This is a genomic window from Curtobacterium sp. ME-Dv--P-122a (assembly GCF_030209645.1).
GTDB classification, from domain to species: Bacteria; Actinomycetota; Actinomycetes; order Actinomycetales; family Microbacteriaceae; genus Curtobacterium; species Curtobacterium flaccumfaciens.
On sequence record NZ_JARVRO010000005.1, the window covers coordinates 1 to 57,671 of the forward strand.

At 71.3% G+C, this 57,671-nt stretch carries 54 protein-coding genes (1 of these 54 running past the window's edge); 49 read left to right on the top strand and 5 right to left on the bottom strand.

The window, feature by feature from the left end:
* The first annotated feature begins 264 nt into the window (after positions 1-264).
* From QRN49_RS03705 to rbfA, 5 genes are all read left to right on the top strand, one after another.
* Positions 265-2,016 carry a proline--tRNA ligase gene (locus tag QRN49_RS03705; protein ID WP_284753980.1) on the top strand — a complete coding sequence of 584 codons (1,752 nt, stop codon included), beginning with the start codon at positions 265-267 and terminating at the stop codon, positions 2,014-2,016.
* A 143-nt stretch (positions 2,017-2,159) separates the two neighbouring features.
* Positions 2,160-3,155 carry a transcription termination factor NusA gene (nusA, locus tag QRN49_RS03710; RefSeq protein WP_071414715.1) on the top strand — a complete coding sequence of 332 codons (996 nt, stop codon included), beginning with the start codon at positions 2,160-2,162 and terminating at the stop codon, positions 3,153-3,155.
* Positions 3,156-3,223: 68 nt separating this feature from the next.
* Positions 3,224-3,535, top strand: a complete 312-nt coding sequence (locus QRN49_RS03715; protein ID WP_031259737.1) for a YlxR family protein — start codon at positions 3,224-3,226, stop codon at positions 3,533-3,535.
* A gap of 74 nt (positions 3,536-3,609) precedes the next feature.
* Positions 3,610-6,459 (top strand): translation initiation factor IF-2, encoded by a 2,850-nt coding sequence (gene infB, locus QRN49_RS03720; RefSeq protein ID WP_284753981.1) that lies wholly within the window; start codon positions 3,610-3,612, stop codon positions 6,457-6,459.
* A gap of 113 nt (positions 6,460-6,572) precedes the next feature.
* Positions 6,573-7,046: a 30S ribosome-binding factor RbfA gene (rbfA, locus tag QRN49_RS03725; RefSeq protein ID WP_111031590.1), complete on the top strand. Its 474-nt coding sequence runs from the start codon at positions 6,573-6,575 to the stop codon at positions 7,044-7,046.
* On the opposite strand, the gene QRN49_RS03730 is transcribed toward rbfA, so the two are convergent.
* Entirely contained in the window at positions 7,043-7,969 is a 927-nt protein-coding gene (locus QRN49_RS03730; RefSeq protein WP_502868965.1) for an iron-sulfur binding domain-containing protein, read from the bottom strand. The two genes, rbfA and QRN49_RS03730, sit on opposite strands and share 4 nt — an antisense overlap.
* Positions 7,970-8,021: 52 nt before the next feature.
* Here QRN49_RS03730 and QRN49_RS03735 point away from each other — a divergent pair, with 52 nt between their 5' ends.
* Genes QRN49_RS03735 through QRN49_RS03755 form a run of 5 tightly spaced genes read left to right on the top strand, consistent with a single transcriptional unit; the run spans position 8,022 to position 11,287 of the window.
* Positions 8,022-8,468 carry a hypothetical protein gene (locus tag QRN49_RS03735; protein WP_111023071.1) on the top strand — a complete coding sequence of 149 codons (447 nt, stop codon included), beginning with the start codon at positions 8,022-8,024 and terminating at the stop codon, positions 8,466-8,468.
* 22 nt (positions 8,469-8,490) lie between these two features.
* Positions 8,491-9,453 carry a tRNA pseudouridine(55) synthase TruB gene (truB, locus tag QRN49_RS03740; protein WP_284753982.1) on the top strand — a complete coding sequence of 321 codons (963 nt, stop codon included), beginning with the start codon at positions 8,491-8,493 and terminating at the stop codon, positions 9,451-9,453.
* Positions 9,450-9,815, top strand: coding sequence for a hypothetical protein (locus tag QRN49_RS03745; protein ID WP_071244774.1), 366 nt, complete (start codon positions 9,450-9,452; stop codon positions 9,813-9,815). Before truB ends, QRN49_RS03745 begins: the two co-directional genes overlap by 4 nt.
* 45 nt (positions 9,816-9,860) lie before the next feature.
* Positions 9,861-10,316: a hypothetical protein gene (locus tag QRN49_RS03750; protein ID WP_284753983.1), complete on the top strand. Its 456-nt coding sequence runs from the start codon at positions 9,861-9,863 to the stop codon at positions 10,314-10,316.
* Positions 10,317-10,324: 8 nt separating this feature from the next.
* Positions 10,325-11,287: a bifunctional riboflavin kinase/FAD synthetase gene (locus QRN49_RS03755; protein ID WP_071414720.1), complete on the top strand. Its 963-nt coding sequence runs from the start codon at positions 10,325-10,327 to the stop codon at positions 11,285-11,287.
* A gap of 82 nt (positions 11,288-11,369) precedes the next feature.
* Here QRN49_RS03755 and QRN49_RS03760 read toward each other — a convergent pair whose 3' ends face one another.
* On the bottom strand, positions 11,370-12,602 hold the full coding sequence (locus QRN49_RS03760) for a DUF349 domain-containing protein (protein WP_110864584.1): 1,233 nt from the start codon (positions 12,600-12,602) through the stop codon (positions 11,370-11,372).
* 113 nt (positions 12,603-12,715) lie between these two features.
* Positions 12,716-13,528: a peptidylprolyl isomerase gene (locus tag QRN49_RS03765; RefSeq protein ID WP_284753984.1), complete on the bottom strand. Its 813-nt coding sequence runs from the start codon at positions 13,526-13,528 to the stop codon at positions 12,716-12,718.
* A 132-nt stretch (positions 13,529-13,660) separates the two neighbouring features.
* Between QRN49_RS03765 and QRN49_RS03770 the strand changes: the two genes are divergently transcribed.
* From QRN49_RS03770 to QRN49_RS03880, 23 genes are all read left to right on the top strand, one after another.
* Positions 13,661-15,013, top strand: coding sequence for a replication-associated recombination protein A (locus QRN49_RS03770; protein ID WP_084740335.1), 1,353 nt, complete (start codon positions 13,661-13,663; stop codon positions 15,011-15,013).
* Between the two features lie 234 nt (positions 15,014-15,247).
* Positions 15,248-15,877 carry a 30S ribosomal protein S4 gene (gene rpsD, locus QRN49_RS03775; protein ID WP_017887166.1) on the top strand — a complete coding sequence of 210 codons (630 nt, stop codon included), beginning with the start codon at positions 15,248-15,250 and terminating at the stop codon, positions 15,875-15,877.
* A 123-nt stretch (positions 15,878-16,000) separates the two neighbouring features.
* Positions 16,001-16,183, top strand: a complete 183-nt coding sequence (locus tag QRN49_RS03780) for a hypothetical protein (protein ID WP_284753985.1) — start codon at positions 16,001-16,003, stop codon at positions 16,181-16,183.
* Positions 16,184-16,242: 59 nt separating this feature from the next.
* Complete coding sequence (gene alaS / locus QRN49_RS03785) at positions 16,243-18,900, top strand: alanine--tRNA ligase (RefSeq protein WP_284753986.1); 2,658 nt, start codon at positions 16,243-16,245, stop codon at positions 18,898-18,900.
* A gap of 8 nt (positions 18,901-18,908) precedes the next feature.
* Positions 18,909-19,352 carry a Holliday junction resolvase RuvX gene (ruvX, locus tag QRN49_RS03790; RefSeq protein ID WP_171907752.1) on the top strand — a complete coding sequence of 148 codons (444 nt, stop codon included), beginning with the start codon at positions 18,909-18,911 and terminating at the stop codon, positions 19,350-19,352.
* Between the two features lie 93 nt (positions 19,353-19,445).
* Positions 19,446-21,035, top strand: a complete 1,590-nt coding sequence (mltG, locus tag QRN49_RS03795) for an endolytic transglycosylase MltG (RefSeq protein ID WP_284753987.1) — start codon at positions 19,446-19,448, stop codon at positions 21,033-21,035.
* Between the two features lie 42 nt (positions 21,036-21,077).
* Complete coding sequence (gene aroC / locus QRN49_RS03800) at positions 21,078-22,298, top strand: chorismate synthase (protein WP_284753988.1); 1,221 nt, start codon at positions 21,078-21,080, stop codon at positions 22,296-22,298.
* The gene (locus QRN49_RS03805) at positions 22,295-22,855 is read left to right on the top strand and encodes a shikimate kinase (RefSeq protein ID WP_284753989.1); all 561 of its coding nucleotides are present in this window, start codon (positions 22,295-22,297) and stop codon (positions 22,853-22,855) included. Before aroC ends, QRN49_RS03805 begins: the two co-directional genes overlap by 4 nt.
* The gene (aroB, locus tag QRN49_RS03810; protein WP_111023065.1) at positions 22,852-23,949 is read left to right on the top strand and encodes a 3-dehydroquinate synthase; all 1,098 of its coding nucleotides are present in this window, start codon (positions 22,852-22,854) and stop codon (positions 23,947-23,949) included. Before QRN49_RS03805 ends, aroB begins: the two co-directional genes overlap by 4 nt.
* 177 nt (positions 23,950-24,126) lie before the next feature.
* Entirely contained in the window at positions 24,127-25,818 is a 1,692-nt protein-coding gene (locus QRN49_RS03815) for an ABC1 kinase family protein (protein WP_284753990.1), read from the top strand.
* Between the two features lie 148 nt (positions 25,819-25,966).
* Complete coding sequence (gene efp / locus QRN49_RS03820; protein ID WP_017887175.1) at positions 25,967-26,530, top strand: elongation factor P; 564 nt, start codon at positions 25,967-25,969, stop codon at positions 26,528-26,530.
* An 11-nt stretch (positions 26,531-26,541) separates the two neighbouring features.
* Positions 26,542-26,994, top strand: a complete 453-nt coding sequence (gene nusB, locus QRN49_RS03825) for a transcription antitermination factor NusB (RefSeq protein ID WP_027465744.1) — start codon at positions 26,542-26,544, stop codon at positions 26,992-26,994.
* A gap of 24 nt (positions 26,995-27,018) precedes the next feature.
* Positions 27,019-27,618, top strand: a complete 600-nt coding sequence (pyrR, locus tag QRN49_RS03830) for a bifunctional pyr operon transcriptional regulator/uracil phosphoribosyltransferase PyrR (RefSeq protein WP_017887177.1) — start codon at positions 27,019-27,021, stop codon at positions 27,616-27,618.
* Positions 27,618-28,592 (top strand): aspartate carbamoyltransferase catalytic subunit, encoded by a 975-nt coding sequence (locus tag QRN49_RS03835; protein ID WP_110864574.1) that lies wholly within the window; start codon positions 27,618-27,620, stop codon positions 28,590-28,592. Before pyrR ends, QRN49_RS03835 begins: the two co-directional genes overlap by 1 nt.
* Positions 28,589-29,947, top strand: a complete 1,359-nt coding sequence (locus QRN49_RS03840) for a dihydroorotase (protein WP_284753991.1) — start codon at positions 28,589-28,591, stop codon at positions 29,945-29,947. Before QRN49_RS03835 ends, QRN49_RS03840 begins: the two co-directional genes overlap by 4 nt.
* Positions 29,944-30,507, top strand: coding sequence for a PH-like domain-containing protein (locus QRN49_RS03845; RefSeq protein WP_042540296.1), 564 nt, complete (start codon positions 29,944-29,946; stop codon positions 30,505-30,507). Before QRN49_RS03840 ends, QRN49_RS03845 begins: the two co-directional genes overlap by 4 nt.
* On the top strand, positions 30,504-31,703 hold the full coding sequence (gene carA, locus QRN49_RS03850; RefSeq protein ID WP_111031600.1) for a glutamine-hydrolyzing carbamoyl-phosphate synthase small subunit: 1,200 nt from the start codon (positions 30,504-30,506) through the stop codon (positions 31,701-31,703). The genes QRN49_RS03845 and carA overlap by 4 nt, the downstream gene beginning before the upstream one ends.
* Complete coding sequence (gene carB / locus QRN49_RS03855) at positions 31,703-34,996, top strand: carbamoyl-phosphate synthase large subunit (RefSeq protein WP_284753992.1); 3,294 nt, start codon at positions 31,703-31,705, stop codon at positions 34,994-34,996. The genes carA and carB overlap by 1 nt, the downstream gene beginning before the upstream one ends.
* Positions 34,997-35,007: 11 nt before the next feature.
* Complete coding sequence (gene pyrF / locus QRN49_RS03860; protein ID WP_284753993.1) at positions 35,008-35,892, top strand: orotidine-5'-phosphate decarboxylase; 885 nt, start codon at positions 35,008-35,010, stop codon at positions 35,890-35,892.
* Positions 35,889-36,812 (top strand): guanylate kinase, encoded by a 924-nt coding sequence (gmk, locus tag QRN49_RS03865; RefSeq protein WP_239001435.1) that lies wholly within the window; start codon positions 35,889-35,891, stop codon positions 36,810-36,812. The genes pyrF and gmk overlap by 4 nt, the downstream gene beginning before the upstream one ends.
* Before the next feature lie 27 nt (positions 36,813-36,839).
* Complete coding sequence (gene rpoZ / locus QRN49_RS03870; protein WP_017887186.1) at positions 36,840-37,103, top strand: DNA-directed RNA polymerase subunit omega; 264 nt, start codon at positions 36,840-36,842, stop codon at positions 37,101-37,103.
* Between the two features lie 5 nt (positions 37,104-37,108).
* Positions 37,109-38,320 carry a methionine adenosyltransferase gene (gene metK, locus QRN49_RS03875; protein WP_282820014.1) on the top strand — a complete coding sequence of 404 codons (1,212 nt, stop codon included), beginning with the start codon at positions 37,109-37,111 and terminating at the stop codon, positions 38,318-38,320.
* An 8-nt stretch (positions 38,321-38,328) separates the two neighbouring features.
* Positions 38,329-40,311 (top strand): primosomal protein N' family DNA-binding protein, encoded by a 1,983-nt coding sequence (locus QRN49_RS03880; protein WP_284753994.1) that lies wholly within the window; start codon positions 38,329-38,331, stop codon positions 40,309-40,311.
* 123 nt (positions 40,312-40,434) lie between these two features.
* Here QRN49_RS03880 and QRN49_RS03885 read toward each other — a convergent pair whose 3' ends face one another.
* Complete coding sequence (locus QRN49_RS03885) at positions 40,435-40,890, bottom strand: DUF4383 domain-containing protein (RefSeq protein ID WP_284753995.1); 456 nt, start codon at positions 40,888-40,890, stop codon at positions 40,435-40,437.
* A gap of 134 nt (positions 40,891-41,024) precedes the next feature.
* Here QRN49_RS03885 and QRN49_RS03890 point away from each other — a divergent pair, with 134 nt between their 5' ends.
* Together QRN49_RS03890 and QRN49_RS03895 are read left to right on the top strand one after the other, a co-directional pair.
* Positions 41,025-41,960, top strand: coding sequence for a methionyl-tRNA formyltransferase (locus tag QRN49_RS03890; RefSeq protein WP_284753996.1), 936 nt, complete (start codon positions 41,025-41,027; stop codon positions 41,958-41,960).
* Positions 41,957-43,525 (top strand): RsmB/NOP family class I SAM-dependent RNA methyltransferase, encoded by a 1,569-nt coding sequence (locus QRN49_RS03895; RefSeq protein WP_284753997.1) that lies wholly within the window; start codon positions 41,957-41,959, stop codon positions 43,523-43,525. The genes QRN49_RS03890 and QRN49_RS03895 overlap by 4 nt, the downstream gene beginning before the upstream one ends.
* A gap of 24 nt (positions 43,526-43,549) precedes the next feature.
* On the opposite strand, the gene QRN49_RS03900 is transcribed toward QRN49_RS03895, so the two are convergent.
* The gene (locus tag QRN49_RS03900; protein ID WP_027465731.1) at positions 43,550-44,203 is read right to left on the bottom strand and encodes an NAD(P)-dependent oxidoreductase; all 654 of its coding nucleotides are present in this window, start codon (positions 44,201-44,203) and stop codon (positions 43,550-43,552) included.
* A 62-nt stretch (positions 44,204-44,265) separates the two neighbouring features.
* Here QRN49_RS03900 and QRN49_RS03905 point away from each other — a divergent pair, with 62 nt between their 5' ends.
* The 14 genes from QRN49_RS03905 to gltB all read left to right on the top strand — a co-directional run.
* Positions 44,266-44,865, top strand: a complete 600-nt coding sequence (locus tag QRN49_RS03905; RefSeq protein ID WP_284753998.1) for a TetR/AcrR family transcriptional regulator — start codon at positions 44,266-44,268, stop codon at positions 44,863-44,865.
* A gap of 72 nt (positions 44,866-44,937) precedes the next feature.
* Positions 44,938-45,597: a ribulose-phosphate 3-epimerase gene (gene rpe / locus QRN49_RS03910; RefSeq protein WP_110864565.1), complete on the top strand. Its 660-nt coding sequence runs from the start codon at positions 44,938-44,940 to the stop codon at positions 45,595-45,597.
* A 101-nt stretch (positions 45,598-45,698) separates the two neighbouring features.
* Positions 45,699-45,962, top strand: coding sequence for a phosphoribosyl-ATP diphosphatase (locus QRN49_RS03915; RefSeq protein WP_027465728.1), 264 nt, complete (start codon positions 45,699-45,701; stop codon positions 45,960-45,962).
* A 70-nt stretch (positions 45,963-46,032) separates the two neighbouring features.
* On the top strand, positions 46,033-46,872 hold the full coding sequence (gene hisG / locus QRN49_RS03920) for an ATP phosphoribosyltransferase (RefSeq protein WP_027465727.1): 840 nt from the start codon (positions 46,033-46,035) through the stop codon (positions 46,870-46,872).
* A gap of 11 nt (positions 46,873-46,883) precedes the next feature.
* Positions 46,884-47,639, top strand: coding sequence for an imidazole glycerol phosphate synthase subunit HisF (hisF, locus tag QRN49_RS03925; RefSeq protein ID WP_232536485.1), 756 nt, complete (start codon positions 46,884-46,886; stop codon positions 47,637-47,639).
* A 25-nt stretch (positions 47,640-47,664) separates the two neighbouring features.
* On the top strand, positions 47,665-48,063 hold the full coding sequence (gene hisI / locus QRN49_RS03930) for a phosphoribosyl-AMP cyclohydrolase (RefSeq protein ID WP_110864563.1): 399 nt from the start codon (positions 47,665-47,667) through the stop codon (positions 48,061-48,063).
* Positions 48,060-49,604: an anthranilate synthase component I gene (locus tag QRN49_RS03935; protein WP_163343587.1), complete on the top strand. Its 1,545-nt coding sequence runs from the start codon at positions 48,060-48,062 to the stop codon at positions 49,602-49,604. The genes hisI and QRN49_RS03935 overlap by 4 nt, the downstream gene beginning before the upstream one ends.
* A complete protein-coding gene (locus QRN49_RS03940) occupies positions 49,601-50,299 on the top strand; it encodes a Trp biosynthesis-associated membrane protein (protein WP_152377811.1) in 699 nt (232 codons plus the stop codon). The genes QRN49_RS03935 and QRN49_RS03940 overlap by 4 nt, the downstream gene beginning before the upstream one ends.
* A complete protein-coding gene (locus tag QRN49_RS03945; protein ID WP_017887200.1) occupies positions 50,296-50,535 on the top strand; it encodes an HGxxPAAW family protein in 240 nt (79 codons plus the stop codon). Before QRN49_RS03940 ends, QRN49_RS03945 begins: the two co-directional genes overlap by 4 nt.
* 19 nt (positions 50,536-50,554) lie before the next feature.
* Positions 50,555-51,340 carry an indole-3-glycerol phosphate synthase TrpC gene (gene trpC, locus QRN49_RS03950; protein ID WP_111039113.1) on the top strand — a complete coding sequence of 262 codons (786 nt, stop codon included), beginning with the start codon at positions 50,555-50,557 and terminating at the stop codon, positions 51,338-51,340.
* 100 nt (positions 51,341-51,440) lie between these two features.
* Positions 51,441-52,655, top strand: a complete 1,215-nt coding sequence (gene trpB, locus QRN49_RS03955; RefSeq protein ID WP_071244754.1) for a tryptophan synthase subunit beta — start codon at positions 51,441-51,443, stop codon at positions 52,653-52,655.
* Complete coding sequence (gene trpA / locus QRN49_RS03960; protein WP_071403730.1) at positions 52,652-53,446, top strand: tryptophan synthase subunit alpha; 795 nt, start codon at positions 52,652-52,654, stop codon at positions 53,444-53,446. The genes trpB and trpA overlap by 4 nt, the downstream gene beginning before the upstream one ends.
* Positions 53,447-53,542: 96 nt before the next feature.
* Positions 53,543-54,529 (top strand): prolipoprotein diacylglyceryl transferase, encoded by a 987-nt coding sequence (lgt, locus tag QRN49_RS03965; RefSeq protein ID WP_071244753.1) that lies wholly within the window; start codon positions 53,543-53,545, stop codon positions 54,527-54,529.
* Between the two features lie 224 nt (positions 54,530-54,753).
* Positions 54,754-57,671, top strand: partial view of a glutamate synthase large subunit gene (gltB, locus tag QRN49_RS03970; protein WP_502868968.1) — the 5' portion only. The gene runs 1,687 nt beyond the window's last position; only the first 2,918 of its 4,605 coding nucleotides appear in the window; it begins with the start codon at positions 54,754-54,756; its stop codon lies beyond the right edge, outside the window.

The following is a 57,671-nucleotide window of genomic DNA, read 5'->3' on the forward strand; positions in this document are numbered from 1 at the left end:
GGAGGCCCGGTGCCAGCTGGCACCGGGCCTCCGGTCCGTCCTCCGGCGGCGCCTGCGCCGGCGACAGCGCCGGTCGGCACGGTGCGTGCTTCGCGCTTCCGTGCGGGGTTGATCGCCCCGTGCGAGCCTGCAGGTTCGCACGCAGCGGCTGCCGCCGCACGAGCCAGCCAACCTCGCACCGTGCCGAACCGCGCCGCTCGCGCCCAGCGGCGGGGACACCGCACGGAACCCGCGGCGTCGGCCCGTCGCCACTAGGCTTGCCCCGTGGTCACACGGCTTTCGCATCTGTTCCTCCGTACGCTCCGCGACGACCCCTCCGACGCCGAGGTGACGAGCCACAAGCTGCTCGTCCGCGCCGGGTACGTCCGTCGCCAGTCCCCGGGGATCTTCGCCTGGCTGCCGCTCGGCCTCCGGGTGCGCGCCAAGATCGAGGCGATCATCCGCGACGAGATGGTCGCAGCCGGTGCGCAGGAGGTCCTGCTGCCCGCGCTCCTGCCGCGTGAGCCGTACGAGGCGACGAACCGCTGGACCGAGTACGGCGACGGCATGTTCCGCCTGCAGGACCGCAAGGGGTCCGACTACCTGCTCGCCCCCACGCACGAGGAGATGTTCGCGCTCCTGGTGAAGGACCTGTACTCGTCCTACAAGGACCTGCCGGTCACGCTGTTCCAGATCCAGGACAAGTACCGCGACGAGGCCCGGCCCCGCGCCGGGCTCCTGCGTGGCCGCGAGTTCACCATGAAGGACGCGTACTCGTTCGACCTCACCGACGAGGGCCTCGAGCGCAGCTACCAGGTCATGCGCGACGCGTACGAGAAGATCTTCGCCCGCCTCGGCCTCGACTACGTCATCGTCAAGGCCGACGCCGGCGCGATGGGCGGCTCGAAGTCCGAGGAGTTCCTGCACCCGATCGGCGTCGGCGAGGACACCTTCGTCCGCAGCGCCGGCGGCTACGCGGCCAACGTCGAGGCGTACGTCACCCCCGTCCCCGAGTCGCTGCCGATCGAGGGTCAGCCCGAGCCCGTGCTGCTGCCGGTGTCGGACACCCCGACGATCGACACGCTCGTCGCCCACGCGAACCAGGTCGCGCCGCGCGAGGGCGCCCCGTGGACCGCGGCCGACACGCTGAAGAACGTCGTCCTGGCGCTCACCCACCTCGACGGCACGCGCGAGGTCGTGGTCGTCGGCCTGCCCGGTGACCGTGACGTCGACCTGAAGCGCGCCGAGGTGTCGTTCGCCCCGGCCGAGGTCGAGGCCGCCGGCGACGACGACTTCAAGAAGCACCGTGGCCTGGTGAAGGGCTACATCGGCCCGCAGGTCCTCGGCGCCGACAGCGCCACCGGCCTCCGCTACTTCGTCGACCCGCGTGTGGTCGACGGCACGAACTGGATCACCGGCGCCAACGAGCGCGGCGTGCACGTGTCCGGCCTCGTCGCCGGCCGTGACTTCGTGGCCGACGGTGTCGTCGAGGTCTCCGACGTCCGCGCCGGTGACCCGTCGCCGGACGGCTCCGGCCCGCTCGAGACCGCGCGTGGCATGGAGATCGGGCACGTCTTCCAGCTCGGTCGCAAGTACGCCGAGGCGCTCGGTCTCAAGGTGCAGGACGAGAACGGCAAGCTCGCCACGGTCACGATGGGCTCGTACGGCATCGGCGTGACCCGCATCCTCGCCATCCTGGCCGAGTCCCACAACGACGAGAAGGGCCTGGTCTGGCCGAAGAACGTCGCGCCGTTCGACGTGCACATCGTCGCCACCGGCCGTGACCAGGTCGCCTACGAGCTGGCGGCCTCCGTCGTCGCCGAGCTCGAGGGCGAGCGGTTCGACGTGCTGTACGACGACCGCCCCAAGGTCTCGCCCGGCGTGAAGCTCCGCGACGCCGAGCTGCTCGGCATGCCGATCGTCGTCGTCGCCGGCCGCGGCGCCGCCGAGGGCGTCGTCGAGCTGTGGGACCGCGCGACCGGCGACCGCCGCGACGTGCCGGTGGCCGAGCTGCTCGACGCGGTCCGCGCGATCTAGACGCCACCCCTGACGGACAGGAGGCCCGTGGCGACGCCGCCACGGGCCTCCTGTCCGTCTCCTGGTTCTGGGGTACGCTTGTGGCCGACTTCTGCGCAGTTCCACCCCGCAGGAGCGACTCATCTGAATACGGAGGCACCTCGGTGAAGATCGATCTCGCAGTCCTGCGACTCATGGAGCGCGAGCGGGAGATCCCGTTCGACGAGCTCGTCCAGATCATCGAATCTGCCATCCTGACCGCCTACCAGAAGCACGCCGACGAGAACGGCGAGCCGGCCCACGCGCAGTCGCGTGTGGAGCTCGACCGCAAGTCCGGCGAGGTCAGCGTCTACGTCCCCGAGCTCGACGACGAGGGCACCGTCATCGGTGAAGCCGTCGACCAGCCGAGCGACTTCGGACGCATCGCCGCCTTCGCGGCGAAGCAGGTCATCAACCAGCGCCTGCGCGACATCGGCGACGACAAGATCCTCGGCGAGTTCCGCGGCAAGGAAGGCGACATCGTCGCGGGCGTGGTCCAGCAGGGCCCGAACCCGAAGATGGTGCACGTCGACCTCGGCACGATCGAGGCGATCCTGCCGCCCGAAGAGCAGGTGCCGGGGGAGTCGTACAAGCACGGCTCCCGCATCCGCGTCTACGTGACGAGCGTCGCCCGTGGCAACAAGGGCCCGCAGATCATCGTGTCGCGCACGCACCCGGGCCTCGTCCGGAAGCTCTTCGCACTCGAGGTCCCGGAGATCGCGTCCGGTGTCGTCGAGATCACCTCGCTCGCCCGCGAGGCCGGCCACCGTACGAAGATCGCCGTCAAGGCGAACGAGCCGGGTGTGAACGCGAAGGGTGCCTGCATCGGCGAGCTCGGCGCACGTGTCCGTGCGGTCACGAACGAGCTCGGTGCCGAGAAGATCGACATCGTCGACTACTCGTCCGACCTGGCGTCGTTCGTCGCGAGCGCCCTGTCGCCGGCCAAGGTGACGAGCGCGTTCGTGCTCGACGCCTCGACGAAGGCCGTCCGCGCGCTCGTGCCGGACTACCAGCTGTCGCTCGCGATCGGCAAGGAAGGGCAGAACGCCCGCCTCGCCGCGAAGCTCACCGGTGCCCGCATCGACATCCAGCCGGACTCCATCCTGGACGGCGAGGACTAGGACGATTTCGCTCCCGGCGCGCCCTGCGAGGGCGCGCCGGATCGCGCACGTCCGAGGCAAGGAGTAGAGTGGTTCCCGTCAGAACGTGCATCGGCAGTCGTCGTCGCGCTTCCCGATCCTCCCTCCTCCGAGTCGTCGCCCTGAGCGATGGCCGTGTCGTGGCGGATCCGAAGGCAGTCATGCCGGGCCGGGGAGCGTGGCTCACACCGACCGTCGATGCCTACGATCTGGCCGTCAAGCGCAGGGCTTTCCGCCGTGCGCTCCGGTTGGATCGCGATCCCGACACGTCCGCGGTGCTCGACCACATCGTCGGTCTCCCACAGGAACCGGCCGAGCGCCCGGACATGACAGAACAGGCTGAACGGCTTATGGACAACTGATGAGCGGCTCGAAATGAGACCCGTCATCCATTGAGTCCTGCCCCTTCACGGGGTGGGACCCGTGAAGGAGAACAGTGGCTAAACCACGCGTACACGAGATCGCAAGCGAACTCGGCGTCGACAGCAAGACCGCACTCGAGAAGCTCAAGGAGCTCGGCGAGTTCGTCCGGGGTGCCAGCTCGAGCATCGAGCCCCCCGTGGCACGGAAGCTCCGTGCCGCCCTCCAGGCAGACGGCGCCCCCGCGGCGAAGCCCGCCGCCTCGTCCGCGCCGAGCGCACCCGCCAAGGCCAGCGCGCCGAAGTCGAGTGCACCCAAGCCCGGCGGCCCCCGTCCGGGTCCGGCTCGTCCGGCACCGGCTCCCGAGCCCGAGGCCCCGGCAGCACCCGCTGCCGACGTCCCCGCACCGGCCGCACCGAAGTCCGTCGCCCAGCGACAGGCCGAGGCCGAGGCTGCGCAGAAGGCCCGTGCCGAGAAGCAGGCCGCTGAGAAGCAGGCCGCCGAGCAGGCAGGCGGGTCGACCGACGCTGCTCCGAAGTCCGACGCCGTGAAGCCGGGCACCAGCCCGAAGGCTCCCGCGGCCGCCGGTCCGAAGCCGGGTGGCCCCAAGCCCGGTGCACGTCCGGGCAACAACCCGTACTCGTCGAACCAGGGCATGGGCTCGCGCCCGCCGCGCCCCGGCAACAACCCGTACTCGTCCAACCAGGGCATGGGCCAGCGCCCGGCCGCCGGCGCAGCCGGTGGCGGTGGCATCCCGCGTCCGCAGCCCCCGCGTCCGGGCACGCCCCGTCCGGGTGCTCCGCGTCCGGGTGGTCCCGGTCAGGGCAACCGTCCCAACGGCTTCGGGCAGCGCCCGGGCCAGGGTGGTGGCCGTGGCGGCCCCGGTGCCCGTCCGGGTGCCGGCGGCGGTGCCGGTGGCGGCTTCCCGCGTCCGGCCTTCAGCGGCCCGCGTCCCGCCGGTGGCGGTGGCCGTGGTCGTGGCCCCGGTGGTGGTACCGCCGGTGCGTTCGGTCGCGGTGGCGGCAAGAGCCGTGCCCGCAAGTCGAAGCGGACGAAGCGCGCCGAGTACGAGATGCGTCAGGCACCGTCGCTCGGCGGTGTGCAGGTCCCTCGTGGCGACGGCAACACGGTCGTCCGACTCCGTCGTGGTGCGAGCATCTCGGACTTCGCGGACAAGATCGACGCCATGCCCGGCAACCTCGTGACGGTGCTGTTCCACCTCGGTGAGATGGCGACCGCGACCGAGTCGCTGGACGAGGCCACGTTCGAGGTCCTCGGTGACGAGCTGGGCTACAAGATCCAGATCGTCTCGCCCGAGGACGAGGACAAGGAGCTCCTCGAGGGCTTCGACATCGACCTCGACGCAGAACTCGAGGACGAAGACGACGACGTGCTGCAGCAGCGGCCGCCGGTGGTCACCGTCATGGGTCACGTCGACCACGGCAAGACCCGCCTCCTCGACGCGATCCGCAACTCGAAGGTCGTCGAGGGCGAGGCCGGTGGCATCACCCAGCACATCGGTGCGTACCAGATCGTCGCGCAGCACGAGGGCATCGACCGCCCGATCACCTTCATCGACACCCCGGGTCACGAGGCCTTCACAGCCATGCGTGCTCGTGGTGCCCAGGTGACGGACATCGCGATCCTCGTGGTCGCGGCGGACGACGGCATCATGCCGCAGACCATCGAGGCGTTGAACCACGCGCAGTCGGCCGGTGTGCCGATCGTCGTCGCGGTCAACAAGATCGACAAGGAAGGCGCGAACCCCGCCAAGGTCCGCCAGCAGCTCACCGAGTACAACCTGGTGGCCGAGGAGTACGGCGGCGACGTCATGTTCGTCGACGTGTCGGCGCGGCAGAACATCGGCATCCAGGAGCTCCTGGACGCCGTGCTGCTCACCGCGGACGCCGGTCTCGACCTGCGTGCGAACCCCGACAAGGACGCCCGTGGTGTCGCGATCGAGGCCCGGCTCGACAAGGGTCGCGGTGCAGTCGCCACGGTCCTCATCCAGTCCGGCACGCTCCACGTCGGTGACGCCATCGTGGCGGGCACGGCCTACGGCCGAGTCCGTGCGATGACGGACGAGAACGGGGTCGCGGTCAAGGCTGCGACGCCGAGCCGTCCGGTCCAGGTGCAGGGTCTGTCCTCGGTGCCCCGCGCCGGTGACACCTTCCTCGTCACCGAAGAGGACCGCACGGCGCGTCAGATCGCTGAGAAGCGTGAAGCCGCCGAGCGCAACGCCCTGCTGGCGAAGTCGCGCAAGCGCATCTCGCTCGAGGACTTCACCCGTGCGCTCGAAGAGGGCAAGGTCGAGTCGCTCAACCTCATCATCAAGGGTGACGTCTCCGGTGCCGTCGAGGCACTCGAGCAGTCGCTCCTGGACATCGAGGTCGACGACAGCGTCCAGCTCCGCATCCTGCACCGCGGTGTCGGTGCGATCACGGAGTCGGACATCGACCTCGCCACGATCGACAACGCCATCGTCATCGGCTTCAACGTCCGTCCGGACGTCAAGGCCCGTGAGCGTGCGGCGCGCGAAGGCATCGACGTGCGCTTCTACTCGGTCATCTACAACGCACTCGACGACATCGAGCAGTCCCTCAAGGGCATGCTCAAGCCCGAGTACGAAGAGGTCCAGTCGGGCGTCGCCGAGATCCGCGAGGTGTTCCGTTCCTCGAAGTTCGGCAACATCGCGGGTGTCATCGTCCGCTCCGGCACGATCACGCGCAACGCCAAGGCGCGCGTCATCCGCGAGGGTGTGGTGGTCGCCGATGGCCTGGCCATCGAGTCACTGCGTCGCTTCAAGGACGACGTGACCGAGGTCCGCACGGACTTCGAAGCCGGTATCGGTCTGGGGAAGTTCAACGACATCCAGATCGGCGACGAGGTCGAGACGACCGAACTCGTCGAGAAGCCGCGCGACTGATCGCGTGACTCCTCTGGGCCCCGGCCTCCCCACGCGGGAGGCCGGGGCCCGACCCCTTTCCCACGCAGGACCACCGGCGGGAAGCGTCCCGCCACTGCCTCAGGAGGCACCCAATGGCCGATCCGCAGCGCGCACGCAAGATGGCGGACCGCATCAAGGAAGTCGTCGCACGTCGACTCGACAAGGGTCTGCGGGACCCGCGACTCGGGTTCGTCACGATCACCGACGTCCGTGTGACCGGTGACCTGCAGCACGCGTCGATCTTCTACACCGTGTACGGCACCGACGAGGAGCGTGCGGACTCCGCCGCGGCGCTCAAGGCCGCGACCGGCATGCTCCGGTCCGAGGTCGGCAAGAACATCACCGCCCGGCTCACGCCGTCGCTCGAGTTCATCGCCGACGCCCTGCCCGAGACCTCGGCGCACATGGAGGACCTGCTCGTGCAGGCCCAGGTGCGCGACGAGCAGGTCCGCGCAGCCTCGGTCGGCGCGACGTACGCCGGCGACGCCGACCCGTACAAGCGCGACGAGGACGACGACGCCGACGACGCTGCCGAGACCGACGGCTCCGCCGAGCCGCGTTCCTAGACCCCGGGCAGCTGGTAGCCGCTCGCGTCGTCCCCGACGGCCAGTCCGTCACGCAGGAGCGACGCGAGCGCCCGGTCCCGCTGGTCGGCGTCCGGCCACACCGGTTCGATCTCGGACGGGGTGACCGGCACGTCGCTGGCGCGCAGCTCGGCCATGATCAGGCCGCGCACCTGGCGGTCACTGCCGGCGAACTTCGCCTGCCGCGGAGCCCGCGGCCCGTCGTGTTCCGGGTACCCGGCCGCACGCCACGCGCAGCGGTCCGCGATCGGGCACGCATCGCACGCGGGGGAGCGGGACACGCACACGAGCGCGCCGAGCTCCATCACGGCGGCGTTCGTGGCGGCTGCGTCGTCGCGGTCCGCGGGCAGCACGGACTCCATCAGCGGGAGGTCCTGCTTCGCCTTCGCCGGCCCGGGTTCGCCCTGGCCGAGGACCGCACGTGCGAGCACGCGGCGCACGTTGACGTCCACGACCGGGTGCCGGTCGCCGTACGCGAAGACCGCGACGGCCCGCGCGGTGTAGTCGCCGATGCCCGGCAGCGCGAGCAGGGCGTCGACATCGCGCGGTACGACGTTGCCGTGCTCGGTCGCGATCGCGGTCGCCGCCGCGTGCAGCGCGAGCGCGCGTCTCGGGTAGCCGAGCCGATCCCAGGCACGTACCGCCTCGGACGGGGGCGAGTCCGCGAGGTCGCGAGGCGTCGGCCACCGGGTGAGCCACGCCTCCAGTCGGGGGACCACGCGCGCGACCTGCGTCTGCTGCAGCATGATCTCGCTGACGAGCGTCCCCCACGCGGGGAAGCCGGGTCGGCGCCACGGCAGGTCCCGCGCCTGCTGCCGGAACCACGCGATCAGCGGGGTCGCGATGTCGGGCCGTTCCGGCGTGGCCGGCTCCTGCACACCGCGTCGCGCGGTCGGTTTGTCCACATCCGGTCTGGAGGCCCGACTCGCGTTCACCTCGACAGCCTACGGTGGACGCATGGCACGCTGGGCACCCGAAGAGACCGACACGATGGCTGCGATCGCTGCAGAGGCGATCGCGCAGGTCGGCACGAACCGCACCGTCATCGGCATCGACGGGCAGGACGGCACCGACCTCGAGCGGGTCGCGGCCGCGCTCGTCACCGGTTTCGAGCAGCACGGGATCTCCGCGATGGCGGCCGCCGCGCCGTCCGCCGACCAGGACACGCTCCGGTCCGACCTGGTGACGCCCTTCCGCACGACCGGCGCCGGTGACGGTGTCCTGATCGTGCACGGGCGGGGCATCCTGGCCCCCGGGGTCCGAACGCTGTGGCGCTGGTCGCTGTGGGTCGAGCAGGAGTCCGGCCGACTCGAGCGCCGTGCCGACGTGAAGATCGCGGCCTCCGCGGTCCTCGACGTCACCGATCCCGAGCACCCCCGCCGCGAGTGGAACGACGCCTGCTGACCGGCGCTGGTAATCTCGCCTGGTGCTCGAAACCGCGCCGGACGGCATCCTCCTCGTCGACAAACCGCAGGGGATCTCCAGCCACCGGGTGGTCTCCATCGCCCGTCGGCGCCTCGGCCTGAAGAAGGTCGGCCACGCCGGCACCCTCGACCCCATGGCCACCGGGCTGCTGCTGCTCGGCATCGGGCCGTCCACCCGGTTGCTGACGCACCTGGTGGGCCTCGACAAGACCTACACGGCGACCATCCGGCTCGGTGTCTCCACGGACTCCGACGACGCCGACGGCACGCCGACCGCTGCGGTCGGTGTGGCCGCTGCCGACGTCTCGGACGAGGCCGTCGAGACCGCCGTCGCAGCACAGCGAGGGGTGATCGACCAGATCCCGTCCACGGTCAGCGCGATCAAGGTCGACGGGCGCCGTGCCTACGACCTGGCGCGCAAGGGCGAAGCGGTGGAGCTCAAGTCCCGCACGGTGACCGTCTCGCAGTTCGACGTCACGACGCGCAACGAGCGGACCGTCGCCGTCGACGGCACCGACGTCGCCGTGGTGGACCTCGACGTCGTCGTGACCTGTTCGTCGGGCACCTACGTCCGCGCGCTCGCCCGTGACGTCGGCGCTGCCCTCGGCACCGGGGCGCACCTCGTCGCGCTCCGCCGGACACGCGTCGGACCGTTCGACGTCCAGGACGCCATCGACCTCGAGGACGACGCCGTCGACGTCCGCGCCGCGCTCGCACGTCCGGCGGACATCGCCCGGCGACTCTTCTCGTCGGTGACGCTCGACGCAGCCTCGGCGAAGGACCTCACCGACGGCAAGCGCGTCGCGGCCGAGCACCCCGACTCGGACGGGCCGGTGGCAGCGGTCACCGCGTCCGACGACCGGCTGGTCGGCCTCGTCTCGGTCCGGCGCGGACTGCTCCGGGTCATCACGAACTTCCCGACGCCCGGTGCGTCGTCCTCCTCGCAGACCGGAGCGCGCGCGTGATCGAGTGGTACATGTGGGTGCAGCTGGTGCTCGCCGTGGTGGTGGGGCTCTTCGCGGTCGTCGTGGGGTTCATCGGCTGGAAGCCGAACGACTACACCGTCGGCGCCCTCGTGCTCATCGAGTTGCTGCTCCTGGTGCAGGGCGTCATCTCGATCGTGCTGCCGGCGACGGGCAGTCCGCCCGACGGCAACGCGCTCGAGTTCGGGGTGTACGCCGTTTCGGTGCTGCTCGTCCCGCCGGCCGCGGTCGTGTGGGCACTGATCGACCGCACGAAGTGGAGCACCGTGGTGCTCGGCGCCGGGGCCTTCACCGTCGCGGTGATGGTCTACCGGATGTACCAGATCTGGTTCGCGCTGAACTGACGCCGGAGGTCATGCGCGCAGCCGCGCGTCGGTAGAATCGGTGCAATGGCGACCAGATCCTCACTCGCGACCGGCATCGGCCGCGTCCTCATCGCCGTGTACGGCATCCTCGCGCTGGCGGCGACCGGACGCAGCGTCGTGCAGATCATCGAGAAGTTCTCGTTCGCACCGTTCGCGTACACCCTCAGTGCCGTCGCTGCCGTCGTCTACATCGTCGCGATGATCGCCCTCATCGTGCCCGGCCGCGTCTGGTACCGGGTCGCCTGCGTCACGATCGTGTTCGAGATGACCGGCGTGCTCGTCATCGGCACCCTGTCGCTGTTCGACCGCCAGCTGTTCCCCGACGACACCATCTGGTCGTACTACGGCTTGGGCTACGCCTTCGCGCCGCTCGTGCTGCCGATCGCCGGGCTCTGGTGGCTCCGCAAGCACCACCGCACCGCGGTCACCGAGTCATCGGCACCGGCTGCGTCCTCGTCCACCGCCTCGGCGAGCGAGTAGGAGCCACCGTGCAGTTCTACGAGGACACCGCCGACGTGGCGGACGGGTTCGGCCCGAGCGCCGTCACCATCGGGAAGTTCGACGGCGTGCACGTCGGGCACCGAGCCGTCATCGCACACCTGGAGCGCGCCGCCCGCGAGCACGACCTCGTGGCCACCGTCGTCACGTTCGACCGCCACCCGCTCAACGTCATCGACCCGCCGCACGTCCCGCCGGCCCTGACCAGCACCGCGCAGCGCCGCGAACTGCTCGAGGAGGCCGGGGTCGACGCCACCCTGCTGCTCCGGTTCGACCAGGAACTGCAGTCGAAGTCGCCCGAGGCGTTCGTGTCCGAGATCCTCGTCGACACCCTGCACGCCCGGCTCGTCTTCGTCGGCAGCGACTTCCGCTTCGGTGCGAAGGGCGCCGGTGACGTCGCGCTGCTGCGGACCCTGGGGGAGCAGCACGGCTTCACCGTCGAGCTCATCGACGACGTGGACCTCATCGACGACGTCCGACCCGACGGTGAGCGCCGCGTGTCCTCCACCTGGATCCGGGAGCTCCTGGGCCAGGGCCGCGTGGCCGAGGCCGCACGACTCCTCGGGCGGGAGCACGCCGTGCGGAGCGTCGTGGTGCACGGCAACCAGCGCGGCCGGGCGATGGGGTACCCCACCGCGAACCTCGATCCGGCGTGCGAGGGCTTCGTCCCCGCCGACGGTGTCTACGCCGCCCGGGTGCTGCACGACGGCACCGTCTACCCGGCAGCGGTGTCGGTCGGGAACAACCCGACGTTCGAGGGTGTGCCCGCGAAGCAGATCGAGGCGCACCTGCTCGACGTCGACATCGACCTGTACGGCGACCGGATCTCGGTGCTCTTCGTGTCGTACGTGCGCGGCATGGTGAAGTTCTCGTCGATGGACGAGCTCGCCGCGCAGATGCGGCAGGACGACCTCGACATCCGGCTGCTGCTCGGACTGCCGGCACCGGTCTGACCTGCCGAGCACACTGGTTTCCCCTGACGACGACGCCCCCGTGACCGATCGGTCACGGGGGCTTCGTTCGTGCTGCGTTGGCTCAGCCGCCCAGGGCGTCGAGCCAGATCTTGCGGGCGTCGAGGGCTTCCTGCGCGTCCTTGATCTTCCGGGCGTCACCGGTGGCCTGCGCCGCGGCGAGCTCGGACTGGAGCTTGCCGATCGCGTCTTCCAGCTGGCTCGCGAGGCCGTTCTGACGGGCCTTGCGCTCCGGGTTCGATTCCTTCCAGTGCGCGTCCTCGAGGCCACGGACGTGGTCCTCGATGGCACGCAGCCGGTCCTCGACGCGACGGACGTCGCCGCGGGGGACCTTGCCGATCTCGTCCCAGCGGCGCTGGATACCGGTGAGGGTCTTGCGCGCGGCGACCCGGTCGGTGGCCTGCAGGAGCGGCTCGGCTTCGGTCAGCAGGGCCTGCTTCGCCTCGAGGTTGGCGGAGAACTCTTCGTTCTCGGCTGCGCTCTCGGCGTGGCGCTGCTCGAACAGCACGTCTCCGGCGGCCTTGAAGCGCGCCCAGAGTGCGTCGTCGTGGCGCTTGCCGGCCCGTCCGGCGTTCTTCCAGTCGTCGAGCAGCTGGCGGTAGTCCGGGATCGCGTCGGAACCGCGGGGCGCGAGCGCCTCGGCCTGCGCCACGAGCTCCTGCTTGCGGGTCCGGGCGTCACGGTGCTGTGCGTCCAGCTCGGAGTAGAAGGCACGACGGTGCTGGTCGACGGTGGACCGCGCTGCGCGGAACCGCTTCCACAGGTCGTTCGCCTCGTTCTTGGGGATCCGCGGCCCGTCGTGCTGGTGCTGCTGCCAGCGCGCGAACACGTCGTCGAGCTGCGCCGTGATCTGCTTCCACTGCGCGCGTGCGGGGTCCACCGCGGCGAGTGCCTCGGCTTCCTCCACCAGGGCGGTGCGGTGCGCCAGGGCGTCCTGCAGGGCCTGCTGCGCCTGCTCCGCCTGCTCCTTGGTGAGCGAGCCGAGCTGCTCGGCGAGGACGCCGACGCGGGTCTCGAGCGACTTGATGTCGCCCACCACCCGCGCGTCGGCGACCAGGGCCGTCAGGTGCTCGACCGTCCGGGCGACGTCGTTCGCTGACGCACCGCGCTGGACGCGCTGCTCGGCGATCTTCACCTGCCCCTCAAGGTCGGCGTACTTCCGCGCGAAGTAGGCGAGGGCTTCTTCGGGGGTGGCGTCCGGGTACTCACCGACAGCACGTTCGGTCTCTTCGTACCGGACGTACACGGTCCCGTTCTCGTCGACCCGCCCCCAGGTCGTTGCTTCGTCAGATCCCACAGGTCTCGCCTCGATCGTGGTCGTGCATCGCCGACGTCACCGTCGGCACGGTCAGGTCGTCAGCCTATTGCACGGACGGGCTCCGCCGCCCGACCGGTGCGACGGGTTGTGGACTACTTCTGCTCCGCGATGGTCGCGTCGGTGATCTCCGTCGCCACCTTCGGCTCACCGGTGCCGTCACTGCCGGGGGAGGCGATGCCCTTCGAGGCGATCTCCGACTCGAGCTCGGACAGCCCGCTCGTGACCTTGCCGACGACCGTGTAGCCGCCCGTGGAGGCGTCGAGCGTGGTGTCCCCGTAGACGATGAAGAACTGCGTCGACTGCGAGTACGGGGAGTCCGACCGCGCGATCGCGATGGTGCCCTTCTCGTAGACGCCGTCCTCCGGCACGTTCTCGAGCGGGCCGTACTCGAAGCCGGCGTCGCCGGTGCCGTCGCCGTTCGCGGAGCCGCACTGCAGGAACTTCAGGCCGTCGCTGTCGGCGAGCCGGTGGCAGGTGGTGCCGTTGTAGAACTGCTCACGGATCAGCGAGATCTCGGCACTCGTGGCCTGCGGCGCCTTGGCACCGTCCAGCTCGATGCCGAGGTCGATGCTCTTGTTGAGCGTGAGCGTGCCGGTCCAGGTCGCGCCCTTCGCGATCGACTTGCTCGGCACGTCGCCGGTGTTGCCGGCAGTGGCGCTGGGCGACGGCGTGGCCGTCGACGACGCGGAGGCGCTCGGGGCCGGGGCGTCCGACCCCCGCGACCCGGCGAAGGCGAGCTGCGACCCGGTGGCGAGGGCCGCGACGAGGACGAGGGCACCGGCGCCGATCAGGTTGTCCCGCACGCGGCGGCGTCGCTGCCGCTCGTGGAGCCCCTGGCGGGCCTGGTAGAGGCGGAGGCGCTCGCGCGCCTCACGGTTGTCACGCGCTGGGTTCTTCGGTGCCACGGTGCTGGTCTGCCCTCTCGTCGCAGTGTGCAACGAGCGTAGCCGAACGGTCACCACCACCACCTGGCGGGAGGCGCGGCCTGCGTCGGTGGACCGGCCTACGATTGCAGGATGGCAGCGGATCGTTCGGGAATGCACGCGCCCACCACGGGTGGTCGCGCCGGTCTCGCGCAGGGTTCCGTCCCGCTCGCCGTCCGGATGCGCCCCACCAGCCTCGACGAGGTCGCCGGTCAGCAGCACCTGCTCGGCCGGGGTTCGCCCCTGGTGCAGCTCGCCACCGGCACGCGTGAGAACCCCGGCGGGGTCTCCGTGATCCTGTGGGGACCGCCGGGCACCGGCAAGACCACGCTGGCGCAGGCCATCGCACGGCAGTCCGGTCGCGAGTTCGTCGAGCTCTCCGCCGTGACCGCCGGCGTGAAGGACGTGCGCGAGGTCATGGAGAAGGCGCTGACCCACCGGGACCTGTACGGGTCGACCACGGTGCTGTTCCTCGACGAGATCCACCGGTTCAGCAAGGCCCAGCAGGACGCCCTGCTGCCCGGCGTCGAGAACGGGTGGGTCATCCTGATCGCCGCCACCACCGAGAACCCGTCGTTCTCGGTCATCTCGCCCCTGCTGTCCCGCTCGCTGCTCCTGACGCTCAAACCGCTCACCGATCCCGACCTCGGCATGCTGGTCGACCGCGCGGTGGAGGACCCCCGCGGGCTCGGCGGTGCCGTCGTCCTCGGTGACGAGGCCCGCAGTGCGATCATCCGCCTCGCGTCCGGCGACGCCCGACGTGCCCTGACCGCGCTCGAGGCCGCGGCGGCGTCGGCCACCGCCGCGCAGGACGAGGACGACGACACCGTGCCCGTCGTCGACGCCGACACCGTCGCGGCCGCGGTCGACCGGGCCCTGCTGCGTTACGACCGACAGGGCGACGAGCACTACGACGTCATCAGCGCGTTCATCAAGTCGGTGCGGGGGAGCGACGTCGACGCGGCCCTGCACTACCTCGCCCGGATGATCGAGGCAGGCGAGGACTCCCGGTTCATCGCGCGCCGGATCATCATCTCCGCGTCCGAGGACATCGGCATGGCCGACCCCCAGGCGCTCCCCATCGCGGTCGCCGCGGCCCAGGCCGTGCAGCTCATCGGGATGCCAGAGGGGCGGATCCCGCTGGCCGAGGCCGTCGTGTACCTGGCGACGGCGCCGAAGTCGAACGCCGCCTACAACGGCATCAACCAGGCGATGGCCGACGTCAAGGCGGGGCGCATGGGCACGGTCCCGATGCACCTGCGCGACGCGCACTACGCCGGGGCGAAGCGCCTCGGGCACGGCAAGGGGTACGTCTACTCCCACGACGCCGAGCACGGGGTCGCCGAGCAGCAGTACCTGCCGGACGCCCTCGAGGGCACCGAGTACTACACGCCGACGGCCAACGGCTACGAGCGCGAGGTCGGGCCACGGCTCGAACGACTCCGGAAGATCACACGCGGCCACTAGCGTCGGTGCTTCTGCGCTCGCCCCGATGCTGCTAGCATTGCCGGGCCTACGTCCTGGTCCTCGAGCACGGCTGCGTCGAGGACAGAGTGCCACTCCGGTGGTACGGGGGCAGAGGTTCGGACTGTAGCCGTCCGATCCCACAGGCTCATCCCTCTGGATCCCGTCGTCGGGGCCACCGGCACTCGCGTGCCCGGCCTCCGGTGAGTATTCAGTTCGAACAGAGAAAAGGACCCTGTGTCTACCAAGTCACGTACCCGCAGCAAGACCCGCCTGTCGCGCGCACTCGGCATCCCGCTGACGCCGAAGGCCGCCCGTTACCTCGAGAAGCGCCCCTACGGGCCCGGTGAGCACGGCCGTACGCGCCGTCGTGCGGACAGCGACTACGCCGTCCGCCTCCGTGAGAAGCAGCGTCTGCGCGCCCAGTACGGCATCCGCGAGAAGCAGCTCCGCATCGTCTTCGAAGAGGCCCGCAAGACGAAGGGCCTGACCGGTGAGAACCTGGTCGAGCTCCTCGAGCAGCGCCTCGACGCCCTCGTGGTCCGTGCCGGCTTCGCCCGCACCACCGCGCAGGCCCGTCAGCTGATCGTGCACCGCCACATCCTGGTCGACGGCAAGCTCGTCGACCGCCCCTCCTTCCGCGTCAAGGAGGGCCAGCTGATCCACGTCAAGGCGAAGTCCGAGTCGATGGAGCCCTTCCAGGTCGCCGCTGCCGGTGGCCACCAGGAAGTCCTCCCGAAGGTCCCGGGCTACCTCGAGGTCGAGATCGAGAAGCTCCAGGCCCGCCTCGTGCGTCGCCCGAAGCGCGCCGAGGTCCCCGTGACCTGTGAAGTGCAGCTCGTCGTCGAGTACTACGCAGCTCGCTGATCCACTGATCACACCCGAACGGCGGGTCGTCCTCTCGAGGGCGACCCGCCGTTCGGCGTTCCGGCACCGGCGACTAAGCTTGTCCGGGCATGCACCGCCCGGGTGCACAGAGGGAGAGGCACCGTGAAGCAGCTGTTCTTCGTCGCCGTCGGCATCGTCATCGGGTTCGCCGTCGCACACCGGGTCGCCCAGAGCTCCGGTGGTGCCCGGCTCTTCGCCGAGGTGAACGCCAAGACGAAGGCCTTCACGGGTGCCGTCGCGGACGGCTACCGGTCGCGCGAGGCCGAGCTCCGTACCGACGTCTGAGCGCTCCGACCGAGCAGCCTCGACCCTCCTCCACCCACGACCTGAACCCAGGAAGCACCATGCAGACCGCAGAGATCCGCCGCCGTTGGCTCCAGTACTTCGGTGACCGCGGCCACACCGTCGTCCCGTCCGCGTCCCTCGTCTCCGACGACCCGTCGCTCCTCTTCACGGTCGCCGGCATGGTGCCGTTCATCCCGTACCTGACCGGTCTCATCCCGGCGCCGTTCCCGCGGGCGACGAGCGTGCAGAAGTGCATCCGCACGAACGACATCGAAGAGGTCGGCAAGACCCCTCGCCACGGCACCTTCTTCCAGATGAACGGGAACTTCTCGTTCGGCGACTACTTCAAGGAGCAGGCGATCCAGTTCGCCTGGGAGTTCCTGACCAAGCCGGAGACCGACGGCGGACTCGGCTTCTCGCCCGACGACCTCTGGGTCACCGTCTACGAAGAGGACGACGAGGCGATCGGCTTCTGGAAGCAGCACTCGTCCCTGCCCGACGAGCGGATCCAGCGCCTCGGCAAGGACACCAACTACTGGTCGACCGGACAGCCCGGACCCGCGGGTCCCTGCTCGGAGATCTTCTTCGACCGTGGCCCCGAGTACGGCATCGACGGCGGCCCGGCGACGGACGACGACCGCTACGTCGAGATCTGGAACCTCGTCTTCATGCAGTACCAGATCGCCGACGTGCGGTCGAAGTACGACTTCGAGATCACCGGCGAGCTGCCGAACAAGAACATCGACACCGGCATGGGGCTCGAGCGCGTCGCCTTCATCAAGCAGGGCGTCGACAACATGTACGAGATCGACCAGGTGCGCCCGGTGCTCGACCGCGCGGCCGAGATCTCCGGCCGACGCTACGGTGCCGTGCACGAGGACGACGTGCGGATGCGCGTCATCGCCGACCACGTCCGTTCCTCGCTGATGCTCATCGCCGACGGCGTGAGCCCGTCGAACGAGGGCCGCGGGTACATCCTCCGTCGTCTGCTCCGTCGCACCGTCCGCGCGATGCGCCTGCTCGGTGTCGAGGCGCCCACGTTCCCCGAGCTCTTCCCGGCGTCCCGCGACGCCATGCGCGACGCCTACCCCGAGGTGGCGTCCGACTACGACCGGATCTCCCGCATCGCCTACGCGGAAGAGGAGACCTTCCTCCGCACCCTGGCGCAGGGCACGACCATCCTCGACGTCGCCGTCGAGCGTGCGAAGCAGGACGGCGCCCCGTCGATCGGCGGCGACACGGCGTTCCTGCTGCACGACACCTTCGGGTTCCCCATCGACCTGACGATGGAGATGGCCGAGGAAGCCGGGGTCCACGTCGACCGCACGGCGTTCGAGACCCTGATGTCCGAGCAGCGTGCCCGGGCGAAGGCCGACGCGAAGAGCAAGAAGACCGCGATCGCCGACCTGAGCGTGTACAGCGCGTTCCGGGCCAAGGGCGAGACGACGTTCCTCGGCTACGACGCGCTCAAGGCCGAGACGCGCGTGCTCGGCATCATCGTCGGCGGTGTGAGCGTCGACCGTGCGGTCGCCGGTGACATCGCCGAGGTCATCCTCGGCGAGACCTCGCTGTACGCCGAGTCGGGCGGCCAGGACGCCGACCAGGGCTCGATCGTCGGCAACGGGTTCGACCTCGAGGTCCTCGACGTCCAGCGACCGGTCTCCGGACTGTGGAGCCACACCGTCCAGGTCCGCTCCGGCGAGGTCGGCGTCGGTGACGCCGCGAGCACCGTCGTCGACGCGGAGTACCGCCGCGGCGCGACCCAGGCGCACTCCGCGACGCACCTGGTGAACGCGGCCCTCCGCGACATCCTCGGGCCGGAGGCGCTGCAGGCCGGTTCGTACAACAAGTCCGGCTACATGCGCCTCGACTTCTCGTGGTCGCAGCCGGTCTCGCTCGAGACGCGCTCCGAGATCGAGGAGGTCGTGAACACCGCGATCCGCACCGACCTCGAGGTCTCCACGCGCATCCTGCCCATCGACGAGGCGAAGGCCCTCGGGGCGCAGGCCCTGTTCGGTGAGAAGTACGGCGCCGAGGTCCGCATGGTCGACATCGGCGGCCCGTGGTCCCGCGAGCTCTGCGGTGGCACGCACGTCGCCTCGAGCGCGCAGATCGGGCTCGTCAACCTGGTGGGGGAGTCGAGCGTCGGTTCGACGAACCGCCGCGTCGAGGCACTGGTCGGGCTCGAGGGGTTCCGCGACCTCGCCGTCGAGCGCACGATCGTGTCGCAGCTCTCCAGCGCGCTCAAGGCTCCCCGTGCCGACCTGCCGGCCCGCGTGCAGAACCTGATGGAGGACCTCCGGTCCGCCCAGAAGAAGCTCGCCGAGTACGAGTCGGCGAACCTGCAGCAGCGCGTGCCCGCCATCGCCCGGAACGCCACCACCGTCGGTGCCACCACCGTGGTCGCCGAGACGGTCGACGGGCTGCAGTCCGGTGACGACCTGCGCTCGCTCGCCACCGGCGTGCGGGGCCAGCTCGGTGACGGCGCGGCGGTCGTCGTGCTCGGCGCCGTCGTGGGCGGCAAGCCGATCGTGATCGTCGCGACCAACGACGCCGCTCGTGCTGCGGGCGTGCAGGCTGGCCCCCTCGCGAAGGAGGCCGCCGGTGTGCTCGGTGGCGGTGGCGGCGGCAAGCCGGACCTGGCGCAGGGCGGTGGGACGGACGCAGCAGCGCTCCCCGCGGCGCTGCGTGCCGTGACCGCACGGCTCGCGGGCTGACCGTGGGCATCCGGTCCGGGCGGCGGCTCGGCGTGGACGTCGGACGCGCCCGGATCGGGGTCGCCGTGTGCGACCGCGACGGCCTGCTGGCGACGCCGGTCGAGACGGTCCGTCGCGACGACTCGAAGGACCTCCGGCGCATCCTGGAGCTCGCGGACGAGTACGACGTGCTCGAGGTCGTCGTCGGACTGCCCCTGTCGATGTCGGGTGGGGACACGGCCTCCACCGAGGACGCCCGCGTCTTCGCGGCCCGGATCGCGGCGCGTCGACCGGTGCGCCTGGTCGACGAACGACTGTCGACCGTGACCGCCCAGCGAGGGCTGCACCAGGCCGGCAAGAACACGAAGAAGTCCCGGGCCGTGATCGACCAAGCCGCCGCTGTTATCATTCTGCAACACGCGCTCGACCACGAGCGCAGTGCCGGTGCCCCTCCGGGCACCACGCTTCCCTGACAGGGCTGCCCGGTACCGCACATGGGTGCTCTCGTCGTCAGCTGCGAGGACGACGGTGCCCAGGTGGAGTTCCCGACCGAGAGACCGAGGACGTTGGCAGACGATCTGGACTGGAACGCGATCATCGCGCCCGGCAACGACGCCGAGCGGCGGAAGGCGACTTCCGACCGCACGACAGGCACCGATGACCGCGACGACGCTGGTCAGGTGACCCCACCGCCGGCGCCCCCGATGTCCCGACGCGAAGCCCGCGCCCTCGAGGCCGAACGAGCCCGCGTCGCAGCGACCGACGAGCCGTCGGCCGCCGAACGGACCAACGACGCGCCGGTCGCCGAACGGACCAACGACGCGCCGGCAGCCGCACGCGACGAACGTCCTGCGTCCCCCGCCGACGCACCGATCGCCACCCGCCCCGAAGACCTGCACCCCGAGGTCGCCGCACTGCTGACCGGCGAGCTGCCGACCGAGCCCGCGGCGACCGCCGCGGCCGGTGGGTCCGGAGCCGACGGGACGGACGACGGTGACGCGACCGGCGGCGGTGGCGCCGCGGGAGGCGGTGGCCGCGGGGGACGAGGCGGGGGAGGCCGCGCCTCCAGGCCGCCCCGGGAGCCACGGCCGAAGCGCCGACGCGGACCGCTCGTCGCGGGGCTCGTCATCGTCGCGGTGGTGCTCGCCGCCGGCGTCGGCGCCTACACCTTCGCCGCACCCAAGTTCCAGCAGCTCATCGCGGCGATCAGCGGCGCGCAGGAGCCCGACGACTACACGGGCAACGGCACCTCGAAGGTGACCATCACGATCAAGCAGGGCGACATCGGCGAGAACGTCGCCGCGACGCTGCAGCGCAGCGGCGTCGTCAAGGACTCGAAGGTGTTCTACAAGCTCCTGCTGGCATCGCCGGACGTGCAGTTCCAGCCCGGTTCGTACGCGCTGAAGAAGCAGATGAGCTCGAAGTCCGCGCTTGCCGCCCTGCAGGACAAGGACAACCGCGTCCAGGCGTCGATCATCATCCCGGAGGGCACGGCACTCGCCGACATCAAGGCCGGGATGGTCTCCAAAGCCGGCCTGACCGAGAAGCAGGTCGACGCGGCCGCGAAGGACCTGTCGGCCTACGACCTGCCGTCCGGCGTCACGACGCTCGAGGGCTGGCTCTTCCCCGCGACCTACCCGATCAACCCGGGCTGGACCGCCGAGCAGTACTTCAAGTCGATGGTCGACACCATGAAGGAGCACCTGTCCGCCGCCGGCGTCAAGGAGGCCGACCAGGAGCGCACCATCGTCTTCGCGTCGCTGGTGCAGAAGGAAGCCGGTCTCGCAGCCGACTACCCCAAGGTCGCCCGCGTGTTCCAGAACCGCCTCGACCAGGGGATGAAGCTGCAGTCCGACGCCACGGTCGCCTACGGCACGGGCAACACGCACACCGTGACGACCACGGACGCCGAGCGTGCGGACGCCTCGAACGAGTACAACACCTACGTGCACGAAGGACTGCCGCCCGCACCGATCTCGAACCCGGGTGACATCGCGATCAAGGCCGTGACGAACGAGGCCCCGGGCAAGTGGCTGTACTTCGTGACGGTGAACCTGGAAACCGGCGAGACCGTCTTCTCGGACACCTACGACCAGCACCTGGTGGCGGTCGAGCAGTTCCAGTCGTGGCTGCGGGCGCACCCCGACTACCAGTAGGCGACGACGTCGCACGGACGAACGCTGTGGGAGGATTGCGGCATGCTTCGTTGGTTGACTGCTGGTGAGTCCCACGGACCCGAACTGATCGCCATGCTCGAGGGCCTGCCCGCGGGTGTCCCGGTGTCGTTCGAGTCCATCCGTGCCGATCTCGCGCGCCGCAAGCTCGGCTACGGCCGTGGCTCGCGGATGAAGTTCGAGCAGGACGAGCTGCACGTGTCCGGCGGCGTCCGACACGGCTACTCGCTCGGCAGCCCCATCGCGATCCGCATCGGCAACACCGAGTGGCCGAAGTGGGTCGAGGTCATGAACCCCGAGCCGATCGAGTCCACCGAGATGTCCCGCGGGCGGAGCGCCCCGCTCACCCGACCGCGTCCGGGTCACGCCGACCTGGTCGGCATGCAGAAGTACGGCTTCGACGAGGCGCGCCCGATCCTGGAGCGGGCGAGCGCCCGCGAGACCGCCGCACGCGTGGCGCTCGGCGCCGTCGCGAAGTCGTTCCTGGCCGAACTGGGCATCCGCTCGGTGGCACACACCCTGCAGGTCGGGACCGTCCGGGTCCCCGACGGTACGGACCTGCCACTGCCCGACGACGTGGACCGCCTCGACGAGGACCAGCTGCGCTGCTTCGACGCCGAGACCTCTGCCCGCATGGTCACCGAGGTCGAGGCCGCGAAGACGGACGGCGACACCCTGGGCGGCGTCGTCGAGGTGTTGTTCTACGGCGTCCCGCCGGGCCTCGGCTCGCACGTGCACTGGGACCGCCGGCTCGATGCCCGCCTCGCCGCGGCGATCATGGGGATCCAGGCCATCAAGGGGGTCGAGGTCGGTGACGGCTTCGCGACCGCCGGCCGCCGGGGCTCCGCCGCGCACGACGAGCTGTACCGCGAGGACGGCGAGATCTACCGCACGAGCGACCGCGCCGGTGGGACCGAGGGCGGGATGTCCACGGGCACCGTGCTGCGCGTCCGCGCCGGGATGAAGCCGATCGCGACCATCCCGCACGCCCTGCACACGGTGGACGTCGTCTCCGGTGAGGACGCCTCGGCGCACCACCAGCGCTCCGACGTCTGCGCCGTGCCGGCTGCGGGTGTCGTCGCCGAAGCGATGGTGGCCCTGGTGCTCGCCGACGCGGTGCTCGAGAAGTTCGGTGGCGACAACGTCGTCGAGACGAAGCGCAACCTCGACGCCTACCTCGCCGCGATCCCGGAGACCCTGCGCACGCGCCGGACCGAGCCGTCGGCGACGTCGACCGACCTGTGAGCACCGACGTCCGACGCGCCGACGCGCCCGTGGTCGTCATCGGCCCGATGGGTGCCGGCAAGTCGAGCGTCGGCAAGCGGGTGGCGAAGGCACTCGGCGTCCCGTTCACGGACACCGACCGGGTCATCGTGCGCGAGCACGGGCCGATCCCCGGGATCTTCGCGGACCGCGGTGAGCCGGCGTTCCGCGCCCTCGAGGCCCAGGCGGTCCGGGCAGCGCTCGCCACGGGCGGCGTGATCGCCGTGGGCGGGGGAGCCGTCACCCACGCGGACACCCGGCAAGCCCTGAGCGGCGCGCGCATCGTCCTGCTCACCGTGTCGCCCGAGGCCGTCGCCGACCGGATCGCCGGGTCCGACCGGCCCCTGCTGGCAAACGGCGGGATGGACGCCTGGCAGACGATCATGGACGAGCGGGCCGCCACCTACGCCGAGCTCGCGCACGTCGTGGTCGACACGTCGCGCCGGCCGATGTCCCGCGTGGTCGACGACGTCGTCACGTGGCTGCGCAGCACGACCAGCAGCACCACCAGCACCACCAGCACCGAAGGAGCACCGTGACCGAGTCGACCCTGCCCGCCGGGACCACCGAGATCCGGGTCGGCGGTGACGACGGCTACACGGTGGCCGTCGGCACGGACCTGCTCGGCGCCCTGCCCGCGATCCTGGGCCCGCGTGTCGCCAAGGTCCTCATCGTGCACTCGCCGACGCTCGGTGCCCGGGCGAACGAGCTCCGCGCGCTCCTGGTCGAGGCCGGGCTCGAAGCCCTGATCGCCGAGGTCCCCGACGCCGAGGGCGCCAAGCGCGTCGAGGTCGCGGCGTTCTGCTGGCAGATCATGGGGCAGGCCGACTTCACCCGCACCGACGCGGTGATCGGCCTCGGGGGCGGCGCGGTCACCGACCTGGCCGGCTTCGTCGCCGCGACCTGGCTGCGCGGTGTGCCGTACGTGGCCGTCCCGACCAGCGTGCTCGGCATGGTGGACGCCAGCGTCGGCGGCAAGACGGGCATCAACACGAACGAGGGCAAGAACCTGGTGGGCGCCTTCTACGCGCCCCGTGCCGTCGTCGTGGACCTCGACCTCGCCCGCACGCTGCCGCGCAACGAGATCCTGACCGGGTTCGCCGAGATCGTGAAGGCCGGGTTCATCGCCGTGCCCGAGATCCTGGACATCATCGAGGCCGACGTCGACCGGGTCACCGACCCGACGACGCCGGAGTTCCGCCGGGTCGTCGAGCTCGCCATCGCGCTCAAGGCCGAGGTCGTCTCGGACGACTTCACGGAGCAGGGCCGACGCGAGATCCTGAACTACGGGCACACCCTCGGGCACGCGATCGAACACGCCGAGCGGTACCAGTGGCGCCACGGTGCAGCGGTGTCGGTCGGCATGGTGTTCGCCGCCGAGCTCGCCCGACTCACCGGGCACCTGGACGACGCGACGGTCGACCGGCACCGCGCGATCCTCGAGTCGCTCGACCTGCCGACCTCGTACGGCGTCGGGCGCTGGCAGGGGCTGCTGGCCACCATGCGTCGTGACAAGAAGGCCCGTGCCGGCATGCTGCGGTTCATCATCCTGGACGGCGTCGGCAAGCCCGTCGTGCTCGAGGGCCCCGAGGACCACCTGCTCTTCACTGCCTACCAGGAGGTCGGCGTCTAGCCTGCTCGGTCAGCGCAGGACCTGACGAATCCACTCCAGGTCCGAGCCCCGCGCCGGACCCACACGGACCTGTGGAGGCCGCGCCGAGCCTCCAGGCTGTGGAGGACGACAGGACGACGTGACGGACGGCACCACCCGCACGCTGCGGACCCAGCACCGGGGAGCAGACTGACGGGCGTGCCCACCCCACCCCGACTGAGCGACCTCTCCGGCCCGCGCGACGCCGACACCGGCAGCCTGCGCTCCCGTGGTCGACGCTTCACCGAACTCCTCTCGATCGCCCGCCGCCACCACCTGGTGCCGTTCCGCCGTCTCGACTTCTCGCACGACCCGGCAACGTCGGACCTGCGTCGCGACCAGGCCGAGCACCTGCGCCGGGCGCTCGAGGAAGCCGGTGGTGGATTCGTGAAGATGGGCCAGCTGCTGTCCACCCGTGACGACCTGCTGCCCGAGGAGTGGACCGAGGGACTCGCCCACCTGCAGCGGAACGTCACGGCGGCGCCGGCGGACGAGGTCCGTGCGCTCCTCGAACAGGAGCTCGGCGCCCCGATCGACCAGGTCTTCGCGACCTTCGACCCGGTGCCCGTCGCTGCGGCGTCCATCGCGCAGGTGCACCGCGCCCGGCTGCCCGACGGCACCGCGGTCGCCGTGAAGGTGCAGCGGCCGGGGATCGACGCCGCGGTGCGCCGCGACGTGGACATCGCACTGCGGGTCGTCCGGTTCATGGCCCGGTGGTCGACCGAGGCACGGCAGGTCGGGGTGCAGGACATCGCCGGCCAGTACGCGGACGACCTGATCCGGCAGGTCGACTTCGTCTCCGAGCTCCGGAACCTCACCGCGCTGCGTGCGGCCCAGGCCCGCAGCGCGCGTCCGGACGAGGTCCGGTTCCCGGACCCCTACCCGGACCTGTCCGGCCGGCGTGTGCTCGTGATGGAGTTCCTGGAGGGCGACACGCTCAGCGCGATCCGCGCCGAGCGTTCCGAGCGCGACCTCGACGCGCCGATGCGCGCGATCCTCCGCGCCTTCCTGCGCCAGGTCGTCTTCGACGGCCTGTACCACGCGGACCTGCACCCGGGGAACGTCCTGGTGCTGCGCGACGGGCGGCCCGCGTTGATCGACTTCGGATCGGTCGGGAGGCTCGACCCGGGTCTCCGGGACACGGTCCAGGACCTGTTGGCCGCGTACCTGCAGGACGACACGTCGCGGATCGCCGATGCGGTCCTGCGGATGGCGCCCGTGCGCGATGCCCACGACGAGCCCGACTTCCGTCGGGACATCGCCCGCTTCGTCGCGGACGAGCTCGGCCCGGGTGCACGCATCGGCGTCGACACCGTGGACGACGCGGTCGAGGTCTTCGGGCGGTACCGGTTGAAGCCGCCGCCGGACTTCGTCGCCGCGGCCCGCGCGCTGGCCATCTTCGAGGGCACGCTCCGCACGCTCGCACCGTCGTTCGACCTGCTCGAGGAGTCCCGCGGACTCGCCCGGGAGCAGATCACCGACCAGCTCCGGCCGGGCAAGCTCCGGGACCTGGCGGCGAAGGAACTGCTCGGCGTCGTGTCGGCTGCCCGTCGCCTGCCCCGCCGGGTGGACCGCATCGGCGAGGCGATCGAGACCGGCCGGTTCACGGTGAACATCCGGCTCTTCGCGGACAGCCGCGACCGGCAGCTCGTGTCCGGGATGATCCGGCGCATCCTGCTCGTGCTGCTCGGTGCGGGGGCGGGGATCCTGGCGATCGTCTACCTGTCCTTGCCGGCACGACCGACGGCGGCCCTGTCCACGGGGGTCGCGGGCGGGTTGCTCGGGGGAGCGGCGGTGGTGCTGCTCGGCTGGGCGGCGATCGACGCCTGGCTCGCTCGACGGCGACGCTGACCGCGGGCCCGGCGCCCGTCCGTGACCGGCGCGTCCGGCACGCACGCGCACCGCTCGGGCCGCCGGGCGGGCGTCCGCTACACTCGTCCGGGGCCGTCCGCGGCCCGAGGACACTTCACAACACGACCGAACGGGACACCGACGACTCATGGCCAGTACCACAGACATCAAGAACGGCGCCGTTCTCATCATCGACGGCCAGCTGTGGTCGGTCGTCGAGTTCCAGCACGTCAAGCCGGGCAAGGGCGGCGCGTTCGTCCGCACGAAGCTCAAGAACGTCGTCTCCGGCAAGGTCGTCGACCGCACGTTCAACGCCGGCGCGAAGATCGACACCGCCGTCGTCGACCGTCGTGACTACCAGTTCCTCTACGAGGACGGCGACTCCTACGTGTTCATGGACACCGACACGTACGACCAGATCCCGGTCTCCGCGACCGTGGTCGGCGACGCCAAGAACTACCTGCTCGAGTCCGCGATGGTCACCATCGCGATGAACGAGGGCAACCCGCTGTACGTCGAGCTCCCGACGTCGATCGTCACCGAGGTCGAGACCGAGCCCGGCCTGCAGGGCGACCGCTCCTCCGGCGGCACCAAGGACGCGACCATCATCGCGACCGGCCACCGCATCCAGGTCCCGCTGTACCTGGAGAGCGGCACCCTGGTGAAGATCGACACGCGCGACGGCAGCTTCCTCGGCCGCGTCAACTCCTAGGCGCTGACCGTATGAGTGCTCGTTCGAAGGCCCGCAAGCGCGCCCTCGACATGCTGTACGTCGCCGAGGTGCGTGAGCTGCCGATCGCGGACGTGCTCGCCACCGAGACGGTCCGGCACCTGGACCAGCCGGAGCGCGCCTCCAGCTGGGACTACGCCCGCCAGATCGTCACCGGTGTCGACGATGCCCGCCACGAGATCGACTCCGTCATCGTCGACCACGCCCAGGGCTGGTCGATCGCCCGGATGCCTGTGCTCGACCGGTGCATCCTGCGGATGGCCGTCTGGGAGCTCCGGTTCAACCCGGAGGTGCCCGACGCCGTCGCCATCGCCGAGGCGGTCGAGCTCGCGCAGTCGCTGTCCACCGAGGACTCCGCCGGCTTCGTCAACGGCGTCCTCGGGGCCGTCGCTGGCGGTCGTGCACCGTCCGGTCGGACGGTCGCAGGAGACCAGGAGTCCCGGTAGGGTTGACCACGTCAGCATCCTTTAATGCCGTCCAGTGAGGCGGGGAAGGGGGTCGACGTGGGAACCAGAACGGTCCTGCAACAGCCCGACATCACGCGTGCCCTGACACGCATCGCGCACGAGATCCTCGAAGCCAACCACGGGGGCTCGGACCTCGTGCTCCTCGGCATCCCGACCCGCGGCGCCGTCCTGGCGGAACGCCTCGGCCGGATCCTGGCCGGCATCGAGCCGGAGTGGTCCTCGGCCGCCGGTGGCATCGGGACGGAGCGTGTCGGCACGCTCGACGTCACCATGCACCGCGATGACCTCGGCCACGGCATCGGCCGCGCGCCGCACCGGACGGTCATCCCCGCCGGCGGCATCGACGGCAAGGTCGTCGTGCTCGTCGACGACGTGCTGTACTCCGGTCGCACCGTCCGAGCCGCGCTCGACGCGCTGCAGGGCATCGGCCGGCCGCGTGCCGTCCGGCTCGCCGTGCTCGTCGACCGCGGCCACCGCGAGCTGCCGATCCGCGCGGACCACGTGGGCAAGAACCTGCCGACCGCGTCCGACGAGCGGGTCACGCTGCACCTGGCCGAGACCGACGGCGACGACACCGTGTTCATCGAGCAGGGGGTGGCGTGATGCGGCACCTGCTCTCCACCGCCGACCTCTCCCGCGACCAGGCCGTCCACATCCTCGACGTGGCCGAGGAGATGGCCGAGGTGAACACGCGCGAGGTCCGGAAGCTCCCGGCCCTGCGCGGCAAGACCGTGGTGAACCTGTTCTTCGAGGACTCCACGCGCACGCGCATCTCGTTCGAGGCCGCCGCGAAGCGCCTGTCCGCCGACGTCCTGAACTTCGCCGCGAAGGGCTCGAGCGTCTCGAAGGGCGAATCCCTGAAGGACACCGTGCAGACCCTCGGCGCGATGGGCATCGACGGCATCGTCATGCGCCACGGTGCCTCGGGTGCCCCGCGGGTGCTCGCCGACGCCGACTGGATCGACGTGCCGGTGGTCAACGCCGGTGACGGCACCCACGAGCACCCGACGCAGGCACTGCTCGACGCCTTCACCATGCGCCGCCGCCTGCACGGTGCCGGCTCGCGCGGCCAGGGCCTCGACGGCGTGCGCGTCCTGATCATCGGCGACGTGCTGCACAGCCGAGTTGCCCGTTCGAACGCCTGGCTGCTCCGCACCCTCGGCGCGAGCGTGACCTTCGCCGCGCCGCCGACGCTGCTGCCCGCCACACCGACCCCGTTCGGCGCCGCGGTGCATCACGACCTCGACACCGCCCTGGCCGAGGACCCGGACGTCGTCATGACGCTCCGCATCCAGCAGGAGCGCATGAACGACGCCTTCTTCCCGAACCCGCGCGAGTACACGCGGCACTGGGGCCTGACGGCGGCGCGCTTCGGTCGGCTGTCCGAGCGCACGCTGATCATGCACCCCGGTCCGATGAACCGCGGGCTCGAGATCGCCGGCGTCGCCGCCGACGACCCCCGTTCGACCGTCGTCGAGCAGGTCGAGAACGGCGTCTCGGTCCGGATGGCCGTCCTCTACCTCGCCCTGACGGGCAGTGCCGGCACCGGCACCGACGCGAAGGAGTCCGCCGCATGACCGCTCACCTGATCCGTGGCGCGCAGCTGGTCGACGGCTCGCGTGCCGACATCCGCCTGGAGGCCGGTCGCATCACCGCGGTCGGGTCCGGTCTCGACACGGCCGGCGCCACCACCGTGGACGCGGACGGCCTCATCGCCCTGCCCGGCCTCGTGGACCTCCACACGCACCTGCGCGAGCCCGGTCACGAGGAGTCCGAGACCGTCCTCACCGGCTCGCGTGCCGCCGCCGCCGGTGGCTTCACCGCCGTGAACGCCATGGCGAACTCGAGCCCCGTCGCCGACACCGCCGGGGTCGTCGAGCAGGTCCAGGCCCTCGGTGACGACGCCGGCTACGTGACGGTCCGCCCGATCGGTGCCGTGTCGCAGGGGCTGCAGGGCACGCACCTGTCCGAGATCGGCGCCATGGCGACCTCCCGTGCGAAGGTCCGGGTGTTCTCGGACGACGGCTCGTGCGTGGCCGACCCGCTGCTCATGCGCCGCGCACTCGAGTACATCAAGGGCTTCGGCGGGGTGCTCGCGCAGCACGCCCAGGAGCCCCGGCTGACCATCGGCGCGCAGATGAACGAGGGCCGACTGTCCTCGGAGCTCGGCCTCGCCGGGTGGCCCGCCGTCGCGGAAGAGGCGATCATCGCCCGCGACGTCCTGCTCGCCGACCACGTCGGAGCACGCCTGCACGTCTGCCACGTCTCGACGGCCGGCAGCGTCGAGGTGATCCGGTGGGCGAAGTCCCGCGGCATCGACGTCACGGCCGAGGTCACCCCGCACCACCTCGTGCTCACCGAGGACCTCATCGCCGGTCACGACGGTGCGCCGGGCTACGACGCCCGCTACAAGGTGAACCCGCCCCTCCGCGCCCGCGAGGACGTCGAGGCGCTCCGCGCGGCCCTGGCCGACGGCACCATCGACATCGTCGCGACCGACCACGCACCGCACACCGCCGAGGCGAAGTGCTGCGAGTGGCCCGCCGCCGCGAACGGCATGGTCGGCCTCGAATCCGCGCTGAGCGTGGTGCAGTCCGCCGTGGTCGACGACGGGCGGCTCGACTGGGCCGACGTCGCCCGGGTGCTGTCCGAGGCGCCGGCGCGGATCGGCCGGGTCGAGGGGCACGGGCAGCGCATCGCCGAGGGAGCACCCGCCGAGATCACGCTCTACGACCCGTCGGCCAGCCGCGAGTTCGCGGTCACCGACCTCGCCGGTCAGTCGCAGAACTCGCCGTACCTCGGCATGACCCTGCCGGGCCGGGTCGTCGCGACCTTCCACCAGGGGTACGCGACGGTGCTCGACGGCCGGGTCGTCGACGCGGACACGATCGCGGCGCACGCGGCGGCGCTCCGGACAGGGGCGCGCGCATGAGCGGTGACACGCAGCGCTGGCTCCTCGGCGCGGTGATCCTGCTCGCGGTCGCCGCCCTGTTCGTCGCGATGGCGCGCACCTGGCGGACGCGGACCAGGAAGCAGGCGGAAGCCGTGCCTCCGGTCCGGGTGCCGGCCGACCTGGCACCGGCGGTCGGGTCGTGGGACGGGTTCACCGTCGCGACGACCCGCGCCGACCAGCCGTTGGAACGCATCACCGCAGGCGGCCTCGGCTTCCGCGGCCGCGGCGGGGTGACGGTCCACGCGACCGGCGTGGTGATGCGCCTCGCCGGTACCGACGACCGCTGGATCGCGCGTGACGCGGTCCGCGGTGCCGACCGCTCCACGTGGGCGATCGACCGAGTGGTCGAACCCGGGGGACTGGTCCGTCTGCGATGGACGGCGACCGGCGCCGCAGGTGCGACGGACCTGGACACCTACTTCCGGTTCCCGGAGGGCGACGCAGCCGCGCTGCACGCCCTGCAGGGACTGACCGAGACCGGGCCGCAGGCAACTGCGGCCGATGCTCCGCGAACCGCGGGCGAAGGGAAGAAAGCATGACACGCGAACGGGCCGTCCTGGTCCTCGAAGACGGCACCCGGTACGACGGCTGGGCCTACGGCGCCCGTGGGCGCACGCTCGGCGAGGTGGTCTTCGCGACAGGCATGACCGGCTACCAGGAGACGCTGACCGACCCCTCCTACGCCGGACAGATCGTGGTGCAGACCGCGCCGCACATCGGCAACACCGGGGTGAACGACGAGGACCCCGAGTCCCGTCGCATCTGGGTCGCCGGGTACGTGGTGCGCGACCCCAGCCGCGTGGTGTCGAACCACCGCGCGAACGCCACGCTCGACGACCACCTGGTGCGCGACGGCATCGTCGGCATCTCCGGCATCGACACCCGCGCACTCACCCGCCGCATCCGTGACGCCGGCGCCATGAAGGGCGGCGTCTTCAGCGGTCCGGACGCGGCGCTGTCGGCCGAGTCGCAGCTGGACGCGGTCGTGTCGCAGGCGACCATGGCCGGTGCGAGCTTCTCGGCGGTCGTGTCCACCCCGGAGACCTACGTCGTCCCCGCCGTCGGCGAGCAGATCGGCACCCTGGCCGTGCTCGACCTCGGCGTGAAGGCCTCGACCACCCGGTACCTCGCGGCCCGCGGCTTCGAGGTGCACGTGGTGCCGCAGGACATCTCCGCTGCGGAGCTGGAAGCCCTCGCACCGGACGCCCTGTTCTACTCGAACGGCCCCGGCGACCCCGCCGCGTCGGACGCGCAGGTGGAACTGCTGCAGGACAGCCTGCGCACCGGCCGACCGTTCTTCGGCATCTGCTTCGGCAACCAGCTGCTCGGCCGCGCGCTCGGCTTCGGGACCTACAAGCTGCCCTTCGGCCACCGCGGCATCAACCAGCCGGTGCTCGACACGACCACGGGCAAGGTCGAGATCACGAGCCAGAACCACGGCTTCGCGGTCGACGCGCCCCTCGGTGAGGTCCTCGAGTCCCCGGCCGGGTTCGGTCGGGTCGAGGTCTCGCACTACTCGCTGAACGACAACGTGGTCGAGGGCCTCCGCGCGCTCGACGTGCCGGCGTTCAGCGTGCAGTACCACCCCGAGGCCGCCGCCGGACCGCACGACAGCATGTACCTCTTCGACCGGTTCGCGGACATGGTGCGCGAGCGTCGCGACGGGGAGCCGCTCGACGCGGCCACCGCCGACGCCACGACCCCCGCAGCAGACATCACCAAGGAAGCGAACTGATGCCCAAGCGCGCAGACATCAACTCCGTCCTCGTCATCGGCTCCGGCCCGATCGTCATCGGTCAGGCCGCCGAGTTCGACTACTCCGGCACCCAGGCATGCCGCGTCCTCCGGGCCGAAGGTGTCCGGGTCATCCTGGTCAACCCGAACCCGGCGACGATCATGACCGACCCCGACTTCGCCGACGCGACCTACATCGAGCCGATCACGAACGCGTCGCTCGAGGAGATCATCCGCATCGAGAAGCCGGACGCCGTCCTGCCGACCCTCGGCGGCCAGACGGCCCTGAACGCGGCCATCGCGCTCGACGAGGCCGGCATCCTCGCGAAGCACGGCGTCGAGCTCATCGGCGCCAAGGTCGAGGCGATCCAGCGCGGCGAGGACCGCCAGCTCTTCAAGGAGCTCGTGCTCGAGTCCGGTGCCGACGTCGCCCGCAGCCACATCGCGCACACGTTGGAGGAAGCGAAGGAGTTCGCGAAGGACCTCGGGTACCCGCTGGTCGTCCGCCCGTCGTTCACCATGGGCGGCCTCGGCTCGGGCTTCGCGTACAACGAGGCCGAACTCGTCCGCTTCGTCGGCGACGGGCTGCAGTCCAGCCCGACGACCGAGGTCCTGCTCGAGGAGTCCATCCTCGGCTGGAAGGAGTACGAGCTCGAGCTGATGCGCGACAACTACGACAACACCGTCGTCATCTGCTCCATCGAGAACGTCGACCCGGTCGGGGTCCACACCGGTGACTCGATCACGGTCGCCCCCGCGCTGACCCTGACCGACCGCGAGTACCAGAACATGCGGAACATCGGCATCGACATCATCCGTCGCGTCGGCGTCGACACCGGTGGCTGCAACATCCAGTTCGCCGTCGATCCGTCCAACGGCCGCGTCATCGTCATCGAGATGAACCCCCGCGTGTCCCGCTCGTCGGCCCTCGCGTCGAAGGCCACGGGCTTCCCGATCGCCAAGATCGCCGCGAAGCTCGCCATCGGCTACCGGCTCGACGAGATCGAGAACGACATCACGAAGGTCACCCCGGCGAGCTTCGAGCCGACGCTCGACTACGTGGTCGTGAAGACCCCGCGGTTCGCGTTCGAGAAGTTCCCGGCCGCCGACGCCACCCTGACCACGACGATGAAGAGCGTCGGCGAGGCGATGGCCATCGGCCGGAACTACGCCACGGCACTGCAGAAGTCGCTGCGCTCGCTCGAGAAGCGCGGGTCGAGCTTCCACTGGGACACCCCGGCGTCCGAGCTCGACAAGGACGCCCTGCTGGCGAAGTCGTCGATCCCGACCGACGGCCGCATCGTCACGGTCCAGCAGGCCCTGGTCGCGGGTGCCACCGCGGACGAGGTCTTCGAGGCCACCAAGATCGACCCCTGGTTCATCGACCAGATCGTGCTCATCAACGAGGTCGCGGACGAGGTCCGGGCCGCCGACACCCTCGACGCGGACACGATGCGCTGGGCGAAGGAGCACGGCTTCAGCGACACCCAGATCGCGAGCCTGCGCAGCACGGACGCGGCACCGGTCTCCGAGCAGCAGGTCCGTGACGAGCGGCACGCCCAGGGCATCCGACCGGTCTTCAAGACCGTCGACACCTGCGCCGGCGAGTTCCCCGCCCTGACGCCGTACCACTACTCGTCGTACGACACCGAGACCGAGATCACGCCGAGCGACCGCAAGAAGGTCGTCATCCTCGGCTCCGGCCCGAACCGCATCGGGCAGGGCGTCGAGTTCGACTACTCGTGCGTGCACGCGTCCTTCGCTCTGAGCGCCGCCGGGTTCGAGACGATCATGATCAACTGCAACCCCGAGACCGTGTCGACCGACTACGACACCTCGGACCGCCTGTACTTCGAACCGCTGACCGCCGAGGACGTCCTCGAGGTCATCGAGGCCGAGGCCGCGTCCGGCGAACTCGTCGGCGTCGTCGTGCAGCTCGGTGGCCAGACCGCACTGGGTCTGGCGAAGCCGCTCGAGGCCGCGGGCCTCCCGATCCTCGGCACCAGCCCCACCGCGATCGACTCGGCTGAGGAGCGCGGGCAGTTCTCCGCCATCCTCGACGCCGCCGGTCTGCTCGCACCGCGCAACGGCACGGCCCACGACCTGTCGAGCGCGACCACGGTGGCCGAGGAGATCGGGTACCCCGTCCTCGTCCGCCCGTCGTTCGTGCTCGGCGGCCGCGGCATGGAGATCCTGTACGACTCCCCGTCGCTCGCGGACTACTTCGACCGGATGGCCGACCAGGCGATCATCGGCCCGGAGCTCCCGCTGCTGGTCGACCGGTTCCTCGACGACGCCGTGGAGATCGACGTCGACGCGCTCTTCGACGGCGAGCGGCTCTACATCGGCGGCATCATGGAGCACCTCGAAGAGGCCGGCATCCACTCCGGCGACTCGGCCTGCACCCTGCCCCCGGTCGGTCTCGGCCGCGCGGAGATCCAGGGCGTCGTCGACGCGACCGAGAAGATCGCCCGCGGCATCGGCGTGCAGGGCCTGCTCAACGTCCAGTTCGCCATCGGTGCCGGCGTGCTCTACGTCCTCGAGGCGAACCCGCGCGCCAGCCGCACCGTGCCCTTCGTCTCGAAGGCGCTCGGCATCCCGCTGGCCAAGGCCGCGTCCCGCATCATGACCGGCACCACGGTCGCCGAGCTCGTCGCCGAGGGCATGCTGCCCGAGCGTGACGGGGCGTTCGTGCCCGCGCAGTCGCCGGTCGCCGTGAAGGAAGCCGTGCTGCCCTTCCGTCGCTTCCGCACCCGCGAGGGCCAGGTCGTCGACTCGGTGCTCAGCCCCGAGATGCGCTCCACCGGCGAGGTCATGGGCATCGACCGCGACTTCCCGCGGGCGTTCCTCAAGTCGCAGGACGCCGCGTACGGCGGCCTGCCGACCAGCGGCACGGTCTTCGTGAGCGTCGCAGACACCGACAAGCGCGCGATCGTGCTGCCGGTGCACCGCCTGCAGCAGCTCGGCTTCACGATCATCGCGACCGAGGGCACGGCGGAGATCCTCCGCCGCAACGGCATCGAGGTCGGGATCGTCGGCAAGTACAGCCAGGGCGGCGAGAGCGTCGTCGACCTGCTCGCCCGGGGCGAGGTCGACATCGTGATCAACACGCCGTCGGGTGCCGCCGGTCGTGCGGACGGGTACGAGATCCGTGCGGCCACGGTCGCGGCGGACAAGCCGCTGTTCACGACGATCGCGCAGATCGGGGCGGCCGTCGCGGCGATCGAGACGATCGGTTCGCCGCTCAACGTCCGCAGCCTGCAGGACTACGCGCTCGAGCGCGCGACCTGGTGACGGCTGCCGGCATGGCAACGAACCAGTCGGGAGGCCCGGCCTCCTTCGGCGACCGCCTCGCGTCCGCCATGGGGGAGCGTTCACCGCTCTGCGTCGGGATCGACCCCCACGCCGCCACCCTGGCGGCGTGGGGGCTCGCCCGCGACGAGCAGGGCCTGACGGCGTTCGGCGCGACCCTGGTCGACGCGGCCGCCGGCCGCGCGGCGATCGTGAAGCCGCAGGTCGCCTTCTTCGAGGCGGCGGGGGTCGCGGGCTACCGTGCGCTCGACGCGACGATCCGCCGGGCGCGCGATGCGGGCCTCCTGGTCGTCGCCGACGTGAAGCGGGGCGACATCGGCACGACCGGCGACGACTACGCACTGGCGTGGCTCGACCGCGACGGGCCGTTCGCGGCCGACGCCATGACGGTGTCGCCGTACCTCGGGTACGGCTCGCTCCGGGGCACGATCGACGTCGCGCGCCGGAACGGTGCCGGGGTCTTCGTGCTCGCGGCGACGAGCAACCCCGAGGCGCGGGTGCTGCAGACCGCGGTGCTCGCGGAAGGACCGCGTACCGGCCGGACGGTCGCGGCCGGTATCGTCTTGGACGTGGCAGACGACAACCGGTCCGTGGGCGATCAGGCCCTCGGCGACGTCGGGCTCGTGCTCGGCGCGACCCTTCACCTCGACGACTTCGGCATCGACGCGGACGCGATCGGCACCGCGCCGGTCCTCGCCCCGGGCTTCGGTGCCCAGGGTGCCCGTATCGAGGACCTCCGTGCGCTGTACGGCGCCCGTGCCGAGCAGGTGCTCGTGAGCGAGTCGCGCGGCCTGCTGACCGATGGCCCGGACGGCGTCGCGGCGCTCGTCACCGACCGGGCAGACCGCATCCGCACCGCACTGGCGGCGGCAGCGTGACCGACGAGCACGAGGGCCTGCCCGCACACCGGACCCCGCCAGAGGTCGACCGCGTCGCTGCGGCGAAGGCCGCCGTCGCCGCGCGACGCGCCCGGGCCGCGGTGAAGGCCGCGATCGCGTCGGGGGAGCGCTCGGCACTCGACGTCGCCCGCGCCGCGTGGGACGACTCGCTGGTCGAGACGACCTCGGCGGAACGCTCGCTGCGGGTCCGTGACCTGCTCGTCAGTCTGCCGGGCATCGGCCCCGCACGAGCCGAGGCGATCATGGGGACCCTGCGGATCGCCCCGTCGAAGCGCCTCGGTGGCCTGGGGACCCGGCAGCGGACCGCCCTGGCGGACTGGCTCGCCGCCCGCGGGCGCAAGCGTGGTGCCTCGAAGCTCGTCGTGCTCGCCGGACCCACCGCGGTCGGCAAGGGCACGGTCAGCGCGCACATCCGACAGCACTACCCGGACGTCAACCTCAGCGTCTCCGCCACCACCCGGAAGCCGCGCCCCGGCGAGGTCGACGGCGTGCACTACTACTTCGTGGACGACGATGAGTTCGACCGCATGATCCGCGACCGCGAGCTGCTCGAGTGGGCGACCGTCCACAACTCGTACCGGTACGGCACCCCGCGCCCGCCGATCGACCGCGCGCTCGACGCCGGCGAGAAGGTCATGCTGGAGATCGACCTGCAGGGCGCCCGGCAGGTCCGCGACGCCATGCCCGAGGCGGTGCTCGTGTTCCTGCTGCCCCCGACGTGGGAGGAACTGGTGCGCCGACTCATCGGCCGTGGCACCGAATCCGCCGAGGAACAGGCGCGTCGTCTCGAGACCGCGAAGGTCGAGCTGGCCGCGCAGGACGAGTTCGACGTGCGGATCGTGAACTCCGATGTCGGCACCGCGGCACGTGAGGTCGTAGACTTGTTCTCTGCGCCCTGACGGGTGCACTGACTTCGAGGAGACACCATGGCCAACCCCCAGGGCATCATCGACCCGCCCATCGACGACCTGCTCAGCAAGGTCGAGTCGAAGTACGCGCTCGTCATCTTCGCGTCGAAGCGCGCCCGCCAGATCAACGACTACTACGCCGACCTGCACGAGGGCTCGCTCTTCGACAACGTCGGACCGCTCGTCGACTCGACGATCGACGACAAGCCGCTGTCCGTCGCGCTCCACGAGATCAACGAGGACAAGCTCACCGTCACCAAGCAGCAGCAGCCCACCGACTGATCCCGGTGACTGCAGCTGCTCTCCGCCTCTTCACGTCCGAGTCGGTGACCGAGGGGCACCCCGACAAGATCTGCGACCAGATCTCGGACAGCATCCTCGACGCACTGCTGACGGTCGATCCGAACGCGCGCGTCGCCGTCGAGACGATGGTGACCACCGGGCTCGTGCACGTCGCCGGCGAGGTCACGACCTCCGGCTACGTGGAGATCCCCAAGCTCGTCCGTGACGTCATCACCGGCATCGGCTACAACTCGTCGGACGTCTCGTTCGACGGTGCCACCTGCGGTGTCGAGGTCTCGATCGGCGCGCAGTCGCCCGACATCGCGCAGGGTGTGGACGAGTCGCTCGACTCCCGCACCGGTGCCGTCGACCCGCTCGACCGTCAGGGCGCCGGCGACCAGGGCATCATGTTCGGCTTCGCGACGAACGAGACCCCCGAGTACATGCCGGTCGCGATCTGGCTGGCGCACCGCCTGGCCGAGCGCCTGGCCGCGGTCCGCAAGTCGGGCGAGTTGTCGTTCCTGCGCCCGGACGGCAAGACCCAGGTCACCATCGGGTACGACGGCGTCGTGCCGAAGACCGTCGAGACCGTCGTGCTCTCCACGCAGCACTCGCCGAGCGTCACGCTCGACGAGCTCACCACGGCGATCACCGAGCACGTGATCCGTCCGGTCCTCGACCTGGTCGACCTCGACTCGTCGCACGTCGACGTCATCGTGAACCCGACCGGTCGCTTCGAGATCGGTGGCCCCCAGGGCGACGCCGGGCTCACCGGCCGCAAGGTGATCGTCGACACCTACGGCGGGGCCTCTCGTCACGGTGGCGGCGCGTTCAGCGGCAAGGACCCGTCGAAGGTCGACCGTTCGGCGGCCTACGCGCTGCGCTGGGTCGCCAAGAACGCGGTCGCCGCGGGGCTCGCCGACCGGCTCGAGGTGCAGGTCGCCTACGCGATCGGCCGTGCGAAGCCCGTCGGGCTGTACGTCGAGACCTTCGGCACCGGACACGTCGACGACGCCACGATCGAAGCCGCCATCCGCCAGGTCTTCGACCTGCGGCCGGCCGCGATCATCCGCGACCTCGACCTGCTCCGACCGATCTACGCGCAGACCGCGACCTACGGCCACTTCGGCCGCGAGCTCCCCGGGTTCACGTGGGAGCAGCTCGACCGTGTCGAGGAACTCCGCGCCGCCGCAGGACTCGTCGCCGCGACCGTCTGAAGCACCGCGTGACCACCGTCGCGCGCGTCGTCCTCGACTCGCCGCTCCCGCAGTTGGACCGTCTGTTCGACTACCGGGTGCCGGCCGAGCTCGAGGACGACTGCGTCGCGGGGGTCCGCGTCAAGGTGCCGCTGCGCACCGGGGCACGGATGTCCGACGGGTACGTGATCGAGATCGTCACCGAGGGTGAGTACCCCGGTGAGCTCAGCCAGATCGAGGCCGTCCTGTCCCCGGTGCCCGTGCTCGCGCCGGAGATCTGGACCCTCGCGCGCGCCGTCGCCGACCGTGCCGCGGGTGTCGCCTCCGACGTCCTGCGCCTGGCCGTGCCGCCGCGGCAGGTGCGCGCCGAGAAGGCCTGGCTCGCCCGGGACACCGCGTGGTCGCCGCCGCCGGTGACCGCCCCGCCCGTCACCGGCTACGCCCACGGCGTCCTGGAGGCCGTGGTGACGGAGCACGGACGCGCTGCGGTCGCCGCCGTGCCCCAGCCCGTGGCGGTGGGTGGCGCGGACGCACCGGTCTGGGTACCGGGATGGGCCGCGACGCTCGCCCAGGCTGCGGCGCACACCCTGGTGGCCGAGCAGTCCGCGGTGATCGCCGTGCCGGACTTCCGCGACGTCATCGACCTCGAGCGCGCCCTGCTCGCGGTGCTGCCGCCGGAACGGGTGGTGCGCTTCGACGCCAAGCAGACGAACGGGCAGCGCGCGAAGGCCCTGCTGCAGGCCCGCACGCACCCGGTGGTCGCGATCGGCAACCGTACGGCGATGTACGCGCCGGCGACGGAGCTCGGCCTGATCGCGATGTGGGACGACGGCGACGCCTCGTTCATCGAGCAGCGGGCGCCCTACGTGCACACGCGTGACGTGGCCCTGGTGCGGGCCGCCCAGTCCGGGGCCGCGCTGCTGTTCGTCTCACACGCGCGCAGCACCGACGTGCAACGGCTGGTGGAGCTGCACTGGCTGCAGGACGTCGTGCCCTACCGCGTGAAGACGCCGAAGGTCATCCCCACCGTGCAGCAGACCGGGGCCGAGGGGTTCGCCGCACAGGCCCGCATCCCGAGCTCCGCCTGGCGTGCCGCGCGCGAGGCCAGCCAGCACGGTGCCGTCCTGGTGCAGGTCGCGAGCCCGGGCTTCGGCACGGGGCTGGTCTGCGCCGAGTGCGGCGAACGCGCGCACTGCCGGGTCTGCGGCGGGCCGCTCGGCAGCCCGCACCGCGGCGCCACGCCCCAGTGCCGCTTCTGCGGCGCGCTGGCCGTCGGCTTCCGCTGCCCGACGTGCGGCAACGGCACCGTGAAGCCGGTCGGCCAGGGGGCACAGCGCACCGCGGAGGAGCTCGGGCGGGCGTTCCCCGGCACCCGGATCATCGTCGCGGACGGCTCCCGCCCGCTCGACGAGGTTCCCGCCAAGCCATCGGTCGTCGTCGCCACCCGTGGGGCCGAGCCGTCGGTGCCGGGGGGCTACGCCTGCGTGCTGCTGCTGGACGGCGAGAAGATGCTCGCCCGCGAAGGGCTGCGGGTGCAGGAGGACGTGCTGCGCTTCTGGACGAACGCCGCCGCGAAGTCGGCCCCCGGTGCCGAGGTGTACCTGGTCGGGATCGGTGGGCGGCTGGCGTCGGCGATGGCCTTGTGGCAGCTCGACGGTCCCGCGCACGACGAGCTCACCGACCGCCGCGAACTCCACTTCCCGCCGGCGGTGCGGGTGGCGACGATGACCGGCACCGACGAGGCCGTCACCGCTGCGGTCGAGGCCCTCGGCGACGCTGTCGTCGGTCCGGTGCTCGGCCCGGTCCCGGTCGAGGACGACACGTTGCCGGGCACGGTCCGGGCCATCGTGCGGTTCCCGTACGCGCACGGGGCCGAGGTCGCCGCGACGCTCAAGGCCGAGGTGATCCGGCGCTCGTCGACCCGGCGGGTGCTCAAGGGTGGCAACCGACGACGGGCCGCTCCGACGCTGCGGGTGCGATTGGACGACGCGGAGCCGTTCTCCGAGGTCTGACCGCGCCCGGGTCCGTGTGGGCCCGGGCGCTGCACGACGCAGAACGACACCGTCGACGTCGTGCGACGTCGGCGGTGTCGTTCGGGGTCTGCCGCCGGGTGGCGCCAGGCAGGTGCGGGTCGGTCAGGCGTTGGCGGGCCGGCGACGCTCGCGCGGCAGCACGACGCCGAGGGCGACCATGCCGATGGCGAGGACGAGGTGCAGCCAGTTGTCGGCGTTGTTCAGCGGGACGAAGTTCGCACCCGAGCTGTGCCCGGCGGTGAACAGGCCGTAGACCCACAACACGAAGTAGACGATCCCGCCGAGCACCAGGTACATCCGCGAGCCGGAGGCGCGGTTGGCGGCGAGCAGTCCGACGACGCCGAACAGCAGGTGCACGATGTTGTGCAGCACGGACACCTGGAAGATGCCGAGCAGCATGCCCATCGACTCGTGTCCGGCCCCGGCCAGGTCGCCGGTCGTGATGCCGGGGATGAACCCGGCGATCCCGACGAGCAGGAACACGATGCCGACCACGAGGGCGGCCTTCTGGACGGACGAACCGGCGTAGCGGTTGGTGGCGGTGGTGACGTCGCTCATGGTGGTTCCTTTCCTGATGTGCCCCAGACGGTACGCAGCCGATGCTCTGCTGTCCCCAAGGTGAGCCGGAACGCGCACCGTGGCGCTGTCGACCGGGCACGGCGCAGTGGCTCGCCCGTGGGAGGATCGAACCCATGCGTCTCGTCGTCGCCGGCAGCCCCGCTGCGGCCGTCCCCACCCTCCGCCGTCTGGCGGCGTCCGACCACGAGATCGTCGCGGTGCTCACGCGGCCGGCCACCCCGCAGGGCCGCAAGCGCGCCCTCACGCCGACCCCGGTGGCCGTCGTCGCCGCGGAGCTCGGCCTACCGGTCATCGAGGCCTCGCGCGTCGACGACGCCGTCACCGCCCGGATCGCGGACCTCGACGTCGACCTCGGCGTGATCGTGGCCTACGGTGCACTGCTCCGCCGCCCGGCGCTCGGAGCCCCGAGGCACGGCTGGATCAACCTGCACTTCTCCGACCTGCCGGCGTACCGCGGTGCGGCTCCCGTGCAGCGTGCGGTGATGGCCGGCGACACCCGGACCGCCGCCACGGTCTTCCAGCTGGTCGAGGCGCTGGACGCCGGCCCGGTCTACGCCGCCCGGCCCTTCGAGATCGACCCCGAAGCGACCTCGGGCGAGGTCCTCGCGGCGATGGCCGAGGTCGGCGCCGACGTGGTGGCGGACGTCGTGGACGCCATCGCCGCCGGTACCGCCATCGCGACCGAGCAGGCCGGCGAGCCCACGCTCGCCCCGAAGCTCACGATCGACGACGGCCGCACCGACTTCGCCGCGCCCGCCGCCGCCGTGCACGCGCGGCTGCGCGGGGTCACGCCCGAGCCCGGCGCGTACGCCCACCTGGGCGAGACCCGCGTGAAGCTGCTCCGCAGCACGATCGAGCCGGGAGGCACGCAGGACCCCGCCCCGTCGCTCGCGCCCGGTGCGCTCGCACTCCACGGCGGTCGGCTGCTGGTCGGGACCGCCGACACCCCGCTGGTGCTGCTCGAGGTGCAGCCGGCGGGCAAGAAGGCGATGGACGCCGCCGCCTGGGCCCGTGGCCTCGGCGAACTGGACGGGAAGGTCCTCGCATGAGCCCCCAGACGAAGCCCCAGGGTGCCCGCCGCGGCCCGCGTCCGGCGAGTGCCCGCCGCGTGGCGTTCGACGTGCTCCGCGCCGTGCAGGTCGACGACGCCTACGCGAACCTGCTGCTGCCGACGCGCATCCGCCGCGCCGGGCTCACCGCCCGCGACGCCGGGTTCGCGACCGAGCTCACCTACGGGTCGATCCGGATGCTCGGCCGCTACGACGTGATCATCGCGCTGGCATCCGGTCGCCGGGCCGAGAACATCGAGGCGGACGTCCTCGACGTGATGCGTCTCGGTGCGCACCAGCTGCTCGCCATGCGCACGCCGACGCACGCCGCCGTCGACGCCACGGTCGAGCTCGCCCGCGAGGTCGGTGCCCGCCGCGCCACCGGGTTCGTGAACGCCGTGATGCGCAAGATCGCCGCCCGCACCGACCAAGAGTGGGACGCCCTGATCACCGAGGGCCGTGCAGGGGACGCCCTGCTCGCCACCCGCTGGTCGCACCCGGTCTGGGTCGTCTCGGCGCTCCGCGACGCCCTGGCCGCCGAACGCTCCCGCGACGAGCTCGCCGCCCTGCTCGCCGCCGACAACGCCGCACCCCGGGTGCAGCTCGCGGCCCTGCCCGGCCTCGCCACCGACGAGGACATCGCCACCGCGACCGCCCGCACCGCCCCGGACGACGACACCGACGCCGCGTTCGCCGACGCGACCGGTGCGGACGACGTGCCCGCGGCCCTGGTGCCCGCCGACGACGAACCGGAGGCCGACGGTGCGACGGGCACCGTGCCTCCCGTCCGGACCGACGAGCCCGTCGTGCAGGCGGATGCCGCACCGGTGTCGCCCGTCGGCATCCGCGGCATCAGCGGCGACCCGGCGCGCGTGCCGGGCGTCGCCGCCGGACGCCTGCGCGTGCAGGACGAGGGGTCGCAGCTCGCCGCGCTGGCGCTGAGCCGCTCGTCGGACGTGCGTGCGGGGGAGCGGTGGCTCGACATGTGCGCCGGGCCGGGCGGCAAGGCCGCGCTGCTCGCCGCCGAGGCGCGGCAGGGCGGGGCGACCCTCGTCGCCAACGAACTCGTGCCCGCTCGGGCCGGACTCGTGCGGAACGCCCTCGGCGTGTTCGGCGACCACGTGCGGGTCGTCGAGGGCGACGCCCGTCGGTACGGACGCGACGGCACCGGGATGACCTTCGACCGCATCCTGCTCGACGCCCCGTGCACCGGGCTCGGTGCGCTGCGTCGCCGACCGGAGGCACGTTGGCGGAAGCTCCCCGAGGACGTCGAGGAGCTCGCTGCCCTGCAGACCGAACTGCTCGACGCCGCGGTCCGGGTGCTCGCACCGGGCGGGACCCTGGCGTACGTGACGTGCTCGCCGCACCTGGCCGAGACCCGCGGGCAGGTCGACGCGCTGATGGGGCGGCACGGCGACCGGCTCGAGCAGCTCGACACTGCCACGATCGTCCGGGGTGTCGCCGCACGTGACCCCGAGATCGCCGACGGTGCCACGGCGCAGCTGTGGCCGCACCGCATCGGGACGGACGCGATGTTCATCGCGCTGTTCCGTCGCGTCGACTGACCACCCCGCCGACCGGGATCGGGCTCAGCGCGACCGTCGGTAGGCACTGCCGTCGCACGTGTGCACGGCCGTGTCGTCGAACAAGGTGCGCAGGTTGTACGCGGCGCAGTCCCGGAAGGTACCGATGCTGATCCACCGCGCCGAGCGGCGCAGCTCGCCCTTGGATGGGCCGTCCGAACCGATGCCGGCGCGGTGGACCGTCCAGGCGATGTCCTGCGCCTCGGCGTCGAGGTAGCGCATCACCGACTCGTTGTCCGCGTGCTGTCCGATGTACTCCCGCGCGAGCGTCGACCGGACGAGGCGGAGCACGGGCGCGAGCCGCTTGCCGGGAGGCGCACTCAGCCCACCGGCCTGGTAGAGCAGCCGCCGGGTGCCGCTCCGGCGCATGGCCGGCACGAGCGTGCGGACGAACGCGGTGTTGACCGGTCGCTCGCGCTGCGCGGCGACGTCCCCGAGCATCACGACCACGCCCGTCACGCCCTCGAGCAGCGCGTCGAGGTCGAGGCCGTCGGTGACCGAGCCCTGCACGACCTGCAGGTCGTCGTGCTGGACCGCCAGCTTCGACGGTGTCCGGACGACGGCGCGGACACGGTGTCCGGCATCGAGTGCGAGCCGGGTGAAGTGCTGGCCGGTCTGTCCGGTCGCGCCGAACACGAGCAGGTGCTGTCGAGGTGTCATCCACCCAATCTAGGCAGTGACTAGAAAATAGGCAATGCCTAGTACCGCGATAGGCTCTCACCATGCCGGAGCGTCCCTTCCACCACGGGAACCTGCGTGCCGTGCTGCTCGACGAGGCCGTCCAGGTCCTGCGCGAGGACGGCGTCGACGGGTTGTCCCTCCGTGACCTGGCGCGGCGCGCCGGGGTCAGCCACGGTGCGCCGCGGAGCCACTTCGTCGACCGCCAGGCACTCCTCGACGCCCTCGCCGTGCTCGGTTTCGAGCGACTGACCACCGCGGTGCGCCGGGTCCTCTCCGGCTCGGGCGACCTCGACGACCGGTTCCGTCGGGTCGCCATGGCGTACGTCGACTTCGCCATCGACGACGCGGCGCTCATGGACCTCATGTTCCAGGCGTCGACGGCCGGCCGGTCCGGCCCCGTGCAGACCGCCGCCGAATCGCTGTTCGCCGTGCTCGACGGCGCGCTCGGAGCGTCCGCGCCGGAGCCCGGCGAGGACGCCCGGACCACCTTCAAGCTCCTGTTCGCCGCGACCATGCAGGGGATCGCGGGCCTCGTCGTGTCGCGCCGGATCGACCGCCCGCAGGGCGAGCGGCTGGTCGAAGCAGCACTCGGGACGATGCTCCGGTCCGACCTCGGCACGCGCGCCCTCGGCGACGGCTGACCCCACCCCCGGACGGCGCCGCGCGCACCCGGGCAGCGCAGCCAGGCAGGCGCACGCCGGTAGGCTTGCCCGGTGACGATCCGCATCTCGCCGAGCATCCTGTCCGCCGACTTCGCGAACCTCGAACGCGAACTCCAGCGCATCGAGACCGCCGACCTGGTGCACGTCGACGTGATGGACAACCACTTCGTGCCGAACCTGACCCTCGGGCTGCCGATCGTGCAGCGCCTGCAGCAGGTGTCGCCGGTGCCGCTCGACGTGCACCTGATGATCACCGATGCCGACCGCAACGCGCCGAAGTACGCCGAGACCGGTGCGTCGAGCGTCACGTTCCACTTCGAGGCCGCCGACGACCCGGTGGCGACCGCCGCGGCGATCCGGTCGAACGGTGCCCGCGCGGCCGTCGCCGTGAAGCCCGGCACCCCGATCACGCAGGTGCTGCACCACCTCGACGCCTACGACATGATCCTGCTGATGACGGTCGAGCCCGGGTTCGGCGGGCAGTCGTTCATGCCGTCCGTGATGCCGAAGCTCGCCGACGCCCGCGCCGCCGTCGACGCCTCCGGGCTCGACGTCTGGCTCGAGGTGGACGGCGGGATCGCCGTGGACACCGTGCCCGAGGCCGTGCGGAGCGGTGCCGACACGCTGGTCGCGGGCTCCGCGGTCTACGGCGGCGAACCCGCCGCGCGCATCGCCGACCTGCGCGAGGCCGCCGCTCGGGCACGCTCGTGACCGGGGGAGCGCCGGACGGTACCGGCGTGAGCGAGGCGAACACCGCCTCCCGTCCGGACGGTGCGTCGGCAGCGTCAGCGGAGACCGGTAGCCTGGACCCCGTGAAGACGTTCGACGACCTGTTCCAGGAGCTCACCGAGAAGGCGCGCACGCGCCCCGAGGGCTCCGGCACCGTCGCCGAACTGGACGCCGGCGTGCACCAGATCGGCAAGAAGATCGTGGAAGAAGCCGCCGAGGTCTGGATGGCGGCCGAGTACGAGGGCGACGAGCGCACCTCGGAGGAGATCTCGCAGCTGATCTACCACCTCCAGGTCCTCATGGTCGCCAAGGGGCTCACCCCGGCGGACGTCTGGCGACATCTGTAGGACGAGCTCGGGCACCAGCCCGCGCACCGACCTCGATCCGCCACGACCCCGACCAGAAAGCAGACCCCTGATGCTCCGCATCGCCGTGCCCAACAAGGGCTCCCTGTCCGAGACCGCGTCCGACATGCTGCGGGAGGCCGGGTACGCCGGCCGCCGCGACCCGAAGGCGCTGCACCTGCTCGACGAGCGCAACGGCGTCGAGTTCTTCTTCCTCCGCCCGCGGGACATCGCCACGTACGTGGGGTCCGGCGCGCTCGACGTCGGCATCACCGGCCGCGACCTGCTGCTCGACTCCGGGTCCGAGGCGCACGAGGTCGACGCGCTCGGCTTCGCCGACTCCACCTTCCGGTTCGCCGGCACGCCCGGTCGGTTCGCCTCGCTGCAGGACCTCGACGGCGTGCGCGTGGCCACGAGCTACCCCGGCCTGGTCGGGGCCTTCCTCGCCGAGCACGGGGTCAGCTCCACGCTCGTGAAGCTCGACGGCGCGGTCGAGAGCGCCGTGCGGCTCGGGGTCGCCGACGCCGTGGCCGACGTCGTGTCGACGGGCAGCACGCTCCGGCAGGCGGGCCTCGAGATCTTCGGCCCGGTGATCCTCGAGTCGACCGCGGTGCTCGTCTCCACCGACGAGACCATCCCGGGCATCGACGTCCTGCGCCGACGCCTGCAGGGCGTGCTCGTCGCCCGTGGCTACGTGATGCTCGACTACGACGTCCCCACGGCCCTGCTCGAGCAGGCGACCGCGGTGGCGTCCGGCATCGAGTCGCCCACGGTCTCACCGCTGCACGACCGCGACTGGGCGGCGGTCCGCGTGATGATCCCACGCGACGACGCGAACCTCATCATGGACGCGCTCTACGACCTCGGCGCCCGGGCGATCCTCGTCAGCCCGATCCACGCCGCACGCCTGTGACCCCCGGAGGCGTGTCGGTCCGGGTCATCCCGTGCCTCGACGTCAAGGGCGGCCGCGTCGTCAAGGGCGTCAACTTCCTCGACCTGCAGGACGCCGGTGACCCCGTCGAGCTCGCGGCTCGGTACTACGAGCAGGGTGCCGACGAGCTGACCTTCCTTGACGTCGGCGCCACGGTCGAGAACCGGGCGACGATGTACGACACCGTGACCCGGACGGCCGAGCAGGTCTTCATCCCGCTCACCGTCGGCGGCGGGGTGCGCAGCGTCGACGACGTCTCGCGGCTGCAGCAGTGCGGCGCGGACAAGATCGGCGTGAACAGCGCAGCGATCGCCCGGCACGAGCTCATCGGCGAGATCGCCGACCGGTTCGGTGCCCAGGCCGTCGTGCTGTCGCTCGACGTCAAGCGGTCCGACCGGATGCCCTCGGGCTTCGTGGTCACCACCCACGGCGGGCGGACCGAGTCCGACCTCGACGCCATCGCGTGGGCACGCGAGGCCGTCGAGCGCGGCGCGGGGGAGCTGCTCGTCAACTCCATCGACGCCGACGGCACGAAGAACGGGTTCGACCTCGAACTCGTGGCCGCGGTGCGCGCCGTCTCGTCCGTCCCGGTGATCGCCTCGGGAGGCGCGGGTCGCGTCGAGCACTTCGCCCCGGCCGTCGACGCGGGTGCGGATGCAGTCCTCGCCGCCAGCGTCTTCCACCGTGGCGAGATGACCGTGGGGGACGTCAAGGCCGCGCTCCGCGCGACCGGTCACGCCGTCCGCTGATCCGCCGCCGTAGGCTAGGAGCCTCATGACCGACAGCACCAGCACCGACACCGAGGCGGTCCTCGACCGCGCACACTTCGGTGCGGACGGCCTGCTCCCCGCCATCGTGCAGGAGGAATCGTCGAAGGACGTCCTCATGCTCGGCTACATGGACCGGGAAGCCCTCCGCCGCACCCTCACCGAAGGCCGTGTGACCTTCTGGTCGCGGTCGCGGAACGAGTACTGGCGGAAGGGCGACACGTCGGGACACGCCCAGTACGTCCGTGGTGCCGCGCTGGACTGCGACGACGACACGCTCCTCGTCACGGTGCAGCAGGTCGGGGCGGCGTGCCACACCGGTGCGCACCGGTGCTTCGACGTCGACCCGCTCGCGCCCGTGACCATGTCCGCCCCGGCGGACACGGCCGTGGAGCCGACCCGATGACCACCGCGACGATCTCCGAGACCCCGCACACGACCTCCCGACCGGAGTTCGACGGCCTGCTCGGCGACCACCGTGTCCTGCCGGTCGTCCGTGCGCTGTACGGCGACAGCGAGACGCCGGTCGGCGTCTACCGCAAGCTCGCCGACGGCCGCCCCGGGTCCTTCCTGCTCGAGTCCGCCGGCCAGGGCGGCCTGTGGTCGCGCTGGTCGTTCGTCGGCGTGCGGAGCTTCGGCGTCCTGACGCAGGACGGCGACCGCGCGGCCTGGATCGACACCGGCATCGACGCCGAGCGCGCCGTCGGGTCGCTCGACGGTGCCCCGCTCGAGGTCCTTGCACGGTTGCACGAACGCTGGGCGACGCCCCGCGTGCCCGGCTCGCCGCCGCTCGTCGGCGGCACCGTCGGCTTCATCGGGTGGGAGGCCGTGCGCCAGCTCGAGCACCTGCCGAACGTGCCGCCGGCCGACTTCGACGTCCCCGGACAGGCGCTGTCCTTCGTCTCCGAACTCGCCGCGCTCGACCACCGCACCGGTCTCGTGCTGCTCGTCGCGAGCGTGCTGAACGACGGCACCGACGACGCGGACACGCTCTGGGCGGACGCGCAGCAGCGACTCGATCGCATGCAGGGCGACCTGGTGCAGCCGAGCGTCGCGACCGTGGCCGAGGCGTTCGAGATCGCCGAGCCGACCCCGACCCACCGCACGAGCCCGGCCGACTACATGGCGGCCGTCGAGCGCTCGAAGGACTTCATCCGCGACGGTGACGTGTTCCAGGTCGTCATCTCGCAGCGGTTCGACCACGAGGTCACGGCCGACCCGCTCGACGTCTACCGGGTGCTCCGGACGCTGAACCCGAGCCCGTACATGTACTTCCTCGCCCTCGCGGACACCGCCGACGAGCGGTTCTGGATCGTCGGCGCATCGCCGGAGGCGCTGGTGAAGGTGCAGGGCGACCGCGCCATCACGCACCCGATCGCCGGGTCCCGCCCGCGCGGTGCCACCCCGGAAGCGGACGTCAACCTCGGCGAGGACCTGCTCGGCGACCCGAAGGAGCGCGCCGAGCACCTGATGCTCGTCGACCTCGCGCGCAACGACCTGCAGAAGGTGTGCGAGCCCGGCACCGTCAGCGTCACCGAGTTCATGACCGTCGAGCGGTTCAGCCACATCATGCACCTGGTGTCGAGCGTCGAGGGGCGGGTGCGTCCCGACGCCTCGGCGATCGACGTGTTCCGCGCGACGTTCCCGGCAGGCACGCTCTCGGGCGCGCCGAAACCGCGTGCGCTGCAGATCATCGACGAGCTCGAACCGGCGAAGCGCGGTGCGTACGCCGGAGTCGTCGGGTACTTCGACTTCGCCGGTGACGCCGACCTGGCGATCGCGATCCGCACCGCCCTGATCAAGGACGGCGTGGCCCGCGTGCAGGCCGGGGCCGGACTCGTGGCGGACTCCGACCCGGAGACCGAGCACGTCGAGGCGGTCAACAAGGCCGCTGCCCCACTGCGTGCCGTCGCCACCGCCAACCGGATGCGCGAGGTCCGCTCGTGAAGCGTTCTCGTCCGATCGTCGTCGTCGCCGGGCTCCTGGTCGCCGGCGTCATCATGCTCGCCTGGACCCAGACCTGGTTCACCGTCCGCCTGCACGCGGGTGCCGCCGTCACCTCGACGGTCGCGGCCGACGGGGCGGCGGTCGTGCCGCAGTACACCGCGCTGGCGATCGCGAGCCTCGCGCTCTTCCTGGCGATGACCATCGCGGGACGGGTGCTGCGCATCGTGCTCGCCGCCGTCGAGATCCTGCTCGGACTCGGCGTGGTCGTCAGCGGCATCACCGCCCTCGGCGACCCCATCGCCGCCGCACGCGGTGCCGTCGGCGAGGTCGCCGGGGTCAGTGACCTCGGCGCCGTCCGCGGGGTCGTGTCGAGCGTCTCCGTGAGCCCGTGGCCCGCCGTCGGGATCGCGGGCGGCGTGCTCGCCGTGCTGCTCGGCGTGGTCGTCATCGTGGTCCAGCGCGCCTGGCCCGGCCCGAGCCGGAAGTACGGTGCCGCCACCGCCGGAGCCGCCGCAGCAGCACGTGCAGCAGCACCCGTCCAGCGCGACGCGGTCGTCGACTGGGACGACCTGAGCGCGGGCGTGGACCCGACCACCGCCGACGGCGCGGGCGCGGAGGCGCCGAGTGACGACACGGTAGGATCGACAGGGCGTCGCTCGACCGACGACGCCGGAGCAGAACGAGGAGCACCGTGAGCAACACTGAGCCCGCAGAACTCGGCGAAGGCCACTCGCCGGCCGCCTGGACCGCCGTCGTGATCATGCTGATCGGATTCGCGGCAGGCACGCTGTTCTTCTGGTTCGACCAGCCGTGGGGCGTCTGGGCCTCCGCTGGCGTCGTCCTCATCGGCCTCATCGTCGGTGGCGTGATGAAGAAGGCCGGCTACGGCGTCGACGGTCCGAAGTTCGTCCCCAAGCACCACGGCGAGTAGGGGTCTCCCGATGCCGAACGTGCTCGAGACCCTCGTCGCGGGCGCGCTCGAGGACGCCGCCGCCCGTCGTGTCGACCGTCCGTACTCGGACGTCGAACGCGACCTCGACCGGGTGGCGTCGCCGCTCGACGCCCTCGCGTTCCTCAGCCCGGGTGACCGGGTGAAGATCATCGCCGAGGTCAAGCGCGCCAGTCCGTCCCGCGGGTCGATGGCCGCGATCGCCGACCCAGCCGCCCTCGCCGCCGACTACGAGCGTGGCGGGGCCTCGACGATCAGCGTCCTGACCGAGGGCCGCAAGTTCCTCGGCAGCCTCGCCGACCTCGAAGCCGTGAAGGCCCGCGTCGGGGTGCCCGTGCTGCGCAAGGACTTCATCGCCGACCCGTACCAGGTGATCGAGGCCCGGGCGTCCGGTGCCGACGTCGTGCTGCTCATCGTGGCGGCGCTCGAGCAGGCCCGTCTGGTCGAGCTGCACACCCTGGCCGAAGAACTCGGCATGCGCGTGCTGGTCGAGGCCCACTCCGGTGACGAGGTCACGCGTGGCCTCGACGCCGGTGCCCGCATCCTCGGCGTCAACGCCCGTGACCTGACCGACTTCTCGCTCGACCGCGACCTGTTCGGGTCGCTCGCCGACCGCATCCCCGACGGGGTCGTGCGCGTCGCCGAGTCCGCGGTCTCCGGTCCGGCCGACGTCGCCCACTACCGTGCGGCGGGCGCCGACGTCGTGCTGGTCGGCGAAGCGCTCGTGACGGGGGACGACCCCGCCGCGACCCTGGCGTCCTTCGTCGACGCCGCCGACCGGGCCTGACCGGCTCCGCCCACGTATCGAGGCCGCCGACCGCGGCCGCACGTTCCACCCGTCCGACGCGGCCGACCAGCCGCGTCGGACTCGTCCCGGGAGACACATCGTGACCTCACTCCGCGACCTGCACGGCCCCTACTTCGGTGACTTCGGCGGACGCTTCGTCCCCGAGTCCCTCGTCCTCGCGCTCGACGAGCTCGAGGCCGCCTTCCGCCAGGCCTGGGCGGACCCGGCGTTCCGTGCGGAGCTCGACGAGCTGCAGCGCGACTACACGGGGCGCCCCTCGATCATCACCGAGGTGCCGCGCTTCGCGAAGCACGCCGGTGGCGCCCGGGTCATCCTGAAGCGCGAGGACCTGAACCACACCGGGTCCCACAAGATCAACAACGTCCTCGGCCAGGCCCTCGTCGCCCGTCGGCTCGGCAAGACCCGCCTGATCGCCGAGACCGGTGCCGGCCAGCACGGCGTCGCCACCGCGACCGCCGCAGCCCTGTTCGGCATGGAGTGCGTCGTCTACATGGGCGCCGTGGACACCGAGCGACAGGCCCTCAACGTGGCCCGGATGCGCCTGCTCGGTGCCGAGGTGATCCCGGTCGAGACCGGTTCGCGCACCCTGAAGGACGCCATCAACGACGCCCTGCGCGACTGGGTCGCCAACGTCGAGTCGACGCACTACCTGCTCGGCACGGTCGCCGGTCCGCACCCGTTCCCCGAGATGGTGCGCGAGTTCCACAAGGTCATCGGCGAGGAAGCGCGCCAGCAGGTCCTCGACCGCGTCGGTCGTCTGCCGGACGCCGTCGCAGCGTGCGTCGGCGGCGGCTCGAACGCGATGGGCATCTTCGAGGCGTTCCTCGACGACGAGTCCGTCGCACTGCACGGCTTCGAGGCCGGGGGCGACGGCGTCGAGACCGGTCGGCACGCGGCGAGCATCACGCTCGGTCGCGAGGGCGTCCTGCAGGGCGCGAAGTCGTACCTGATGCAGGACGAGGACGGCCAGACGATCGAGAGCCACAGCATCTCCGCCGGACTCGACTACCCGAGCGTCGGACCGGAGCACGCGTACCTGGCGTCGATCGGCCGCGCGAAGTACCAGCCGATCACCGACACCGAGGCCATGGAGGCGTTCCGCCTGCTGAGCCAGACCGAGGGCATCATCCCGGCGATCGAGTCGTCCCACGCCCTCGCCGGTGCGATGAAGCTCGGCAAGGAGCTCGGCCCCGAGGGCGTCGTGCTCGTGAACCTGTCCGGCCGCGGTGACAAGGACGTCGCGTCCGCCAGTCGCTACTTCGGCATCCTCGACGAGAACGCGGTGCAGCTGTGACCACGAACAAGACCGTCGCCCAGACGATCGACGCCGCCAACGCCGAGCGCGCCGGAGCCGTCGTCGGCTACCTGCCCGCCGGGTACCCGAACCTGCAGACCAGCGTCGACGCCGCCGTCGCCCTCGCCGAGAACGGGGTGGACGTCATCGAGTTCGGTCTGCCGTACTCCGACCCCGTGATGGACGGGCCCGTGATCCAGCGGGCAGCCGAGGAGAGCCTAGCGAACGGCTTCCGGGTCGCACAGGTCTTCGACGCCGTGCAGCAGATCACCGAGCGGGCCGACGTGCCGGTCCTCGTCATGACCTACTGGAACCCGGTGCTGCGCTACGGCGTGGACCGCTTCGCCGACGACCTCGTCGCCGCCGGTGCCGCCGGCCTCATCACGCCCGACCTCATCCCCGACGAGGCCTCCGCGTGGACCGAGGCCTCCGAGCGGACCGGCCTCGACCGGGTCTTCCTCGCCGCACCGTCCTCGTCGGACGAGCGCATGCGCCAGGCGGTCGAGGCCAGCCGTGGGTTCGTGTACGCCGTCTCGACGATGGGTGTGACCGGTGCCCGGGTCGGCGTCGACGTCGCCGCACGCACGGTGGTGTCGCGCCTGCGTGACGCCGGGGTCGAGCGCACCTGCGTCGGTCTCGGGATCTCGACGGCCGAGCAGGTCGGCGAAGTGCTCGAGTACGCCGACGGCGCCATCGTCGGGTCCGCGTTCGTCCGTGCGCTGGCCGACCTCGGTGTGCAGGGTGTGGCCGACCGTGCCGCCGACCTCGCCACCGGCGCCCGCCGCCGCTAGTCCAGTTCCTGTCCGGCCCGCGAGCCGCGCTACAGTGAGCGAGGCCGACGCCACGTCGACCGCGCCCCGTCAGTTCCGAAAGGCGACAGCACCTCCATGCCCCTCCTGAGCATCCCGAGCCCGAGCACCGCCTGGCAGTACTTCGACCTGACCGCCTGGCTGCGCGACGCGTTCGGCTGGTCGCTGCCCCTCGACTTCCGCATCCACGCGTACGCGATCTGCATCCTGATCGGGATCGTGGCCGCGGTCGTCCTGGCGAACCGACGACTCAACGCCCGTGGCGTCGAGCGCTGGATCATCATCGACATCGCGATCTGGGCCGTGCCCGCCGGCATCATCGGCGGTCGTCTCTTCCACGTGTTCACCCACGTGTCCGACTACTTCGGCCCCGGCATCGACCCACTGTCCTTCCTGTACATCTGGGAGGGCGGGCTCGCCATCTTCGGGGCGCTCATCCTCGGGTCGGTCGGTGCGTGGATCGGCTGCCGTCAGGTGGGCCTGCGGTTCACGTCGTTCATCGACGCGGTCGTGCCGGGCGTCCTGCTCGCACAGGCCTTCGGTCGCCTGGGCAACTACTTCAACCAGGAGCTCTTCGGCATGCCGACGAGCCTGCCCTGGGGCCTCGAGATCGACTCGAGCAACGCCGCGTTCCCGAAGGGCCTGCCCGAGGGCACGCTGTTCCACCCGACGTTCCTGTACGAGATCATCTGGAACGTCCTCGGTGTCGTCGTCATCCTCTTCCTGGCGCGCAAGTTCACGCTGCAGTGGGGCAAGGTCCTCGGCCTGTACCTGATCTGGTACGGCGCCGGGCGCTCGGTGCTCGAGTCCATCCGCGTCGACACGAGCGAGACCTTCTTCGGCGTCCGCACCAACGTGTGGGTGGCCCTCGCCGCGGTCGTGATCGGCATCCTGATCTTCGTGGTGCAGAGCCGTCGCCACACCGGCAAGGAGCCGAGCCCGTACCTGCCGGGTCGCGGGCCCCGTCCGACCTCCGTTGTAGACTCCGAGGACACCTTCTCGGAGCACGATGACGACGCAGCAGACGGCGTCACGAGCGACGAACCGGTCACGACCACTCGCTGATCCCGTGGTGGGAGCACCCGCTCCCGACGACCACCGGTCGCGTGCAGCACCACCAGCAGCAGCAGCACCAGACGGTCTCCGCCACAAGCGGGGCCCAGCAACCTCGCCGGCCGGCAGGGCAACTCACTGACGGCGGGCACGGGCACCAGTCCCGCCCGCTCGGGCGGAACGCACCACCGGGCCACCGCTGTCCCTGTTCCACTTCCTCGTGAGGACGGTTCCCCATGGCGCTCCAGCCAACCCAGCCCTCGGCACCGACGAGCCTCGTGCCGCCGCACCGCCGCTTCTCCGCGATCCCGGATGCCACGGGCATGTACGACCCGGCGAACGAGAAGGACGCCTGCGGTCTCGCGATGGTCGCGACCCTGCGCGGCACGCCCGGGCACGACATCGTCGACGCGGCCCTCGGTGCGCTCCGGAACCTCGAGCACCGCGGTGCCGTGGGCTCCGACGCGGGCACGGGTGACGGCGCGGGCATCCTGTGCCAGGTGCCCGACGAGTTCCTGCGCGCCGTCGTACCGTTCGAGCTGCCGGCAGCGGGGGAGTACGCCGTCGGCACCGCCTACCTGCCCCTGGACGACGACGCCCGCCACGCGGTGAAGGGCGCCGTCGAGCGGCTCGCCCGCGAAGAGGGCCTGAAGGTCCTCGGGTGGCGCGAGGTCCCGGTGCGTCCTGAGGTCCTCGGCACGCTGGCCCGTGCCGCGATGCCGGCGTTCGAGCAGCTCTTCGTCGCCTCCATCCGGCACGACGTGCACGGTGCCTCGTGGAGCGGCATCGCGCTGGACCGTCAGGCCTTCCGCCTCCGCAAGCGCGCCGAACACGACAACGACCTGTACTTCATGTCGCTGTCCAGCCGCACCATGGTCTACAAGGGCATGGTCACGACGCTGCAGCTCGAACCGTTCTACCCGGACCTCAGCGACGAGCGCTTCGCCTCGAAGCTCGCGATCGTGCACTCGCGCTACTCCACGAACACGTTCCCGTCGTGGCCGCTCGCCCAGCCGTTCCGGACGATCGCCCACAACGGCGAGATCAACACGGTGCGCGGCAACCGCAACTGGATGCGTGCGCGCCAGTCGCAGCTCGAGAGCGAACTGCTCGGCGACATGGCTCCGCTGCTGCCCATCGTGAGCCCGGGGGCGAGTGACTCGGCCTCGTTCGACGAGGTCCTCGAACTGCTGACCCTGACCGGCCGGACCCTGCCGCACGCCGTGTCGATGATGGTTCCAGAGGCGTGGGAGAACCAGGTCGGGATGGACCCGGACCTCCGCGCGTTCTACGAGTACCACTCGATGCTCATGGAGCCGTGGGACGGCCCCGCCGCGATCACCTTCACCGACGGCTCGCTCGTCGGCGCCACCCTCGACCGCAACGGCCTGCGCCCCGGACGCTTCCTCGTCACCGACGACGGCCTCATCGTGATGGGCTCCGAGACCGGGGTCATCGACGTGCCGGCCGCCAAGGTCGTGCGCAAGGGCCGCCTGCGTCCGGGCCGGATGTTCCTGGTGGACACCGAGGCCGGCCGCATCATCGAGGACGACGAGGTCAAGCGCGAGCTCGCCGCCTCCGGTCCCTGGGGCGACTGGCTCGAAGCCGGACGCATCAACCTCAACGACCTGCCGGAGCGCGAGCACATCGTGCACACCCCGGCCTCGGTCACCCGACGGCAGCGCGCGTTCGGGTACACCGAGGAAGAAGTCCGGATCCTGCTGCGCCCGATGGCGGCAGCGGGTGCCGAGCCCCTCGGCGCGATGGGCTCGGACACCCCGATCGCCGTCCTGTCGGAGCGTCCGCGGCTGCTCTTCGACTACTTCACGCAGCAGTTTGCGCAGGTGACCAACCCGCCGCTCGACTCGATCCGCGAGCAGGTCATCACCTCGATGGGGATGGGACTCGGTCCGGAGCGCAACCTGCTCTCCGCCGGTCCCGAGCACGCGAAGCAGATCACGCTCGACTTCCCGGTGATCGACAACGACCAGCTCGCCAAGGTCCAGCACTTCGAGACCGAGTCGGGTCGCCACCTGACCGTCACGATCAAGGGCCTGTACCGCGTCGACGCGGGCAAGAAGGCGATGCAGAAGCGCATCGCCGCCGTGTGCGACGAGGTCGACGCTGCGATCGAGTCCGGCAAGCAGTTCATCGTGCTGTCCGACCGCGACGGCAACTCCGAGCAGGCACCGGTGCCGAGCCTCCTGCTCCTCGCTGCGGTCCACCACCACCTGATCCGCACCGAGCAGCGCATGAAGGTCGGGCTGATCGTCGAAGCCGGCGACGTGCGCGAGGTCCACCACGTGGCCACCCTCATCGGGTACGGCGCCTCGGCGATCAACCCGTACCTGGCGATGGAGACCTGCGAGAACCTGGTCCGCGCCGGCATGATCCCCGGGATCACCCCGGAGCAGGCGGTCAAGAACGTCATCAAGGCGCTCGGCAAGGGCGTGCTGAAGATCATGTCGAAGATGGGCATCTCGACGGTGTCCAGCTACGCCGGTGCGCAGGCGTTCGAGGCCGTCGGGCTCAGCCAGGAGTTCGTCGACAAGTACTTCACGGGCACCTCGTCGATCCTGGGCGGCGTCGACATCGACGTGATCGCCAAGGAGAACGCCGAGCGGCACGCCCAGGCGTACCCGCAGGACGGCGCGGTGCTCTCGCATGAGCGACTGCAGATCGGTGGCGAGTACCAGTGGCGCCGGCAGGGTCCGCCGCACCTGTTCAACCCGGACACGGTGTTCCGCCTGCAGCACGCCACCCGTGCCCGCCGGTACGACATCTTCCGCGAGTACTCGAGCGCCGTGGACGACCAGTCCGAGCAGCTCATGACCCTCCGCGGGCTCTTCCGGTTCAAGCAGGGCGCGCGCAAGCCCATCGCGCTCGACGAGGTCGAGTCGATCGAGTCGATCGTCAAGCGGTTCAACACGGGTGCGATGTCCTACGGCTCCATCTCGAAGGAGGCCCACGAGACGCTCGCCATCGCGATGAACCGACTCGGCGGCCGTTCGAACACGGGCGAGGGCGGCGAGGACGTCGACCGCCTGCTCGACCCCGAGCGCCGCAGCGCGATCAAGCAGGTCGCCTCCGGCCGGTTCGGCGTGACGAGCATGTACCTCACGCACGCCACCGACATCCAGCTCAAGATGGCGCA

Excerpts from the sequence above, each read along its gene's own strand:
- rbfA (WP_111031590.1), top strand. The coding sequence starts at position 6,573 with ATGGCCGATCCGCAGCGCGCACGCAAGATGGCGGACCGCATCAAGGAA.
- QRN49_RS03735 (WP_111023071.1), top strand. The coding sequence starts at position 8,022 with ATGGCACGCTGGGCACCCGAAGAGACCGACACGATGGCTGCGATCGCT.
- QRN49_RS03750 (WP_284753983.1), top strand. The coding sequence starts at position 9,861 with ATGGCGACCAGATCCTCACTCGCGACCGGCATCGGCCGCGTCCTCATC.
- QRN49_RS03770 (WP_084740335.1), top strand. The coding sequence starts at position 13,661 with ATGCACGCGCCCACCACGGGTGGTCGCGCCGGTCTCGCGCAGGGTTCC.
- alaS (WP_284753986.1), top strand. The coding sequence starts at position 16,243 with ATGCAGACCGCAGAGATCCGCCGCCGTTGGCTCCAGTACTTCGGTGAC.
- aroC (WP_284753988.1), top strand. The coding sequence starts at position 21,078 with ATGCTTCGTTGGTTGACTGCTGGTGAGTCCCACGGACCCGAACTGATC.
- efp (WP_017887175.1), top strand. The coding sequence starts at position 25,967 with ATGGCCAGTACCACAGACATCAAGAACGGCGCCGTTCTCATCATCGAC.
- nusB (WP_027465744.1), top strand. The coding sequence starts at position 26,542 with ATGAGTGCTCGTTCGAAGGCCCGCAAGCGCGCCCTCGACATGCTGTAC.
- pyrR (WP_017887177.1), top strand. The coding sequence starts at position 27,019 with ATGCCGTCCAGTGAGGCGGGGAAGGGGGTCGACGTGGGAACCAGAACG.
- QRN49_RS03835 (WP_110864574.1), top strand. The coding sequence starts at position 27,618 with ATGCGGCACCTGCTCTCCACCGCCGACCTCTCCCGCGACCAGGCCGTC.
- QRN49_RS03840 (WP_284753991.1), top strand. The coding sequence starts at position 28,589 with ATGACCGCTCACCTGATCCGTGGCGCGCAGCTGGTCGACGGCTCGCGT.
- QRN49_RS03845 (WP_042540296.1), top strand. The coding sequence starts at position 29,944 with ATGAGCGGTGACACGCAGCGCTGGCTCCTCGGCGCGGTGATCCTGCTC.
- carA (WP_111031600.1), top strand. The coding sequence starts at position 30,504 with ATGACACGCGAACGGGCCGTCCTGGTCCTCGAAGACGGCACCCGGTAC.
- carB (WP_284753992.1), top strand. The coding sequence starts at position 31,703 with ATGCCCAAGCGCGCAGACATCAACTCCGTCCTCGTCATCGGCTCCGGC.
- pyrF (WP_284753993.1), top strand. The coding sequence starts at position 35,008 with ATGGCAACGAACCAGTCGGGAGGCCCGGCCTCCTTCGGCGACCGCCTC.
- rpoZ (WP_017887186.1), top strand. The coding sequence starts at position 36,840 with ATGGCCAACCCCCAGGGCATCATCGACCCGCCCATCGACGACCTGCTC.
- QRN49_RS03885 (WP_284753995.1), bottom strand. The coding sequence starts at position 40,890 with ATGAGCGACGTCACCACCGCCACCAACCGCTACGCCGGTTCGTCCGTC.
- QRN49_RS03890 (WP_284753996.1), top strand. The coding sequence starts at position 41,025 with ATGCGTCTCGTCGTCGCCGGCAGCCCCGCTGCGGCCGTCCCCACCCTC.
- QRN49_RS03895 (WP_284753997.1), top strand. The coding sequence starts at position 41,957 with ATGAGCCCCCAGACGAAGCCCCAGGGTGCCCGCCGCGGCCCGCGTCCG.
- QRN49_RS03900 (WP_027465731.1), bottom strand. The coding sequence starts at position 44,203 with ATGACACCTCGACAGCACCTGCTCGTGTTCGGCGCGACCGGACAGACC.
- QRN49_RS03905 (WP_284753998.1), top strand. The coding sequence starts at position 44,266 with ATGCCGGAGCGTCCCTTCCACCACGGGAACCTGCGTGCCGTGCTGCTC.
- hisG (WP_027465727.1), top strand. The coding sequence starts at position 46,033 with ATGCTCCGCATCGCCGTGCCCAACAAGGGCTCCCTGTCCGAGACCGCG.
- hisI (WP_110864563.1), top strand. The coding sequence starts at position 47,665 with ATGACCGACAGCACCAGCACCGACACCGAGGCGGTCCTCGACCGCGCA.
- QRN49_RS03935 (WP_163343587.1), top strand. The coding sequence starts at position 48,060 with ATGACCACCGCGACGATCTCCGAGACCCCGCACACGACCTCCCGACCG.
- lgt (WP_071244753.1), top strand. The coding sequence starts at position 53,543 with ATGCCCCTCCTGAGCATCCCGAGCCCGAGCACCGCCTGGCAGTACTTC.